Origin of the sequence: Rhizobium sp. BK602 (genome assembly GCF_014195095.1) — a bacterium.
Lineage (GTDB): Bacteria > Pseudomonadota > Alphaproteobacteria > Rhizobiales > Rhizobiaceae > Rhizobium.
This window is the reverse complement of sequence record NZ_JACIBC010000007.1, coordinates 173,015-230,685: the sequence shown is the minus strand read 5'-3', so window position 1 is coordinate 230,685 and position 57,671 is coordinate 173,015. Positions and strand designations below refer to the sequence as shown.

49 protein-coding genes (1 of these 49 cut by a window edge) are annotated in these 57,671 nt (G+C 62.2%); 15 read left to right on the top strand and 34 right to left on the bottom strand.

Annotated elements, in window-relative coordinates; genetic code table 11:
* Positions 1 to 140 precede the first annotated feature (140 nt).
* The 4 genes from FHX11_RS22840 to FHX11_RS22825 form a co-directional block, all read right to left on the bottom strand.
* Entirely contained in the window at positions 141 to 713 is a 573-nt protein-coding gene (locus tag FHX11_RS22840) for a CarD family transcriptional regulator (RefSeq protein WP_184361254.1), read from the bottom strand.
* Between the two features lie 400 nt (positions 714 to 1,113).
* Positions 1,114 to 1,452, bottom strand: a complete 339-nt coding sequence (gene fdxA / locus FHX11_RS22835; RefSeq protein WP_184361251.1) for a ferredoxin FdxA — start codon at positions 1,450 to 1,452, stop codon at positions 1,114 to 1,116.
* A 210-nt stretch (positions 1,453 to 1,662) separates the two neighbouring features.
* Complete coding sequence (locus FHX11_RS22830) at positions 1,663 to 2,067, bottom strand: RNA-binding S4 domain-containing protein (protein ID WP_184361248.1); 405 nt, start codon at positions 2,065 to 2,067, stop codon at positions 1,663 to 1,665.
* Positions 2,068 to 2,070: 3 nt separating this feature from the next.
* Complete coding sequence (locus tag FHX11_RS22825; protein WP_184361245.1) at positions 2,071 to 5,226, bottom strand: helicase-related protein; 3,156 nt, start codon at positions 5,224 to 5,226, stop codon at positions 2,071 to 2,073.
* 1,291 nt (positions 5,227 to 6,517) lie between these two features.
* Here FHX11_RS22825 and FHX11_RS22820 point away from each other — a divergent pair.
* From FHX11_RS22820 to FHX11_RS22810, 3 genes are all read left to right on the top strand, one after another.
* On the top strand, positions 6,518 to 6,673 hold the full coding sequence (locus FHX11_RS22820; RefSeq protein ID WP_184361243.1) for a DUF3309 family protein: 156 nt from the start codon (positions 6,518 to 6,520) through the stop codon (positions 6,671 to 6,673).
* Positions 6,674 to 6,720: 47 nt separating this feature from the next.
* The gene (locus tag FHX11_RS22815) at positions 6,721 to 6,975 is read left to right on the top strand and encodes a YMGG-like glycine zipper-containing protein (protein WP_184361240.1); all 255 of its coding nucleotides are present in this window, start codon (positions 6,721 to 6,723) and stop codon (positions 6,973 to 6,975) included.
* A gap of 266 nt (positions 6,976 to 7,241) precedes the next feature.
* Positions 7,242 to 7,415: a hypothetical protein gene (locus FHX11_RS22810; RefSeq protein WP_184361237.1), complete on the top strand. Its 174-nt coding sequence runs from the start codon at positions 7,242 to 7,244 to the stop codon at positions 7,413 to 7,415.
* 45 nt (positions 7,416 to 7,460) lie between these two features.
* Here the strand turns inward: FHX11_RS22810 and FHX11_RS22805 are convergent, their stop codons facing one another.
* Both FHX11_RS22805 and FHX11_RS22800 read right to left on the bottom strand, forming a co-directional pair.
* A complete protein-coding gene (locus FHX11_RS22805) occupies positions 7,461 to 8,186 on the bottom strand; it encodes a beta-ketoacyl-ACP reductase (protein ID WP_184361234.1) in 726 nt (241 codons plus the stop codon).
* A gap of 124 nt (positions 8,187 to 8,310) precedes the next feature.
* Positions 8,311 to 9,492, bottom strand: coding sequence for an acetyl-CoA C-acetyltransferase (locus FHX11_RS22800; RefSeq protein ID WP_184361231.1), 1,182 nt, complete (start codon positions 9,490 to 9,492; stop codon positions 8,311 to 8,313).
* A 241-nt stretch (positions 9,493 to 9,733) separates the two neighbouring features.
* On the opposite strand from FHX11_RS22800, the gene phaR reads away from it, so the two are divergent.
* Complete coding sequence (phaR, locus tag FHX11_RS22795) at positions 9,734 to 10,306, top strand: polyhydroxyalkanoate synthesis repressor PhaR (protein WP_184361228.1); 573 nt, start codon at positions 9,734 to 9,736, stop codon at positions 10,304 to 10,306.
* Between the two features lie 234 nt (positions 10,307 to 10,540).
* Here the strand turns inward: phaR and rpmF are convergent, their stop codons facing one another.
* The 3 genes from rpmF to mtgA form a co-directional block, all read right to left on the bottom strand.
* Positions 10,541 to 10,726, bottom strand: coding sequence for a 50S ribosomal protein L32 (gene rpmF / locus FHX11_RS22790; protein WP_006724402.1), 186 nt, complete (start codon positions 10,724 to 10,726; stop codon positions 10,541 to 10,543).
* 179 nt (positions 10,727 to 10,905) lie between these two features.
* Positions 10,906 to 11,553 (bottom strand): glutathione S-transferase family protein, encoded by a 648-nt coding sequence (locus tag FHX11_RS22785; RefSeq protein WP_184361224.1) that lies wholly within the window; start codon positions 11,551 to 11,553, stop codon positions 10,906 to 10,908.
* Between the two features lie 151 nt (positions 11,554 to 11,704).
* On the bottom strand, positions 11,705 to 12,451 hold the full coding sequence (gene mtgA, locus FHX11_RS22780) for a monofunctional biosynthetic peptidoglycan transglycosylase (RefSeq protein ID WP_184361584.1): 747 nt from the start codon (positions 12,449 to 12,451) through the stop codon (positions 11,705 to 11,707).
* A 181-nt stretch (positions 12,452 to 12,632) separates the two neighbouring features.
* On the opposite strand from mtgA, the gene FHX11_RS22775 reads away from it, so the two are divergent.
* Together FHX11_RS22775 and FHX11_RS22770 are read left to right on the top strand one after the other, a co-directional pair.
* Entirely contained in the window at positions 12,633 to 13,547 is a 915-nt protein-coding gene (locus tag FHX11_RS22775) for a polyprenyl synthetase family protein (RefSeq protein ID WP_184361221.1), read from the top strand.
* A gap of 152 nt (positions 13,548 to 13,699) precedes the next feature.
* Positions 13,700 to 14,341, top strand: coding sequence for a LysE family translocator (locus FHX11_RS22770; protein ID WP_184361217.1), 642 nt, complete (start codon positions 13,700 to 13,702; stop codon positions 14,339 to 14,341).
* Between the two features lie 18 nt (positions 14,342 to 14,359).
* Here the strand turns inward: FHX11_RS22770 and ispG are convergent, their stop codons facing one another.
* Both ispG and FHX11_RS22760 read right to left on the bottom strand, forming a co-directional pair.
* Complete coding sequence (gene ispG / locus FHX11_RS22765; protein ID WP_184361213.1) at positions 14,360 to 15,613, bottom strand: flavodoxin-dependent (E)-4-hydroxy-3-methylbut-2-enyl-diphosphate synthase; 1,254 nt, start codon at positions 15,611 to 15,613, stop codon at positions 14,360 to 14,362.
* Between the two features lie 127 nt (positions 15,614 to 15,740).
* Positions 15,741 to 16,955 carry an MFS transporter gene (locus FHX11_RS22760; RefSeq protein WP_184361210.1) on the bottom strand — a complete coding sequence of 405 codons (1,215 nt, stop codon included), beginning with the start codon at positions 16,953 to 16,955 and terminating at the stop codon, positions 15,741 to 15,743.
* 254 nt (positions 16,956 to 17,209) lie between these two features.
* Here FHX11_RS22760 and FHX11_RS22755 point away from each other — a divergent pair, with 254 nt between their 5' ends.
* On the top strand, positions 17,210 to 18,082 hold the full coding sequence (locus FHX11_RS22755; protein WP_184361207.1) for a DMT family transporter: 873 nt from the start codon (positions 17,210 to 17,212) through the stop codon (positions 18,080 to 18,082).
* A 43-nt stretch (positions 18,083 to 18,125) separates the two neighbouring features.
* Here the strand turns inward: FHX11_RS22755 and arsK are convergent, their stop codons facing one another.
* From arsK to FHX11_RS22735, 4 genes are read right to left on the bottom strand one after another with little or no spacing between them, the layout of a single operon-like run.
* Positions 18,126 to 19,355 (bottom strand): arsenite efflux MFS transporter ArsK, encoded by a 1,230-nt coding sequence (gene arsK, locus FHX11_RS22750; protein WP_184361204.1) that lies wholly within the window; start codon positions 19,353 to 19,355, stop codon positions 18,126 to 18,128.
* Complete coding sequence (gene arsC, locus FHX11_RS22745) at positions 19,330 to 19,758, bottom strand: arsenate reductase (glutaredoxin) (RefSeq protein WP_184361201.1); 429 nt, start codon at positions 19,756 to 19,758, stop codon at positions 19,330 to 19,332. The genes arsK and arsC overlap by 26 nt, the downstream gene beginning before the upstream one ends.
* On the bottom strand, positions 19,755 to 20,465 hold the full coding sequence (locus tag FHX11_RS22740) for an MIP/aquaporin family protein (RefSeq protein WP_184361198.1): 711 nt from the start codon (positions 20,463 to 20,465) through the stop codon (positions 19,755 to 19,757). Before FHX11_RS22740 ends, arsC begins: the two co-directional genes overlap by 4 nt.
* 49 nt (positions 20,466 to 20,514) lie before the next feature.
* Positions 20,515 to 20,868, bottom strand: a complete 354-nt coding sequence (locus FHX11_RS22735; protein ID WP_184361194.1) for a metalloregulator ArsR/SmtB family transcription factor — start codon at positions 20,866 to 20,868, stop codon at positions 20,515 to 20,517.
* 42 nt (positions 20,869 to 20,910) lie between these two features.
* Here FHX11_RS22735 and FHX11_RS22730 point away from each other — a divergent pair, with 42 nt between their 5' ends.
* From FHX11_RS22730 to FHX11_RS22710, 5 genes are all read left to right on the top strand, one after another.
* On the top strand, positions 20,911 to 21,429 hold the full coding sequence (locus FHX11_RS22730; RefSeq protein ID WP_184361191.1) for a DUF6428 family protein: 519 nt from the start codon (positions 20,911 to 20,913) through the stop codon (positions 21,427 to 21,429).
* A 249-nt stretch (positions 21,430 to 21,678) separates the two neighbouring features.
* Entirely contained in the window at positions 21,679 to 22,452 is a 774-nt protein-coding gene (locus tag FHX11_RS22725) for an amino acid ABC transporter substrate-binding protein (RefSeq protein ID WP_184361188.1), read from the top strand.
* A gap of 87 nt (positions 22,453 to 22,539) precedes the next feature.
* Positions 22,540 to 23,223 carry an amino acid ABC transporter permease gene (locus FHX11_RS22720; RefSeq protein ID WP_184361185.1) on the top strand — a complete coding sequence of 228 codons (684 nt, stop codon included), beginning with the start codon at positions 22,540 to 22,542 and terminating at the stop codon, positions 23,221 to 23,223.
* Positions 23,220 to 23,981, top strand: coding sequence for an amino acid ABC transporter ATP-binding protein (locus tag FHX11_RS22715; protein WP_184361182.1), 762 nt, complete (start codon positions 23,220 to 23,222; stop codon positions 23,979 to 23,981). Before FHX11_RS22720 ends, FHX11_RS22715 begins: the two co-directional genes overlap by 4 nt.
* Before the next feature lie 248 nt (positions 23,982 to 24,229).
* Positions 24,230 to 25,489 (top strand): multidrug effflux MFS transporter, encoded by a 1,260-nt coding sequence (locus FHX11_RS22710; protein WP_184361179.1) that lies wholly within the window; start codon positions 24,230 to 24,232, stop codon positions 25,487 to 25,489.
* Between the two features lie 6 nt (positions 25,490 to 25,495).
* On the opposite strand, the gene FHX11_RS22705 is transcribed toward FHX11_RS22710, so the two are convergent.
* The 3 genes from FHX11_RS22705 to FHX11_RS22695 all read right to left on the bottom strand — a co-directional run bounded on the left by FHX11_RS22705 (position 25,496) and on the right by FHX11_RS22695 (position 30,717).
* Positions 25,496 to 26,317 (bottom strand): MBL fold metallo-hydrolase, encoded by an 822-nt coding sequence (locus FHX11_RS22705; protein WP_184361176.1) that lies wholly within the window; start codon positions 26,315 to 26,317, stop codon positions 25,496 to 25,498.
* Between the two features lie 84 nt (positions 26,318 to 26,401).
* Positions 26,402 to 29,863, bottom strand: coding sequence for a pyruvate carboxylase (gene pyc, locus FHX11_RS22700; protein WP_184361173.1), 3,462 nt, complete (start codon positions 29,861 to 29,863; stop codon positions 26,402 to 26,404).
* A 113-nt stretch (positions 29,864 to 29,976) separates the two neighbouring features.
* The gene (locus FHX11_RS22695; protein WP_184361170.1) at positions 29,977 to 30,717 is read right to left on the bottom strand and encodes a LuxR family transcriptional regulator; all 741 of its coding nucleotides are present in this window, start codon (positions 30,715 to 30,717) and stop codon (positions 29,977 to 29,979) included.
* A gap of 363 nt (positions 30,718 to 31,080) precedes the next feature.
* Between FHX11_RS22695 and FHX11_RS22690 the strand changes: the two genes are divergently transcribed.
* The gene (locus FHX11_RS22690) at positions 31,081 to 32,850 is read left to right on the top strand and encodes a glucan ABC transporter ATP-binding protein/ permease (RefSeq protein WP_184361167.1); all 1,770 of its coding nucleotides are present in this window, start codon (positions 31,081 to 31,083) and stop codon (positions 32,848 to 32,850) included.
* A gap of 90 nt (positions 32,851 to 32,940) precedes the next feature.
* Here FHX11_RS22690 and FHX11_RS22685 read toward each other — a convergent pair whose 3' ends face one another.
* From FHX11_RS22685 to FHX11_RS22670, 4 genes are all read right to left on the bottom strand, one after another.
* On the bottom strand, positions 32,941 to 33,471 hold the full coding sequence (locus FHX11_RS22685; RefSeq protein WP_184361164.1) for an AAA family ATPase: 531 nt from the start codon (positions 33,469 to 33,471) through the stop codon (positions 32,941 to 32,943).
* A gap of 230 nt (positions 33,472 to 33,701) precedes the next feature.
* Complete coding sequence (locus tag FHX11_RS22680; RefSeq protein ID WP_184361161.1) at positions 33,702 to 34,793, bottom strand: porin; 1,092 nt, start codon at positions 34,791 to 34,793, stop codon at positions 33,702 to 33,704.
* 345 nt (positions 34,794 to 35,138) lie between these two features.
* Positions 35,139 to 36,353, bottom strand: coding sequence for an OpgC domain-containing protein (opgC, locus tag FHX11_RS22675; protein WP_184361158.1), 1,215 nt, complete (start codon positions 36,351 to 36,353; stop codon positions 35,139 to 35,141).
* A 93-nt stretch (positions 36,354 to 36,446) separates the two neighbouring features.
* Positions 36,447 to 44,960: a glucoamylase family protein gene (locus tag FHX11_RS22670; protein WP_184361155.1), complete on the bottom strand. Its 8,514-nt coding sequence runs from the start codon at positions 44,958 to 44,960 to the stop codon at positions 36,447 to 36,449.
* Between the two features lie 590 nt (positions 44,961 to 45,550).
* Here FHX11_RS22670 and FHX11_RS29865 point away from each other — a divergent pair.
* Positions 45,551 to 45,778 carry a hypothetical protein gene (locus FHX11_RS29865; protein WP_210292555.1) on the top strand — a complete coding sequence of 76 codons (228 nt, stop codon included), beginning with the start codon at positions 45,551 to 45,553 and terminating at the stop codon, positions 45,776 to 45,778.
* Positions 45,779 to 45,877: 99 nt separating this feature from the next.
* Here the strand turns inward: FHX11_RS29865 and FHX11_RS22665 are convergent, their stop codons facing one another.
* From FHX11_RS22665 to FHX11_RS22615, 11 genes are all read right to left on the bottom strand, one after another.
* Positions 45,878 to 46,036 (bottom strand): hypothetical protein, encoded by a 159-nt coding sequence (locus tag FHX11_RS22665; RefSeq protein ID WP_184361153.1) that lies wholly within the window; start codon positions 46,034 to 46,036, stop codon positions 45,878 to 45,880.
* 166 nt (positions 46,037 to 46,202) lie between these two features.
* Positions 46,203 to 46,406 (bottom strand): hypothetical protein, encoded by a 204-nt coding sequence (locus tag FHX11_RS22660; RefSeq protein WP_184361150.1) that lies wholly within the window; start codon positions 46,404 to 46,406, stop codon positions 46,203 to 46,205.
* A 152-nt stretch (positions 46,407 to 46,558) separates the two neighbouring features.
* Positions 46,559 to 47,308, bottom strand: a complete 750-nt coding sequence (locus tag FHX11_RS22655; protein ID WP_184361148.1) for an ABC transporter ATP-binding protein — start codon at positions 47,306 to 47,308, stop codon at positions 46,559 to 46,561.
* On the bottom strand, positions 47,305 to 48,138 hold the full coding sequence (locus FHX11_RS22650) for an ABC transporter ATP-binding protein (RefSeq protein WP_184361145.1): 834 nt from the start codon (positions 48,136 to 48,138) through the stop codon (positions 47,305 to 47,307). Before FHX11_RS22650 ends, FHX11_RS22655 begins: the two co-directional genes overlap by 4 nt.
* The gene (locus tag FHX11_RS22645; protein WP_184361142.1) at positions 48,135 to 49,061 is read right to left on the bottom strand and encodes an ABC transporter permease; all 927 of its coding nucleotides are present in this window, start codon (positions 49,059 to 49,061) and stop codon (positions 48,135 to 48,137) included. Before FHX11_RS22645 ends, FHX11_RS22650 begins: the two co-directional genes overlap by 4 nt.
* Entirely contained in the window at positions 49,058 to 50,125 is a 1,068-nt protein-coding gene (locus FHX11_RS22640; RefSeq protein WP_184361139.1) for an ABC transporter permease, read from the bottom strand. The genes FHX11_RS22645 and FHX11_RS22640 overlap by 4 nt, the downstream gene beginning before the upstream one ends.
* A 21-nt stretch (positions 50,126 to 50,146) precedes the next feature.
* A complete protein-coding gene (locus FHX11_RS22635; protein ID WP_184361136.1) occupies positions 50,147 to 51,787 on the bottom strand; it encodes an ABC transporter substrate-binding protein in 1,641 nt (546 codons plus the stop codon).
* Between the two features lie 38 nt (positions 51,788 to 51,825).
* The gene (locus FHX11_RS22630) at positions 51,826 to 52,893 is read right to left on the bottom strand and encodes a dipeptidase (protein ID WP_184361581.1); all 1,068 of its coding nucleotides are present in this window, start codon (positions 52,891 to 52,893) and stop codon (positions 51,826 to 51,828) included.
* A 170-nt stretch (positions 52,894 to 53,063) separates the two neighbouring features.
* Complete coding sequence (locus tag FHX11_RS22625; protein ID WP_184361133.1) at positions 53,064 to 54,089, bottom strand: ABC transporter permease; 1,026 nt, start codon at positions 54,087 to 54,089, stop codon at positions 53,064 to 53,066.
* A 33-nt stretch (positions 54,090 to 54,122) separates the two neighbouring features.
* A complete protein-coding gene (locus tag FHX11_RS22620; protein ID WP_184361130.1) occupies positions 54,123 to 55,664 on the bottom strand; it encodes a sugar ABC transporter ATP-binding protein in 1,542 nt (513 codons plus the stop codon).
* A 73-nt stretch (positions 55,665 to 55,737) separates the two neighbouring features.
* Positions 55,738 to 56,667, bottom strand: a complete 930-nt coding sequence (locus FHX11_RS22615; RefSeq protein WP_184361127.1) for a sugar ABC transporter substrate-binding protein — start codon at positions 56,665 to 56,667, stop codon at positions 55,738 to 55,740.
* A gap of 383 nt (positions 56,668 to 57,050) precedes the next feature.
* On the opposite strand from FHX11_RS22615, the gene FHX11_RS22610 reads away from it, so the two are divergent.
* Positions 57,051 to 57,557 carry a DUF1993 domain-containing protein gene (locus tag FHX11_RS22610; RefSeq protein WP_184361125.1) on the top strand — a complete coding sequence of 169 codons (507 nt, stop codon included), beginning with the start codon at positions 57,051 to 57,053 and terminating at the stop codon, positions 57,555 to 57,557.
* Positions 57,558 to 57,563: 6 nt separating this feature from the next.
* Here FHX11_RS22610 and FHX11_RS22605 read toward each other — a convergent pair whose 3' ends face one another.
* Positions 57,564 to 57,671 carry the 3' portion of an alkaline phosphatase family protein gene (locus FHX11_RS22605; protein ID WP_184361122.1) on the bottom strand. Its footprint extends 1,449 nt past the window's final position, so 108 of the gene's 1,557 nt are visible here — the last part of the coding sequence; its start codon lies beyond the right edge, outside the window; its stop codon occupies positions 57,564 to 57,566.

Here is a 57,671-nt window from a genome sequence, read left to right as displayed (position 1 = left end):
GATTGAGAAGACTCGCATCACGCGAAAACCCACAATCCGCCGCAAAACTCGAGGCATAAACGCAGCAGGCGGCAAAAGGTTCCAAAGAAAAAACCCGGCACGAGGGCCGGGTTTTTTGGATAGGATATTTTGGCTTCGGCTTATGCGGCTTCGTCCTGGGAATCGTCTTCCTCGACAACCTTGCCACGCTTCGGGCCCTTGTTCAGATTGGCCTCGACGAGACGAACGGCCTCGGTCTCGGACATCTTGTTGACGGCGGCGATCTCGCGCGCCATGCGATCGAGCGCAGCTTCGTAGAGCTGACGTTCGGAATAGGACTGCTCCGGCTGATTTTCGGCGCGATACAGATCGCGAACCACCTCGGCAATGGAGATCAGATCGCCGGAATTGATCTTGGCATCATATTCCTGGGCACGGCGCGACCACATGGTACGCTTCACGCGGGCCTTGCCCTGGACGACCTTCAGAGCACGATCGACGAAATCCGTCTCGGAAAGCTTACGCATGCCAATGCTCATGGCCTTGGCCACGGGCACCTTCAGACGCATCTTGTCTTTTTCGAAGTCGATCACAAAAAGCTCAAGCTTCATGCCTGCGACTTCCTGCTCTTCAATTGCGGTGATCGTACCAACGCCGTGAGCGGGATATACGATCGATTCACCATTCTTGAAGCCATGGCGTGCTGCTGAAGGTTTTTTCTGCTGGGTCGTCATTCTTTTCAAAAACTCCCTGTTACGCACCCGGCAAGGACCGGGGCCGGGTCAGTCAGGCCCGGATGAGACGGAAGCACCGTCGGGTGACTTCATCCTGGTCCAGCCAGACGCATGCAAAAAGAAATCCGTTCATCGCGATCCCAGACCCGACAACTCAAATCGTTGATATGTCAAGGAAACCGCGTACGGATTGGTTATTTGCTTTCGTGATGGTTTGGGGCACGCGAAGTGCCGCAGGTGGATCAGTGTGAGGAAGCTATCACAAAAATCTGAGGAAATCAATAATTTGCTTTACACGCGCCACATTGGCGACGTTGACCGCGCTTGTCGGCCAACGGCAATGATTCGTCTCGATGTCCTACCGACTACACCTTAATCGCCGGTCTGTCACGGCCTTCGATCAGTCGCCGGAGCCGGGATTGGCCGAGAAATACTTCTCGAACTTGCCCTCTTCGCCGTCCATTTCCTTGGCTTCCGGCAAGGCATCGCGCTTCACCGTGATGTTTGGCCAGATCGCCGCATATTCGGCGTTGATCTTCAGCCATTTGTCGAGGCCCGGCTCGGTATCCGGCTTGATCGCCTCGGCGGGACATTCCGGCTCGCAGACGCCACAGTCGATGCACTCGTCCGGATGGATGACCAGGAAATTCTCGCCCTCGTAGAAGCAGTCGACGGGGCAGACTTCCACGCAGTCGGTATATTTGCAGCGAACGCAATTATCGGTCACGACATATGTCATGAAGCACTCCAGGAATGGCTCTAGTTTTCCGTGGGCGCGCAACCTGGAACGTCGCGCCTTTCCCTCGGAAGCCGGAGCGGACAGGCCGATGCGCGGAGCGCAAGCATGCCGCCCGGCTTGTTACCAGCGGGTTGACCGTCAGGTATCGACTTTATCCGCCAATTTCAAGGAGAAACAATCCGGAAAAACCCGGTGGGCGGACAGAGTTTTCTAATCGTCGTCGGATGTCAGCCGATCGATGGCGCGCCGATCGCGTTTGGTCGGCCGGCCGCTGCCCGGCGCACGCAGCGCCTGCTCGAAGGGCGTGAGACGTTTTGTCTCATCCGCCGGCGGCGTCAGATCCTCGTAAAGCAGCTTCGCTTCCTCGAAGGGACCCCGACGCTCGCCTGGCTGACGCACGATCAGGACGATATCGCGCCGCTCCAGCGAAAGCTCGATCCGGTCGCCCACTTTGACGCCATGGCTCGGCTGAACCACCCGCTCGCCGTTCACCCGCACGCTGCCGTTCTGCACATAGACCTGCGCCAGCGAGCGCGATTTTACCATGCGGGCAAAGAACAGCCATTTGTCGATGCGCTGGCGCGAACCGGAAAATGGCTGCCTTGTGTCCGTCATGGCTTATTTCTTCATCTGCTCCTTGAGGGCAGCGAGCTTGGCGAAAGGTGAATCCGGATCGATCGGCTTCTCCTTGCGCGGCGGCTTGGCTTCGAAGCGCAGCGGCTGCGACGAACCGCGATTGTTGCGGTCGTTGCGATCATTGCGCTCCTTCCGCTCGCCGCGATCCTGACGGTCGTTGCGGTCGGAACGATTGCCCTGGTGCTGCGGACGGCCACCATCGCGATTGCCCCGCGGACCCTTGTTGTCGCCGCGGGCTTCGCGCCCTTCGCGATTGTCCCGGCCGTCGCGCTTGCCTTCGCCGCTTGCCTGCGCCTGCTCACCGCCGCGGCGGTTGCCCTGATAGCCGCGTCCCTCGCCCTGGCCCTGCTGGCCGCGACGATCGCCATGGCCACGGCCGCCCTGGCGCTGCTGGTTGTCGCCGCGCCCGCCAAGGCGCCACAACAGAACCGGCTTCGGCTCGACCGGCTCGGCGGCGGCCTCCGCGTCGGCGGCAGCGGCCGCTGTTTCCTCAACAGCCGCAACTGGCTCAACCGGTGCTTCCGCAGCCGGAGCCGCGTCCTGTGCAGCGGCGGTATTTTCCGTAGCCGGCTCATCGCCCGCGCCATCGGCATCGTCATGATCGGCCTTCTCGACCGATGCTTCGGCAGCCTGCGGCGCCGGAGCCGAGGACGCATCCTGCTGCGCGAGGAAGGCTGCCGCCTCCTCCGCCTTCACGGCATCGGCACGATAGCCGAGACCCTTGAGGATCTCTTCCATGTCTTCCAGCGTCGCGCCGAGGATGGAGAGCATCGCCGTCGTCGTGGTGAAGCGGCGGCCGTCATAGGCGCCTTCCGGACGCGAGGCCTGGCCGGGCTTCCACTGCAGCAGCGGACGGATGATGTCCGCCAGACGCTCGAGGATGTCGATGCGCACCGCGCGCTTGCCGAGGAAACGGAAGCCGGCGAGCTTGTAGAAGGTGCGCTCGAAGCTCGGATCGGTGACAACGGAGGTGCGGCCGGCGGCCAGCACCGGAATCAGGTCGCCATAGCCCGGCTTGTCGAGTCCGTCGTTTTTCAATGCCCAGAGCAGGGTGATGAGCTCGGCCGGAGCCGGCTTCAGGAGAGCCGGCACGAAGATATGATAGGCGCCGAAGCGGACGCCGTAGCGGCGCATCGAGGCGCGCGCATCCTGATCCAGCGACTTCACCTCCTCGGTGACGTCGCGGCGGAAGAGGACGCCGAGATTTTCGACGAGCTGGAAGGCCAGCCCCTTGGCGAGACCCTGCAGATCCTCGGCGCGCTGGAGGTCGTCGAGCGGCTTCAGGATGGTGCTGACATGATGATTCACGAAGCGCTCGATGCGTGCGGCGACATGATCGCGCGCATTGCCCGTCAGCTGCTCGTCGGCGAGCAGGATGACGCGCGGCCGCATGATATGATCGCTGCCCGACAGGCGCGCCACGGGATCGCCGAGCCAACGGACGAGGCCATCGGCGCTGATCGCCAGATCGCTGTTGCCGGCCGCATGGATGCGGGCGGCGCGCGCCTCGAACTCCAGCGCCAGCGCCTTCTGCGAGGCGGTCTGGACAGCCTTGGCGTCCGGCCCCTCGGTTCCCGCGATTGGCGTGAACCGGAATCCGGTCAACTGCCCCACATGATGCCCCTCGACGAAGACATCCCCATTCACACTGATTTCAGCTTCCAGCATCGCATTCTCTCTCAGGCGCTTCATGAGCACAGATGTCCTGCGATCAACAAAGCGTTTCGTCAACCTCTCATGTAACGCATCGGACAATCGATCTTCGATTTCCCGCGTCTTTTCTTGCCAGTGTGTCGGATCGGCAAGCCAACCTGGCCGGTTCGACACATAGGTCCAAGTCCTTATCTGCGCGATTCGCGCCGAAAGCGTGTCGATCTCGCCATCCGTGCGATCGGCGCGGTGCACCTGCTCGGCAAGGAAGTCCTCTTTCACCGTGCCATAGCGCACGAGGTCGGAAAAGAGGGTAGCGATAAGATCGGCATGCTGGGCAGGCGTAATGCGCCGATAGTCCGGAAGCGCACAGGCTTCCCATAATTTTTCCACGCGCGCCGGATTGCTGGCGAGATCGGCGATCTCAAGGTCCCGCGACAGATATTCCAGCGCCTGCTGGTCGACCGCCGGCAGCGCCCGCGTCAGCCCCTGAACGCGCGGCGCGCTTTCAAGGCTGGCGCGCAACGCGGCGATCGAGGAGAAATCGAATTCCTTGGTGCGCCATTGCAGCACCTTGACCGTATCGAACTCGTGACCCTCGATCCGCCGCACCAGCTCGTCATCGAAGGGATCGACCTGGCCGGTGACGCCGAAGGTGCCGTCCTTGAGGTGACGACCGGCGCGGCCGGCGATCTGGCCGAGCTCGGCCGGATTGAGATTGCGGAACTGGTAGCCGTCGAACTTGCGGTCCTGGGCAAAAGCGACATGATCGACATCGAGGTTGAGGCCCATGCCGATCGCATCGGTCGCCACCAGATATTCGACGTCGCCGGCCTGATAGAGCGCCACCTGGGCGTTGCGGGTGCGCGGGCTGAGCGCGCCGAGCACGACCGCCGCGCCGCCGCGCTGACGGCGGATGAGTTCGGCGATGGCATAGACCTCGTCAGCCGAGAAGGCGACGATCGCGGTGCGCTGCGGCAGGCGGGTGATCTTCTTTTGCCCGGCATAGAAGAGATGCGACAGGCGCGGCCGCTCGACGACGGTGATCCCCGGCAGCAGCTGCTCGAGGATCGGCCGCATCGTGCCGGCGCCGAGCAGCAGCGTCTCGTCGCGGCCGCGCAGATGCAGGATGCGGTCGGTGAAGATATGGCCGCGCTCCAGATCGCCGGCGAGCTGCACCTCGTCGATGGCGACGAAGGAGGCGCGCGTGTCGCGCGGCATGGCTTCGACGGTACAGACCGAATAGCGCGCATTGGGCGGCGAGATCTTCTCCTCGCCGGTAACCAGCGCGACGTTCTGGGCACCGACCTTCTCGACGACACGACTATAGACCTCACGCGCCAACAGCCGCAGCGGCAGGCCGATCACGCCATTGCCGTGCGCCACCATGCGCTCGATGGCATAATGGGTTTTGCCGGTATTGGTCGGTCCGAGCACCGCGGTCACACCGCGTCCACTCAGGATCATTGGCTGCGAGGTTTGAGTCATAGGTCCATGCATGCGCGAGAAACCACTGTCTTGCGATCAGCAAGCTCCCCAGGGAAGAGAAGAACAGATGACGACCATATGTGACAAAGGCAAGACCTGAATCAAAAAACAACCGCCGCAACATTCGATTTCATAATTGGCGACCTCAACCATAAGCTACATCGCGGCCACAGCCAGAACGAGTCCCGACGAGTCCGGAACAGCTTGAGAACGAATCGGCGACGAATCGCTGACTCCTCATCGTTCTCTTTCCGTTCACCACCATATATGGATATCCACGTATCGATTCCCACCAGATACTGAATCATATCGGGACTCGCGTTTTTCGAAGAAACAGAGTCAAGCAATGATCCGCTCAAAGCTGGAAGGCAAATCGAAGATCATGGTTAACCAATTGTAAAGTCCTATAATTTTCCGAGGAATCCGGCTTAGCATACTGTCTTGTTAAGATTCGGGTCAAAGCCCGAACGAATCGGCGACGAATCGCTGACTGCGATAAATTCCCCGTTTGTTCTCCACAAGATCTAGCGTCTCAGCGATCAAAACACACAGGACTCTGCATGGTAGAGGCGCCGATTCCGACCGAATCGGTGATTGCAATTAACCTTTAAGCGAAATGGAGCAATTCGACTCGAAAATCTATCGTAAAAGTTGAACACATTAACACATCGATCAAAGCCGGAACGAATCGGCGACGAATCGCTGATTCCATCGGGTATCGCATTTGTTCACGGCTAGATGTAGCGTACCGACCGCAAGCCCCCTCCAGATCGAGATCGGGATGCAATGCCGGCTTGGCTGGCGACACGTCCGATCTTAACGCTTTGCCGCGAGGAAGCACTACTTTTCGGCGATCGAGCACGACGCCATGCCCGCGCGGAAGCTCACCCCCTGTTGCCATCGATAGCGCCGCAGCGTTAACCAAAGGCCAAATGCGGAACGAACAGCTGACGAATCACGGACATCGGAATTTTCCCGTTTCGTTCACTACAACATATTGTATTTAAATAGATTTTTAACCATAAGAGTGAGCTGTTCGGACCTGATTCCGGCCACGTCGCGAGCTCGTTCGTTAACGTTTTAGCGACCCGTGCCGACCTGCTTTGCCGGCCTCTGTTATTTCTGAGCCGGAACAATTTCCGCCGGCGCGAGTTTCTGTCTCTAGCGAAAGCCGATACGCCATCCGCTTGGTAGGAGCGAAACGATAGGGCGCATCGGTCGGAGCAGCGTTGCACGGGCGCAATCCCACGCGGGCGCATGCTCCAGACGCTGGACGCGGAGGAAACAAGCCATGCTTGGCACGATATTGCTCGTCATCCTGATTCTGCTGCTGATCGGCGCACTCCCCAGCTGGGGATACAGCCGAGCCTGGGGATATGGTCCATCTGGCGGTCTTGGCCTCGTTCTTGTCATTGTTCTCATTCTACTGCTGATGGGCCGGATCTGATCCGGCTGACAATATTGAAAACCTCGCTACATCAGGGAGCAAATACCATGAAGAAAGTCATCGTCGCGATTGCGCTGGTCGGGGCACTTGCCTCGTGCACCGCAACGGAAAAAGGGACGGCCATCGGCGCGGGAACCGGCGCGCTGATTGGCGGCGTCGCCACCAATAGCTGGGGCGGTGCCGCGGTCGGCGCTGTTGCGGGCGGTGTTGTCGGCAATCTTATCGGCCGCTCTCACGAGCGCCGCGGCTATTGCATCTATCGCGACCGCTACGGCAATCGCTACGAGGCTCGTTGCCGCTAAAACATGTCGCGCAAAAGCGTGCAGCGGTTTTGCGACCACGACATGCGCAACATCAAAGACCTAAAGCGCAAGACGCGAATCTGAAAGATCGCGATGCACTTTGGGACATGACCGGCGGAAGCCGGCTATGCGCGGCCGGTCGTTGATGTATCATTGGCGACCGGTCGATACCGTAGCGGCAGCATATCGAGGAGATGCCGCGACGAGACGTTTACCTCGCGCCAGCGCGGGGAATACGGTCAATGATAGGAGGAGGAAACGGCATCATGGTCTTGATCATCGCAAGCATCGCAGCGCTCGCCCTCGTCGGCACGAGTTTCATCGTGCTCGTTTACGCCTCGCGGGTCCGCGATCGGGAAATGCGCCGCATGGTCTTCAAGCCCGTCGTCCTCGAATTCAAGCCGAGACAGCAGCATTCCACGAATTCTCGCGGACGGTGATCGCCGGGCGCTCCCGGCGATCACCGTCCGCATTGCTTTGCGCAATCAGGCGAAGAACTGTCCGCCATTGGCACTGATCGTCGATCCCGTGATGAAGCCGGCATCGTCGGCGGCAAGGAAGACGACGGCGCGGGCGATCTCTTCCGGCTCGCCCAGGCGTCCGACCGGGATCTGCGGGATGATGCGCTCGTTCAGCACCTTTTCCGGCACTGCAAGCACCATTTCCGTGCCGATATAGCCGGGGCAAATCGCATTGACTGTGATGTTCTTGGCGGCGCCCTCCTGGGCAAGCGCCTTGGTGAAACCGAGATCGCCGGCCTTGGCGGCGGAGTAGTTCGCCTGGCCCATCTGTCCCTTCTGGCCGTTGATCGAGGAAATATTGATGACGCGGCCGAAGCTGCGGTCGCGCATGCCCTGCCAGACGTGATGCGTCATGTTGAACAGGCCGGTGAGGTTGGTGTTGATCACCTCGTTCCATTGCTGCGGCGTCATCTTGTGGAACATGGCGTCGCGGGTGATCCCGGCATTGTTGACGAGAATTTCGACGGGACCGAGTTCAGCCTCGACCTTGGCGATGCCCTTGCCGCAGTCTTCGTAGCTCGTCACATCCCATTTGTAGACGGAAATGCCCGTCACCTCATGGAAGGCGCGGGCCTTCTCCTCGTTGCCGGCATAGGTCGCCGCGACCTTGTAGCCGGCATTGCGCAGCGCCATCGAAATCGCCGCTCCGATGCCGCGCGTTCCACCCGTCACCAACGCCACTCTGCTCATGTGCCCACTCCCCTTGTTGCGGCAGGGACGGGACGACCGATCTTCGGGTCGCCCGCTCCGCCTTTACCGTTTCTTCTGGAAATAATTCGAGACCGTCTTTGAGGCTCCGAGGCGCAAAGGCGTCTCAGAGCGCCTCGAAGCACATGGCAACGCCCATGCCGCCGCCGATGCACAGCGTGGCGAGACCCTTGCGGGCGCCGCGGCGCTTCATCTCGAACAGCAGCGTGTTGAGGATACGGGCGCCGGACGCGCCGATCGGATGGCCGATGGCAATCGCGCCGCCATTGACGTTGACGATCGACGTATCCCAGCCGAGATCCTTGTTCACGGCGCAAGCCTGGGCGGCGAAAGCCTCGTTGGCCTCGACGAGGTCGAGTTCGCCGACCGACCATCCCGCCTTTTCCAGCGCCTTGCGCGAGGCCGGGATCGGGCCGGTACCCATGATCTTGGGATCGACGCCGGCCGTCGCCCAGGACACGATGCGGGCAAGCGGCTGAATGCCGCGGCGCGAGGCCTCGGCCTCGGTCATCAGCACGGCCGCGGCCGCGCCGTCATTGAGACCCGACGCATTGGCGGCCGTCACCGTGCCGTCCTTGTCGAAGGCCGGGCGCAGTTTCGCCATGCTGTCGAGCGTCGCGCCATGGCGGATATATTCGTCGGTATCGACTGTGACGTCGCCCTTGCGGGTCTGGATCGTGAAGGGCACGATCTCGTCCTTGAACCGTCCGGCCTTCTGCGCGGCCTCGGCCTTGTTCTGCGAGGCGACGGCGAACTGGTCCTGATCGTCGCGCGAAAGCTGCCATTGGCGGGCGATGTTCTCCGCCGTGATGCCCATGTGATAGCCGTAGAAGGCGTCCGTCAGGCCGTCCTTGATCATGGTGTCGACCATCTTCATGTCGCCCATCTTGGTGCCGGCGCGAAGATGGGCGGCATGCGGCGCCATCGACATCGACTCCTGGCCACCCGCGACGATGATCTTGGCGTCGCCCGTTGCGATCTGCTGCAATCCGAGCGCCACCGCGCGCAGGCCGGAGCCGCAAAGCTGGTTGACGCTCCAGGCGGTCGCCTCCTGCGGGATGCCGGCCTTCATCGCCGCCTGGCGGGCCGGATTCTGCCCCTCGCCGGCCTGCAGCACCTGGCCAAGAATCACTTCATCGACGTCATTGGCATCGACACCGGCGCGCTCCAATGCTCCCTTGATGGCGGCGGCGCCGAGCTCATGCGCCGGAACGCTCGCGAAGGCGCCGTTGAAGGAGCCGACGGCGGTGCGGGCCGCGCTGGCGACGACGATAGATGAATTGCTCATGGAAGCCTCCTCGGGAAATGAACAAGTATATGAGGCGAAACTGTCAAAGCTTTGCGCCTGAGTCAAATTGCAAGACTTCTGCTCCCGCAGATTTCATGATGCCGTCATGGCCCGCGAAAAATACAACCGTTAGAAAGGGCTTGCCGCATCGCACAAACCGATTGTCACCAAGCTTCTTTTGCGTCTACACTCATAAACGGAGGAATTTTCATGCAATCAGATGGGGGCCAGGAGACTGATAATGGCAAAGACTGACGGCCAGATCGTAATTAAGAAATATGCCAACCGCCGCTTGTACAACACCGGCACCAGCACGTATGTGACGCTGGATGACCTGGCGGAAATGGTGAAAAAGGGCGAGGAATTTACCGTCCAGGATGCGAAAAGCGGCGAGGACATCACGCATTCGGTCCTGACGCAGATCATTTTCGAGCAGGAATCGAAGACCGGAAACACGCTGCTGCCGATTTCCTTCCTGAGGCAGCTCATCGGCTATTACGGCGATCAGATGCAGATGGTCGTGCCGAGCTTCCTCGAACATTCCATGCGTGCCTTCACCGAACAGCAGACGCAGATGCGCGAGCAGATCAACCGCGCCTTCGGCGAAACGCCGCTCGGCAAGAATCTGCAGCTGCCCATGCAGATGGTCGAGGAACAGGTACGGCGCAACACCGAAATGTTCCAGCAGGCCATGCAGATGTTCTCTCCCTTCATGAAGCCGCCGGTGAAGGAAAGCCGCAAGGCGGAGGCGAAGGACATCGACGAGCTGAAGGAACAGCTCCGCGCCATGCAGAGCAAGCTGGACAGTCTGTGAGATCTATCCTTCTCCCCTCGGGGAGAAGGTGCCCAAAGGGCGGATGAGGGGGTGGCGCGGCATATTCCAAGTCAACCTGTTTCGCCAACAAACGTTTCCCGGTAACGCCCCCTCACCCGGCGCTGACGCGCCACCCTCTCCCCGCAGGGGCGAGGGGATAAACATCCCGATCAAAACAGAAAAAGGCCGGCGAAACGCCAGCCTTTCAATCTCAGCCCTTAAGGCAGCGCTAGATTATGCGCTTTCCTTCGGCGTCAGAACCTGACGGCCGCGGTACATGCCGGTCTTCAGGTCGATGTGGTGCGGGCGACGCAGTTCGCCGGAGTTCTTGTCTTCAACGTAGGTCGAAGCCTTCAGCGCATCAGCCGAACGGCGCATACCGCGCTTGGACGGGCTCGTTTTTCTCTTCGGTACAGCCATTTTCGTTACTCCACTTTGCGGACGAAACATATCAGCGGCCAGCCTGGCGGCCGAAACAGACATGCATCAATTTCGGAAATTGGGCCGGCTTATACATGGCTTATGCGGCTTTGACCAGTCCCTCCCCGCATTTTTTGCCGGCACCACCGGATTCCTTCGGATTCGGATCGAATCGGCCCTCAGGCTTCGTCGACCGGCACGACCCATGTCTCCTTCAAGGCCGCCGCTTCCCACGTCTTCCAGGCCGGCAGTGCCTTCATGACGGCCATGTAGTCCCGCGTATCGGCTGAAACGGCGATATCATAGCGCTCGAAACGGCTGACCACCGGCGCGAACATCGCATCGGCCGCAGAAAAGGCGCCGAACAGGAAGGGACCACCGGAACGGGCGCGCGCCTCGCGCCAGATCGCCTCGATGCGCGCCACGTCCTCCATGACGCCTTCCGGCAGATTGAGAGCGCCTACCGGGCGGCGCATGTTCATCGGGCAGGCATTGCGCAGGGCGCCGAAGCCCGACAGCATCTCCATGCTGAAGGAGCGCGCCAGCGCCCGTGCCCGCCTGTCCCTGGGCCAGAGACCGGCATCCGGGAAAAGCTCGGCCACATATTCGATGATGGCAAGCGATTCCCAGACCTTGAAGTCACCATGCACCAGCATCGGCACCCGGCCGGTCGGCGAGACCTCGCGGATACGCGGATTGCCGGCGGCGAAATCGAAAGGAATGAGCACCTCCTCGAAGGCGATGCCGCAGCCTTCCAGCGCAATCCACGGCCGCAACGACCAGGACGAATAATTCTTGTTGCCGATATAGAGCGTGAGCTTGTCCATGGTTCATCCCTCTGGCCTCTCTTTTGAAACGAGGCGTTCCCTGAAAATTGCGTATCTCGATGGGCAAAAGGGCAAACGTAGCGCGCCCGGCATCCTTCGCTGCTGAAGAATGCCGGATGACGGCCGCCTGATCGAGCGACAAGTTCTGATATCAGTTATAAAGGCATTTGATGTATTCGCCGGAATTCGCCGCCCGCCGCTGGATCAGCGAAGCGAGCTGGCGCAGGCCCCGTCCCGGCTTGCTCGCCACCCGGTCGATCGGATTGGGAAGCGAGACGGCGAGCAGCGCGGCCTGACGGGCCGTCAGCTTCGAGGCCGGCACCTTGAAATGGTAGCGCGCGGCCGCCTCGATGCCATAGATGCCCGGCCCCCATTCGGCGATGTTCAGATAGATCTCCATCATCCGCCGCTTCGACCAGACGAAGGAGGAGGTGACGGCAAGCGGCAGCTCCAGCGTCTTGCGCACGAAGGAGCGGCCGTTCCAGAGAAACAGGTTCTTCGCCGTCTGCATCGGAATGGTGCTGCCGCCGCGTGTCGCCTCCCCTTTCAGCGTCTGGCGCACCAGCGCGCGCATCTCGCCCCAGTCGACGCCGCCGTGGAAGCAGAATTGCCCGTCCTCGGACACCATGACCGACTTCACCAGCACCGGGGATATCTGCTCGAGCGGCACCCAGCGCCGGTCATAACCCTGGAAGGTAACGGCCTCGCGCAGCATCAGCGTCGAGATCGGATGGACGAAGGGCAGGAGATAGAAAACGATGAGCAGATAGGGCAGCAGCAGAAAACCGAGGACGGCGAGAGCGACGCGTTGCCACAGCGGACGGGCCATGAACCGCGCGACAAGGGCCGGCCGTCTTGGCATCTCGGCTTCCTCCTCGCTGTCCGTCGATATGTCCAATTGCCCTAGGTCCACCATTGCCCTGTCCCACAGCGCTCATTGCGCATTCGGGGAACGCGCCGGGAATGCTGCATTTGTCATACCGTCTACACAAAGCGATGACCAGAGTGCGACGAGATTCCCCCACCGGCTGTTGACAATTCTCGTTGCCAGCAGCCGGCACTCGTGCCAAACAGCGGCCATGGACAGCACCAATTCCTCCTTCGAACATCGCCTCAGGGACAATGCCGGCAAGGTCGAGACTGTCCTGAGCCGGCTTCTGGCCGACGCCAGCCTGGCGGACGAGATTGCCCGCCCCGCCCGCCTGCTCGAAGCGATGCGCCACGGCGTGCTGAACGGCGGCAAGCGGCTGCGGCCCTTTCTGGTGATGGAAACCGCTGCCCTTCTCGGCGGCGGCGAGGATGCAGCGCTAAGGATCGGCGCCGCCCTCGAATGCGTGCATTGCTATTCGCTGGTGCATGACGACCTGCCGGCCATGGACGACGACGATCTGCGCCGCGGCCAGCCGACCGTGCATATCGCCTTCGATTACGCGACGGCGATCCTCGCCGGCGACAGCCTGCTGACCTACGCCTTCGACATCATCGCCGCGCCGGAAACGGATCTGCCGGCGGAGCGCAAGATGGCGCTCGTGCTGGCGCTGGCGCGCGCCTCCGGCATCGGCGGCATGGCCGGCGGCCAGGCGCTCGACCTCGCCGCAGAGAAAGTGACGCCGGACGAACAGGGCATCACCACGCTGCAGGCCATGAAAACCGGTGCGCTGATCCGCTTTGCCTGCGAGGCGGGCGCGATCGTTGCCGGCGCCTCTACGGAAGACCGAAAGCGGCTGCGAACCTTCGGCGAAAAGATCGGCCTTGCCTTCCAGCTCGCCGACGACCTGCTCGACCTCACCGCCGACGCCGCCACCATGGGCAAGGCGACCGGCAAGGATGCCGCGCGCGGCAAGGGCACGCTGGTGGCCCTGCATGGCCAGGCCTGGGCGGAGGCGACGCTGGCAAGACTGGTGACGGAGGCGGCCGAACTGCTGTCTCCCTATGGCACGAAGGCGGCGATCCTGATCGAGACGGCGCGCTTCGTGGCAAACCGCAAGAGCTAACCGTCTCCGCCTGCAAACCAAGCGAATGTCACAGTGACAAGAATTCTCGCACACACGGATGATTTTTCGCGCGTTTCGTGACAAGTTCCCGCGCCAGAGCGGCCGTTAGGCACGGAATAGCCCGCGCCGGCCGTAGTTTCAGGACTGCCCCCATGCATGAAACGCTCGCCTATCTGCCACAGATCGTGCCGGCCTATATCGCCTATCTCGTCGCCGTCGCCAGCCCCGGTCCGGCCATCATGGCAATCATCGCAACCTCGATGACGCATGGCCGCAAGGCGGGCATGACGTTGTCGCTCGGGATCTTCGGCGGTTCGCTGACCTGGGCGACCGCTGCCGCCGCCGGGCTTGCCACCCTGCTGCAGACCTATGCGATGGCGCTGGAAATCCTGAAGATCTTCGGCGGGCTCTATCTGCTCTATCTCGCCTACAAGGCCTTTCGCGCCGTGCGGGCGAGCGGCGATCTGCCTGTTGCCGCCGAAGGGCCGAAGACGCCCGGCTTCAAATCGCTGATCCTGCGCGGCTACGGCATCCACGTCACCAATCCGAAGGCGATCTTCGCCTGGCTCGCCATCATCGCGCTCGGCATGCCGCAGGGCGCGCCGGCCTCGGTCGCCGTGCTGATTATCGCCGTCTGCGGCACGACCGGCTTCATCGTGTTCATGGGGTATGCGGTGCTGTTTTCGACACCGCATGCGCTGAGGATCTATCGCAATGCGCGCCGCTGGATCGAAGGCGCTATGGCCGGCTTTTATTGCTTCGCCGGCATCAAGCTGCTGACGAGCAATATCTGATCCGGCTCCAGCGGCGGATCACTCCGCCGCGACATCCTTCCGGCCGAAACGCTTCTCGATATAGTCGGTCACCAGCACCTCGAAATCCGAGGCGATATTGGGGCCGCGCAGCGTCATCGCCTTCTGGCCGTCGATGAAGACCGGCGCGGCCGGCGTTTCGCCGGTGCCGGGCAGCGAAATGCCGATATCGGCATGCTTGCTCTCGCCCGGACCGTTGACGATGCAGCCCATGACGGCGACGTTCAGCGCCTCGACGCCCGGATATTTCTCGCGCCAGATCGGCATGTTCTTGCGGATGTCGTTCTGGATGTTCTGCGCCAGTTCCTGGAAGACCGTCGAGGTCGTGCGGCCGCAGCCGGGACAAGCGGCGACGACGGGGATGAACTGGCGGAAGCCCATGACCTGCAGCAGTTCCTGCGCCACCTGCACCTCGCGGGTGCGGTCGCCATTCGGCTCCGGCGTCAGCGAGACACGGATGGTGTCGCCGATGCCGTGCTGCAGCACATAGCCCATGGCGGCGGAGGAAGCGACGATGCCCTTCGAGCCCATGCCGGCCTCGGTGAGGCCGAGATGCAGCGCATGGTTCGAGCGCTCCGACAGCATGGAATAGACGGCGATCAGATCCTGCACCTGGCTGACCTTGGCCGAGAGAATGATGCGGTTGCGCGGCAGGCCGATCTCCTCGGCGAGATCGGCCGAGATCAGCGCCGACTGCACGATCGTCTCGCGCGTCACCTGCCGGGCCGAGAGCGGCGAGCCCTCGGCCGCATTCTTGTCCATCAGCGCGGTCAAGAGGTCCTGGTCGAGCGAACCCCAGTTGACGCCGATGCGCACCGGCTTGTCATAGCGGATCGCCATCTCGATGATCTCGGCGAACTGCTTGTCCTTCTTGTCCTTGAAGCCGACATTGCCGGGATTGATACGGTATTTCGCCAGCGCCTCGGCGCAGGCCGGATGATCGGCGAGCAGCTTGTGGCCGATATAGTGGAAATCGCCGATCAGCGGCACGTCCATGCCGAGCCGCAGCAGCCGCTCGCGGATCTTCGGCACGGCGGCCGCACTTTCGTCGCGGTCGACGGTGATGCGTACCAGCTCCGAGCCGGATTTGTAAAGGGCGGCGACCTGGGCGACGGTCGAGTCGATATCGGCCGTGTCGGTATTGGTCATGGACTGCACAACGACGGGGGCGCCGCCGCCGACAATCACACCGCCGACATCGACGGCAACGGACAAACGGCGCGGCTTCGGATCGAAATCACTGGCGGACGACATGGAAAGCTCTTGTTGGTCTCGGGAAACGGATACTTTTCAGGTGGATCACGAAGGGGCCATTGTCAACCGCTCCGCTGATGAGTTTATTCGGGCGCGGGCACCGCCATAGCAGGCGAAAGCGACCAAATTAATGCGAGCCCTGTCCATGCGGGCCACCGCCGATGCCGTCGGCATAACGCGCCAGCGACGACAGCGCCAGCACCACGAGCAGCAGCGCCGGCAGCGCCATCAGCACCGGCGAGAAGCCGATATGCTCGGCGGCAAAGCCGATGGCCGAGGGAGCCACGAGCATGCCGGAATAACCGAGCGTGGTGACGACGGAGATGCCGATGCCCGGCTGCAGGCCGGGAATGTTGCCGGCGGCCGAAAAGGCGATCGGCACCATGTTGGAAATGCCGATGCCGCAGAGCGCGAAGCCGAGAATGGCGATTTCCGCATTCGGCGCCAGCGCCGCCGTCAGCATGCCGACGATGGCGAAGACCGTGCAGACGCGGAGCGTCCTGACCGCGCCCAGCCAATCACGCACGAAATCGCCGGCAAAACGCATCGTCGCCATGGTGGCCGAGAAGGCGGCAAAGCCGAAGCCCGACAGTGCCACCGAGGCAGCCTTTTCCTGGCTGAGATAGAGCGCGCTCCAGTCGAGCACGGCGCCTTCCGGCACCATGCAGAACAGCGCGATGACGCCGAGCAGCCAGGGCAACGGAACCATGGGTAGCCGCGCCTTCGGCTTCGCCTCGTCCGGATGCGGCTGGTCGCCGAGGATCATCGGCCAGGCGACGATCAGGAAGAGGGCGGCGAGCGCGGTCGAGACCTCGGCATGGCCGAGAATGCCCCAATGCGAGATCAGCAGGCCGCCAAGCGCCGAACCGATGAGGCCGCCGAGGCTCCAGAAGGCATGACAGGAGGACATGATCGCCCGGTGCATGGATTTCTCGACCGAGACGGCATTGGCGTTCATCGCCACGTCCATGGCACCGATGAAGCCACCGAACAGGAAGAGAGCGATGGCGGCGGTCCAGACATTGGGGGCAAGGGTCAGGGCCAGCAGCATCGGCACCAGCAGCACGGCGAAGGCGCGGGCGACAACCCGCGAACCGCGCCCGGCGATCTGCGCGCCGGCCATCGGCATCATCACCAGCGAGCCCACGCCGAAGACCAGGATCATCAGGCCGAGCTCGAACTTGCTCAGTTGCAGCCGCTCGGCGAATTCCGGAATCTTCGGCGCCCAGCAGCCGACCACGAAGCCGTTCATCAGGAACAGCAGCGAAACGGCCGCGCGCGATTTCGTGAAAAATCCGCTCCTGCGAGCCTGAAGGCTCTCGGATTTCGTCATATTGTCCATGAAAACACCCCCAATCGGTGGTGGCAGGATATTTAAATCGATTGAAACCTCAATGACCGAAACAGGGACGAACGGTCACATTTCATCTCCGACTGTTAAAGCGCGGGCGCGAAGAACACAACCGCGCATAAATGTTTCGAGACCGGCATATCCGGCTCCTATGGCCTATTGACGACGAAAAGGTAGGCTCCTATCGCTTGAGCCTTGAAAGAGTCTCCAGCCGGTTCGCATCGGCTCTCCCCTTGGTGCATCCCGTGAAAAACTCCACCAGCTACGGCATCCTGCTTACGGTGTTTGCCTATATGCTGTTCACCGCCCATGATTCGACGGTGAAGCTGCTCGTCGCTTCCATCCCGGTCTGGCAGGTCCTGTTCATCCGCAGCTGCACCATCCTCGCCGGCTGCTTCCTCTTCGAGGGGCCTTCCCTCGTCCAGAAGGTGGCGCGCTCGCCGATCATCAAGCCGATGATCCTGCGCAGCATCCTGATCCTGATCGCCTGGATCTCCTATTATTCGGCCGCCCGCTATCTGCAGCTCGCCGAGGTGACGACGCTCTATTACGCGGCCCCGATCGTCGGCACGATTCTGGCGACCATCGTGCTGCGCGAGAAGGTCACTTTCGCCCGCTGGATGGCGGTCGGCGTCGGCTTCTGCGGCGTGGTGATCGCCTCCAATCCGGTAGGCCTGTCGATCTCCTGGCCGGTTTACCTGGCGCTGCAGGCCGCCGTCCTCTGGGCAAGCGGCATGGTGCTGTTGCGCAAGACCGCGCTGCATGAGAAGAGCCACATCCAGATGGCGGTCTCCAACATCCTCTTCATCCTCCTGACCGCCGCCATGGCGATCGCCCACTGGCAGACGCCGACACCTTTCCAGATCGTCCTGCTGGCGCTCACCGGCCTCATTGCCGGCGCCGGCCAGCTCGCGCTCTTCGAAGGCATGCGCCAGGCACCCGTCTCGGTGCTGGCACCGTTCGAATACACCTCGCTCGTCTGGGCCTTTTTGCTCGGCTACCTGATCTGGGGCGACGTGCCGGGGGCGAATACCTTCATCGGGGCGGTGCTGATCTTGAGCGCGGGGTTGATTATCATCGTCAGCGAACGGATGAAGCGGCGGACGGCGGTGGTTTGAGGTGGGCCGGATGGCGTGATTGCGGAGCCGAAAGCTGGCCCGGTCAGGCAACATCAGGGACAGGCTTCGGCGCCGCCCGAATACGCCAGGCGATGGCCAGGAAACCAACCACCGCGAACCCGCCGAGTCCGGCAACCAGAGCAAGCGACGCAGCAATGCCTATTCGCTCCATCGAGAACGCCAGAAAAAACGGGGCCAGCGCCGAAAGGATCAGCCGGGCCGACATTATCCTGCCCTGTCGCCTGCCATAGCCGTCGCTGCCGAACAGGGAGAGCGGCAGGGTGCCGCTGACGATGCTCAGCAGCCCGTTGCCCATTCCGAAGGTCACCGTGAAGACCATGGCACCGACAATGGACGGGGCGGTAAGCACCAGGATCAGCATGCCGCCCGGAATCAGGATGCCGGCGATCAGCGCGAGATGGAGCGGCGCGACCGCCTTGCCGAAGACCATGTTGATCAGACGACTCATGACTTGAGAGGGGCCGAACAATGCCCCCACCATTGCAGCGGCGGCACCGAGGCCAAGGCCTGAAAGCAGCGGCACCATATGCACCAGCACGGCCGAACTGGCGAGCGACATCAGGGCAAAGCTCATGACCATCAGGACAAAACCCAGCCGACGCAGGTGCGCCGGCAGTAGTCCCTCCACCACGGGCGTCGCGACGGAGCCGGATACGGCATGTCTGGTTGCACCGCGCGACATCCAGACATGGATCGGAAGGCAAACCAGCAGGTTGAGGGCGGCAAAGACCAGATAAACGTCCTGCCAGGAGAGCTTTGCATGCAGCGCCGTGGTGATCGGCCAGAATATCGTCGAGGCAAAGCCGGCGATCAGGGTCAGATAGGTGATGTTGCGCTGGGCACCCTGCGGCCGGATCTGCACGAGGAGCGCAAAAGCCGCGCCATATTGCACGAAATTGGCAGCTACTTCGATGAAGACCAGGGCGCCGACATAGGAAACCCTGCCCGGCGCCACGGCGCACGCAACGAGGGCTCCAGCGGCAATCGCCGAGCCGAAACTCATCACCCTGCCCGCCCCGATCCGATCAAGGAGCAGACCAAGCCATGGCGCGGTGAGCCCGCCCACGAGCAGCGCCCCGGAAAGCGCACCGAAAATCCACTCGTTCGACCGGGCGAAATCTGCCGCCATGTCAGGCGCCAGAATGCTGAAGCTGTAATAAAGGGTGCCATACCCGATGATCTGGGTGACACCCAGTGCCAGAATGATCCCGACAGGCACCTTGTTGTCAGACAAGGCGCTTGCCCTGGGCATCGAGGACCTGCTGGCCGTCTTCCTTTGCAAAGGCGCCCCGATGGGTCTCCGGCAGGATATCCAGAACGACTTCGGAAGGGCGCGCGAGGCGGGTGCCCAGTGGCGTGACAACGAATGGCCGGTTGATCAGGATCGGGTCCTTAAGCATGGCGTCGAGCAGTTGATCATCGGTAAGACTGGGGTTGTCGAGGCCGAGTTCGGCATAGGGCGTACCCTTCTCGCGGATCGCCTGCCGCACCGTCAATCCCGCATCCGCAATCATTGCCACGAGATGATCGCGCAAAGGCGGCGTTTTAAGATACTCGATGATGGTCGGCTCTATCCCGGCATTGCGGATCATGGCCAGCGTGTTGCGGGAAGTGCCGCAGTCGGGATTGTGGTAGATCGTAACATCCATGCTCATGACAGGCTTTCCGTTTCAGTGAGGGTTTCATCGGCGCCGCGGGTCTCCATCAGCAGCCAGCCCGCCACGGCAAAGGCCAGGACCGCTCCCAGCAACTCCGCGAGAATGAAGCCCGGCAGGTCCTGAGGACGAATACCGGCAAAGGTGTCCGTCAGCGAACGGGCGATGGCGACCGCTGGATTGGCAAAGGAAGTCGAGGCGGTGAACCAGTAGGCGGCGGTAATATAAAGGCCGACCAGCCACGGAATTGCATCGGGGCGGAAGCGAAGCCCGGCGAGAATGGTGAACAACAGACCGAAGCTCGCGACCGCCTCGGCCAGCCATTGGCCAGGCCCCGTTCTGACCGTCGCCGAGAGTTGCAGAAGCGGGAGATCGAACATCGCATGGGCCAGGACGGTGCCGGCAACACCGCCAGCCACCTGCGCGGCGACATAGCAAAAGGCCATGGAGGTGGCGATCTCCCGCTTCAGGGCGAAGACGAGCGTCACCACCGGGTTGAAATGCGCGCCGGACACGGGGCCGAGCAGCGAAATCAGGACGATCAGGATCGCCCCCGTGGGGATGGTGTTGCCGAGAAGCGAAATCGCCGTGTCCGCCGACAGCCGATCGGCCATGATGCCGGAGCCGACCACGGTTGCGACCAGCATGGCGGTCCCCAAAAACTCCGCGGCAAGGCGCCTCGACGGCGGAAAAGCATGCGCGCTCATGCTGGAATATCCCCCATCACGGATATGGCGGCAGCCGGATCGATCCTGTTCACTGCATTTTCCCCATTTTCGGCACACAGCAAGCGGCAACTTCGGCAGCCGGCGCGCAAATCTCCGGATGACCGGCACAGCAATCTTCCATCAGAAAGCGGACAAGGCCGCTCAGGGAATCATAGTTGGCGCTGTAGATGATCGAGCGGGATTCCCGCTGCTGGCTGATAAGGCCCGACCGATCCAGTTCCTTCAGATGAAACGAGACATTCGAGGGCGACACCTCCAGTCTTTCCGCGATCGTGCCCGCCGCCATGCCCTCGGGGCCGGCAACGACGAGCATTCGCACGATCTGCAGGCGGGTTTCCTGCGACAATGCGCCAAATGAAACGAGGGCTTGACGTTCATCCATAATTCAATAATCCTTGAAATATTGAAACGATGGATACCGCAAATGAACCAGACAGACAAGCCCCTTCCTCGCGACATCAGCCTCGGCCCGCTGCTCGACACCCTGACGGACGCCTCCAGCCTGCCGCTGGTGTTTCACTATGACGGCCGCCCGGTGAGGGCCGGCTATCACGTCACCGAAGTCAAGGCGGGACAATTTGCAGCACTCGATTGCGGCGCCAACCCCGAAGCCTGGTCGGAAATTTTCATACAGCTCTGGGACATCGAGGAAGATGACCGCACGCATATGCCGGCTGGCAAGTTTGCGGCGATCATCCGCAAGGTTTCCGAACATGTGCGGCTGGACGGTTCCGCCAAACTCACCTTTGAGGTCAGCGACGGCGTGCAGCCGATGCAGCTCTATTGCGCCGCCTTGCCCGTCCAGCGGGCCGGTGCGCTGCATGTGGAACTGGAACCTCGCGCGGCAAGCTGCAAGCCTCGTGACCGTTGGCTTGCCGAGCAGCAGCAGAAGACCTCCGCATGCTGCGCGCCGTCTTCCGCTAACAGCGCCTGTTGCGGATGAGCTGGAAAGGGCGAGATTTTTCTGTCGTCTGCGATGGACAAGCGGAAAAGCCGGCGGCCTGCAAACGCCGAAGAGCGGGCCGGTCGTAACCTCGCACCGCTCCCGGCCCCGAAAGTCATCAACTCCACTGCTTTGAGAAAAATATTCGCAATTGCCCATTCCTTTCGCAGTTTTCTACGCTTCCCCCGTCCATTTTTTCTGCGATCTATGCGACATTGAATGAAACTGCTCCAGAAACGGAAGAAAACGATGAACTGGTTGAAGACTGTCGCCGCTGCCGCCCTCGTGCAGGCCGCTTTCCTTTTGCCCGCCCATGCCGGCGATAACCTGAAGGCGATCCAGTCCGCCGGCGTGTTCAAGGTCGGCACGGAAGGCACCTATGCGCCCTTCACCTATCACGACGAGAGCGGCAAGCTCACCGGCTTCGACGTCGAGATCGCCGAGGCGATTGCTGCCAAGCTCGGCGTCAAGGCCGAGTTCCTGGAAGGCAAGTGGGATGGCCTGATCGCCGGCCTCGACGCCAAGCGCTACGATGCCGTCATCAACGAAGTCGGCGTCACCGAGGCCCGCAAGCAGAAATACGATTTCTCCGAGCCCTACATCGCCTCCAAGGCCGTGCTGATCGTCAAGGAGAGCACCAGCGACATCAAGGATTTCGCCGATCTCAAGGGCAAGAAGGCGGCGCAGTCGCTGACCAGCAATTTCGGCAAGCTCGCTCAAGCCTCCGGCGCCGAGCTCGTCGGCACCGACGGCTTCGACCAGTCGATCCAGCTCGTGCTGACCGGCCGCGCCGACGCGACGATCAACGACAGCCTGTCCTTCCTCGACTTCAAGAAGCACAAGCCCGACGCGCCGGTGAAGATCGTCGCCCAGCAGGCCAATGCCGATTTTTCCGCCGTCATCTTCCGCAAGGGCGAGCCGGAGCTGCAGGCCGCCATCAACAAGGCGCTGGCCGACATCAAGGCCGACGGCACCTATGCCAAGATCTCGCAGAAATACTTCGGACAGGACGTTTCGAAGTAAGGGGAATAGGCAGAAACGCCAAATTGTGAAAAAGATGCGTCCGGGGCCATCCCCGGACGCATTCTGTTATGGAAAGGTCGCTTCTGCGTGGAGCACTGGTTGCAATTGATGGGAGAGTCGCTGGGCACGCTCTTGTGGGCGGGGCTCGTCTTCACCATCCCGCTCACCCTGATCACCTTCGTCCTCGGCCTGCTGCTCGGCTTGCTGACCGCCGTTATCCGGCTGTTCGGGCCGGCGCCGCTCGTCGCCGTCGCGCGCTTCTACGTCTGGGTGATCCGCGGCACGCCGCTTCTGGTGCAGCTCTTTGTCATCTTCTACGGTCTGCCGAGCATGGGCATCCTGCTCGATGCATTTCCGGCCGCCGTCATCGGTTTCACGCTCAGCGTCGGCGCCTATACGTCGGAAATCATCCGCGCCGTCATCTCCTCCGTGCCGAAGGGCCAGTGGGAAGCGGCCTATTCCATCGGCATGAACTGGCGCCAGGCGATGAGCCGCACCATCCTGCCACAGGCCGCCCGCGTCGCCGTGCCACCGCTGTCGAACACCTTCATCTCGCTGGTCAAGGACACCTCGCTCGCCGCCGCCATCACCGTGCCGGAAATGTTCCAGGCCGCCCAGCGCATCGTGGCGACCACCTACGAGCCGCTGATCCTCTATGTCGAAGCCGCGCTGATCTATCTCGTCATGAGCTCGTTCCTGTCCGCGCTGCAAGGCCGGCTCGAGCGCCGCTTCGCCCGCTATGGCGGCACGCTGGAGGAGGCACGCGCATGATCGAGCTGTCGCATATCGAAAAGCGCTTCGGCAACAATGTCATCCTGAAGGATATCGGCCTGCTCATCCCCGAAGGCACGGTGACGGCGCTGGTGGGACCCTCCGGCGGCGGCAAGAGCACGCTGCTGCGCTGCATCAACCTGCTGGAAATCCCGACATCAGGCACCATCCGCATCGGCGAGGAGAGCGCGACCTTCCAGCCGGGCAGGAAGGTCGGCTGGCAGGAAATCCAGAAGATTCGCCGCCAGACCGGCATGGTCTTCCAGAATTTCCAGCTCTTTCCGCACAGAACCGCCATCGAGAATGTCATGGAGGGCCTGACGACCGTGTTGCGCTGGCCGCAAGACAAGGCCCGCGCCCGCGCCGTCGAGCTGCTGACCAAGGTCGGCATGGCCCACAAGATGGACGCCTGGCCCGCGACGCTGTCGGGCGGGCAGCAGCAGCGCGTGGCGATCGCCCGCGCGCTTGCGCCCTCGCCCCGCGTGCTTCTCTGCGACGAGCCGACCTCGGCGCTCGATCCGGAACTCGCCGCCGAAGTCGTCGACGTCCTCGGCAAGCTCGCCAATGAGGGCACGACCATGGTGATGGCGACGCACGATCTTCGCCTTGCCTCGAAGATCGCCAACAATGTCGTCTTCCTCGAAGCCGGCAGCATCGTCGAGACCGGCTCCTCGCGCACCATCTTCGGCTCGCCGCAGCAAGAGCGGACGAAGCAGTTTATCTCGACGCTGAATGCCGGGCACAGCTACGACATATGAGAACGAAGCCTCGGCTGCGCCGAAAGGGTGACGCATTGACGGGATGTGGCTTTCCGTTTAGCTCTAAGCGCATGAACACGGCATTGGTCCTCGTAGTGGTAGGAAGGCGCATGGGCAGGATGGTGTAACCATCCGGCGAAAGCACCCATGCGCGGCAAACAGGCTCCTGACGGGGCCTTTTTTATTGCCCGGATTTGGGCGGCCCCCGTCAGATCTTCCCGATTTCCCACTTACGAGACGGACAGGCCATGACGCGCACCGACAGCCGCATCGAAATTTCAGACGCCCAGACGACAGAGAACCCGGACAGCACGAGGACGGTCGCGCCGCCCCGGCTGGCGACGCTCATCCTGCTTTCGGCGCTCGCCGTGCTGCCAATCAACATGATCCTGCCGTCGCTGCCGAGGATCGCCGCGGCCTTCCATGCGGATGTCGCGCTGGTCAACCTTTCGGTCGCCGGCTATTCGCTCGTCACCGCCTTTCTGGAAATCATCGGCGGAGCGATATCGGACCGGTTCGGCCGCAGGCCGGTCGTCCTGATTTCGCTCTCCATCTTCATCCTCGCCTCCATCGGCTGCGTCCTCGCTCCCGATATCGGCACCTTCCTCCTGTTCCGGGCGCTGCAGGCCTGCATCGGCCCCTGCTACTCGGTCGCGCTGGTCGTCATCAAGGAGAGCTCCGACGACCGGCAAGCCGCCAGCAAGTTCGGCTATCTCGCCATGGGATGGGCGCTCGCGCCGATGGTCGGGCCGCTGCTGGGCGGCTCGCTGGACGAGCTGTTCGGCTGGCAGGCAAGCTTCGTCACGCTGGCGATCCTCGGGATTGGCGCCTTCGTCCTGTCGATGCGCCAACTGAAAGGGTCAGCCCCACCCGCACCGCGACCGGGCAGGCACTATCTCGCTTGCTATGCGCTGCTCCTGGGCTCTGCCCGCTTCTGGGCCCACACCCTATGCATGGCCTGCTCGATGGGGGTGCTCTATGCCTTCCTTGGCGGCGCGCCGCTTGCCATCGGCAATTCGCTCGGCGGTTCGAGCGCGATGCTCGGCTTCTATATGGGGCTGGTTCCCGCCGGCTTCATTTTCGGCAGCTTTCTTGCCGGCCGCTACGCCGCAAAAATCTCGCTCGGCGCCATCCTCATCGTCGCGCGGCTCCTGACCTGCATCGGTCTGTCGGCCGGCCTCGTCCTGTCGCTGTCGGGCATCACCCACAGCCTCGCCTTCTTCGGCCCCTGCATCTTCATCGGCATCGGCAATGGCCTGACCATGCCGGCCGCCAATAGCGGCGCCTTGTCGGTCCGGCCCGATCTCGTCGGAACCGCAGCGGGGCTCGCCGCGGCCATGCGGATTGCCGGCGGCGCGCTTCTGGGCTCGGCCGCCGGCCTGGCGCTCGCGCGATCGGCGACGATCCATACCCTGTTCGCCGTGATGCTGGCATTGGCATTTCTGGCGCTGCTGGTGGCATTCTGGGCCGCGCTCATCGAGCGGCGCGCGGCCGATCCAGCCTCCTGACGCGCCTTATGCCGGCACGATCCGGTAGGCCTCGGAGACCCGTTCGACGCGGCCGAAGCCGGTAATATGGCCGCCGGCGACGGTCCAGCCTTCGCTGGCGGCTTCCTCCAAGATGGCCCGGCGGGTCCGCGCTGCCATTTCGGCATCGAGATCGAAGACCAGACCGATCTTCGGATCGCCGGGCTGAAGGTCGCCGAGATGCAGGGCATCGCCCCAGATGAGGAGGCTCTCTTTCTCGCCGCGCACCAGATAGCCGGAATGACCGGGCGTATGCCCCGGCAATGAACGCGCCTCGATGCCGGCGAATACGGGGCCTTCGCCGATCCGCCGGATGCGCGACCCATAGATGCGCTGGAGCTGCTCGGCGATGGCAAAACCGCTGCGCCGTGCTTCCGGTATCGTCTGCCGGGCGGCGGGGTCGGTGAAAAAGGCGAAATCACGCTCCGGCACGAAGACCTCGGCATTGGGGAAATAGGGGGCGTCTCCATCGAACAGGCCGAGGGCATGATCGCCATGGATATGGGTGAGCAATATGCGCCGGATCTGGTTCGGGGTCATACCGGCCTCCAGCAGAGCCGATCGCGCATGGCCATATTTCGGCCCCCATGACGTCCCGGTACCGGCATCCACCAGGGTAATGCCGTCGCCGTCGCGCAGCGCGAAACAGTTGACATCCACCTGCAGCGTCGGCCTGCCCCAGGTCTCGATCGCGCGCTGCCGGGCGGCGTCACCATCCGCATGGACCAGCACCTCGGCCGGCGCCTCGAAGAGGCCGTCGCGCAGGAGGATAACGTCATATTGCCCGAAGCGGCGGAAACTGCCGGTCATGGATGCACCCTCATCTCTGCTTCCAAAATCGAGAAAGGGGCAGGCTCCGCGAGCCCGCCCCTCCTCTTGTAGCGTTCGGGACGATCAGGCCCCGTAGACGACCAGCAGGTCCTTGGCGTCGATCTGGTCGCCGGCGCGGACGAGGACTTCGGCGACCGTGCCGTCCTTTTCCGCGTGCAGCGCCGTTTCCATCTTCATGGCTTCGATGGAAACCAGCACGTCGCCGGCCTTGATCGCCTGGCCGGGCGTAACGAAGACGCTGGAGATGACGCCCGGCATCGGCGCGCCGACATGGGCGGCATTGCCGGTCTCGACCTTGCGGCGCACCGCGCTGCCGGAAGCGCCATGGGCGCGATCCGGCACCTTGATGCGGCGCGGCTGGCCGTTGAGCTCGAAGAATACCGTCACCATGCCCTTGTCGTCGGTCGCCGTCATCGCCTGGTTGACCACGACCAGCGTCTTGCCGCGCTCGATCTCGGCAAACAGCTCATCACCTTCCTTGAGACCGTAGAAGTAGGAGGGTGTCGGCAGCACCGAGACCGGGCCATAGGTATCGGCGGCCAGCGCATAGTCGGTGAAGACCTTAGGATACATCAGATAGGAGGCGAATTCGAAATCGTCGACCTTGCGCTCCAGCTTGGTCTCGATGACCTTGCGCTCCGCATCGAGATCGGCCTCCGCCAGCAGCGAGCCGGGACGTACGGTGTAGGGCTTGTCGCCCTTCAGCGCCTTCTTCTGCAGGGCTTCCGGCCATCCGGACGGCGGCTGGCCGAGATCGCCCTTCAGCATGGAAACCACCGATTCCGGGAAGGAGACTTCGCGGTCCGGGCTGACGACGTCGGAGACGGTCAGGTCCTGCGAAACCATCATCAGCGCCATGTCGCCCACCACCTTGGAGGACGGCGTCACCTTGACGATGTCGCCGAACATCTGGTTGGCATCGGCATAGGCCTGGGCCACCTCATGCCAGCGGGTCTCGAGGCCGAGCGAACGCGCCTGTTCCTTGAGGTTGGTGAACTGGCCGCCCGGCATCTCGTGCAGGTAGACTTCCGAGGCCGGACCCTTGAGGTCGCTTTCGAAGGCGGCATACTGATGGCGCACGGCCTCCCAGTAGAAGGAGATGCGGCGGATCCATTCGGGATCGAGGCCCGGATCGCGCTCCGTGCCCTTCAAGGCTTCGACGATCGAGCCGAGGCAGGGCTGCGACGTATTGCCGGAGAGCGCATCCATGGCCGCATCGACCGCGTCGACGCCGGCATCGACGGCCGCCAGCACCGTGGCGGCGGCAATGCCCGAGGTGTCATGCGTGTGGAAATGGATCGGCAGGCCGGTCGCCTCGCGCAGCGCCTTGAACAGCACCTTGGCGGCGGCGGGCTTCAACAGGCCGGCCATGTCCTTCAGCGCGATGATATGGGCGCCGGCCTTTTCCAGCTCGACGGCGAGGTCGGTATAATATTTCAGATCGTATTTCGGACGGGCGGAATTGAGGATATCGCCCGTGTAGCAGATCGCCGCCTCGCAGAGCTTGTTCTCCTCGGCAATGGCATCCATCGACACGCGCATGTTCTCGACCCAGTTCAGGCAGTCGAAGACGCGGAAGAGGTCGATGCCGCCCTTGGCCGCCTGGCGGACGAAATACTTGACGACATTGTCGGGGTAGTTGGTGTAGCCGACGCCGTTGGCGCCGCGCAGCAGCATCTGCAGCAAAAGGTTTGGCGCGCCCTCGCGGATCAGTGACAGGCGCTCCCACGGATCTTCGGTCAGGAAGCGCATGGAGACGTCGAAGGTGGCGCCGCCCCAGCATTCCAGTGACAGGAGCTGCGGCAGGGCGCGCGCATAGGTGCCGGCGACGCGGGCAATGTCGAAAGTGCGCATGCGGGTGGCGAGCAGTGACTGATGGCCGTCGCGCATCGTCGTGTCGGTCACAAGCACGCGCTTCTCATTGCGCATCCACTCGGCGAATTTCTGCGGGCCGAGCTTGTCCAGGCGCTGCTTGCTGCCGTCCGGTATCTTGCCGTCGATATAGGGCAATACCGGTTCGGCCGCCTTCGGCGACGGCGCCGGCCGGCCGCGAGCCTCCGGATGGCCGTTGACGGTGACGTCGGCGAGATAGGTGAGCAGCTTGGTGGCGCGGTCCTGGCGCTTGACCTGCTGGAACAGCTCCGGCGTCGTGTCGATGAAGCGCGTCGTATAGCTGTTGTCGCGGAATTTCGGATGGGTGATGATCGCTTCGAGGAAGGTCAGATTCGTCGCCACGCCGCGGATGCGGAATTCGCGCAGCGCGCGGTCCATGCGGCTGATGGCTTCGGCCGGTGTCGAGGCCCATGCCGTCACCTTGACCAGCAGCGGATCGTAGAAGCGGGTGATGATGGCGCCGGAATAGGCGGTGCCGCCATCGAGACGGATGCCGAAGCCGGCGGCCGAGCGATAGGCGGTGATGCGGCCATAGTCCGGAATGAAATTATGCTCGGGGTCCTCGGTGGTCACGCGGCATTGCAGGGCATGGCCGTTGAGGCGGATATCCTGCTGCTTCGGCACGCCCGATTCCGGCGTGCCGATGGCAAAGCCGTCGAGGATATGGATCTGCGCCTTGACGATATCGATGCCGGTAACGACTTCGGTCACCGTATGCTCGACCTGGATGCGCGGATTGACCTCGATGAAGTAGAATTTGCCGGTATCGGCATCCATCAGATATTCGACCGTGCCGGCGCCGATGTAATTGGTCGCCTTGGCGATCTTCAACGAATAGGCGGCCAGTTCCTGGCGCTGCGCATCGGAAAGATAGGGCGCCGGCGCGCGCTCGACGACCTTCTGGTTGCGGCGCTGGACCGAACAGTCGCGCTCGAACAGATGCACGACATTGCCATGCGTGTCACCGAGGATCTGGCTTTCGACGTGGCGGGCGCGCTCGACGAGCTTTTCGAGATAGACCTCGTCCTTGCCGAAGGCGGCCTTCGCCTCGCGCTTGGCTTCCGTCACTTCCTTGGCGAGATCGGCCTCGGAGCGGATGACGCGCATGCCGCGGCCGCCGCCGCCCCAGGAGGCCTTGAGCATGACCGGATAGCCGATCTCGGCCGCCATCTTAGCGACCTCGGTCATATCCTCCGGCAGCGGCTCGGTGGCCGGCACGACGGGCACGCCGACCGAAATCGCCAGATTGCGGGCCGCGACCTTGTTGCCGAGCTGGCGCATCGTATCGGCCTTCGGACCGATGAAGATGATGCCGGCAGCATCGCAGGCATCGACGAATTCCGGGCTCTCCGACAGGAGGCCGTAGCCGGGATGGATGGCATCGGCGCCCGACAGCTTGGCGACGCGGATGATCTCGTCGATCGACAGATAGCTTTCGATCGGACCGAGGTCGCGGGCAAGATGCGGACCGCGGCCGACCTGATAGCTCTCGTCCGCCTTGAAGCGGTGCAATGCCAGCTTGTCTTCCTCAGCCCAGATGGCGACTGTTTTTATCCCGAGCTCATTGGCGGCGCGAAACACGCGGATGGCAATTTCGGAACGGTTGGCAACCAGGATCTTGGAAATGGGCAATGCAGTCTCCTCACGGCATCGAAACGGGCAATGCTGCACCCGCGAAGAAAATCCTTAACTTCTTGTCACGAGAAGTTCAATTTCCCCCGGCGTCGGAAACCAAAATAGTTGCGTCATGGAACAAGCCCGTTTCTGAAAGCAATCGCGACGATATGCTGGCGATTGCGGGCATTCAGCTTGTCCTGGATACTGTTCATATACCAATCGACGGTGTGGTTTGAAATCTTCAGCCTACGGCTGATATCCATCGAGGTCATGCCCTCCGACAGATGATTGAGCACCTCTATCTCGCGCCGGGTCAGCTTGGCCTGGACCGCCGGGGCGTCTTCCAGCGGCTGGGCCTCGTCCCGCAATTCCAGAAGCTTCCAGAAGGTCTTTTTGGCCACGGCATCGAAAAGGGAGAGCTCGACCGGCGACAGATCGATCGCGTTGCCGCCGATCGTCATCGTGCCCAGCAGGCCGTTGCGCCCATGGATCGGGAAGATGTAGCCATCGACGAGCCCATTGGCGCGGGCATCGTCCATCATCTGCTCCATGCGCCGCCGCATCGGATCATTCTTCAACGCCGACATGGCATCGCTCCAGCGGAAAGGCCGCTGCGCCTGTCCCAGATAGCGAACGGTCGGATCGGACAGCACATATTTCTTCGAGACATAGGTCAGCGGCCATTTGTCCGGCCAGTGCCCGGCAAGCATGAGACTGAGCAGATCGCCCGCCGGCCGTGGATGCTTCAGCACCCCATAGAAATCGAACTTGTAGGAACGCAGCACCACTTCCAGTTCGGTTACGACATTGTCGGCGTGCTTGCATTCCTCGATGATCACAAGCAATTGTATTAACGAGTGAATATTCACATATACCCCCCGGCCCGAAGGCCTGGTTGTTCGTCAGGATACGGTCATGGACGTCACCCTGCCTCCGCGGCGGCGGGTGGCAGGCAAACTCCGGCCAATCGAAAATTGAACGTCAGCGGCGAAAAATTCGAATGGCAACCGTGAATAGCAACCACTTTGCACCCCGGCAATGCTGTTGGAAAATAAGTATTCTAAATTTATCACATTTCACAAGCACCGGCCGAATCCGGTTTGCGGCGGTGCGGAAATGCCACGAAAATCCCTGGAAAAGGCCGCGCCGGATTCCGTTAATCGCCGGTTCAGGTAGCAATCTGTAGCATCCGGGTCATTCCGAAATCTGCTGATGCACAGAGGGTGCCAGACGTGTCGCTGTTCAAAGTCTATGCAAGAGCCCTGAAGTATCTTGGCGCGTATCGCTATCGCGTTTGGATGGTTGTCATCGCAAACGTCGCACTGGCGATGGCCACCATTTACGAGCCGGTTCTGTTCGGCCGCATCTTCGACGCCATTGCCAAGAAAGAGGCCGTGACGCCGACCATGATGCTGTGGGCCGGCTTTGCCGTCTTCAGCGCGGTCGCGTTCATCGTCGTCTCCCGCGAGGCCGACCGCCTCGCGCATGGCCGCCGCGCATCGCTGCTGACGGAAGCCTTCGGCCGCATCATTTCCATGCCCCTGTCCTGGCATAGCCAGCGCGGCACCGCCAGCGCGCTGAACACGCTGCTGCGCGCCTGCGAAGCCCTGTTCGGCCTGTGGCTGGAATTCATGCGCAACCATCTGGCGACGGCCGTGGCCCTCGTCGTGATGATCCCGACCGCCATGTCGATGGACCTGCGCCTGTCGGCCGTTCTCATCCTGCTCGGCGTCTTCTACTGGATCATCGGCCAGCTGGTCATGAGCCGCACCAAGGATGGCCAGACCTCGGTCGAAAGCCACTACAACACCGTCTTCTCGCATGTCAGCGACTCGATCAGCAACGTCTCGGTGCTGCATAGCTACAACCGCATCGAAGCCGAGACCAAGGCGCTCAAGTCCTTCACGGAACGCCTGCTGGCCGCGCAGTATCCAGTGCTCGACTGGTGGGCCTTTGCCGGCGCGCTGAACCGTACGGCCTCGACCGTCGCGATGATGGCGATCCTGATGATCGGCACCGTGCTCGTCCAGGCCGGCAGCCTGAGCCTCGGCGCGCTCATCACCTTCATCGCCTTCGCCAACGTGCTGATCGGCCGCCTGGAGCAGCTGCGCAACTTCGCCAACCAGATCTTCGAGGCCCGCGCCAAGCTGGAAGACTTCTACACGCTGGAAGATTCCGTCCGCGACCGCGAAGAGCCGGCCGGTCTTGCCGAGATCAAGGACGTCAAGGGTGAAGTCGAGTTCCGCAACGTCTCCTTCGGCTTCGCCAACAGCGCCCAGGGCCTGCACGACATCTCCTTCAAGGTGAAGGCCGGCCAGACCGTCGCCATCGTCGGCCCGACCGGCGCCGGCAAGACGACGCTCGTCAACCTGCTGCAGCGCGTGTTCGATCCGCAGCAGGGCCAGATCCTCGTCGACGGCAACGACATCACCAAGGTGACGCGCAAGTCGCTGCGCCGCTACATCGCCACCGTCTTCCAGGATGCCGGCCTGCTGAATCGCTCGATCAGCGACAACATCCGTCTCGGCCGCGAGGGTGCGACCGAAGAGGAAATGGTGCGTGCCGCACAGGCCGCCGCCGCCAACGACTTCATCGAGAATCGTGAAAGCGGCTACGAGACCCGTGTCGGCGAACGCGGCAACAAGCTCTCCGGTGGCGAGCGCCAGCGTATCGCGATTGCCCGCGCCATCCTCAAGGACGCACCGATCCTGGTGCTCGACGAGGCCACGAGCGCGCTCGACGTGGAGACCGAAAACCGCGTCAAGGCGGCGATCGACAATCTCCGGCAGAATCGCACGACCTTCATCATCGCGCACCGCCTGTCGACGGTACGCGAGGCCGATATCGTCCTCTTCCTCGATAACGGCCGCATCATCGAGAACGGCAGCTTCAACGAGCTCAGCCAGAGCAACGGCCGTTTCGCCGCCCTGCTGCGCGCCAGCGGTATCCTGACGGACGAGGAAGTCCGCAAGGCCCATACCACGGAACACGAAGCCGCCTGATCTTTCGAACGGGGCCCAAAAATCGAAACCGGGGGAGCATTGCTCCTCCGGTTTTTTGTGGCCGTCCGGTCTAAAACATCGCGATGCGCTTTAGGCAACCGCTCCGCATTTCGATAGAATAGCGTCGACAACGCGGGCGAGCGGCGCGGTGGCGTCGATGGTCGTCGCGTTGCTGGGAATGTCCTCTTTCGTTGCGTGCGATCGCAAAACCACGTCTCGTTCGGCCGGTTTCCCGCCGAACTCGTCGTCGGCTCTGCCGGCGAGCCGCCTTTTCAAGGTATCCAGGTCGACATCGAGAACGAAGACGCCATCGAACAGATCGATAAACTGATGGAAATTCCTTGAGCCACCGCAGAAGAAGGAGATCGGGTGACCTCGATCGGCGACCAGGGCTTTGACTTTGTCGACATTCCACACATAGTGCCTGTGCCGGAACACCACATCCGGAATGTTCTGCTGACGCGCTGAGCCATCCAGAGGTTCTCCCGTCCGAGGGTCTCCTTGATAAGCCAGCTCACGGTCGCCGTGGATGACGTGATAACCGCGCCGCTGCAGTTCCGTGGCAACCGAGGTCTTGCCAGTCCCCGAAACGCCTTCGATCAAATAATTCCTGACGCCCATTCCGCTCTCTCGATGAACCGCATGCTTTTGGCCCGTAAAACCTGCGGGCAGAATACACGCCCTGAACCAAAAACAAGAAAGACCCGGCAGGGAAAACCGGGCCTTTCTCCATCTCTGATCGGAGGTCAAGTCGGTATAGCGCCCGCGGAGTCATGACGGGCGCCAAACCGGCGTCAACGGGTTATGACTGACGTCAAACCCGTTATGACTGACGTCAAACGGGGATCAGATCAGAACTTGCGTTCGAAGCGCAGCACACCGGCCCACTGGTCGGTGTTTGCCGCATCCCAATTGGTGTAGGACACTTCCGGCTCGACCAGCAGATCCTTGACCGGGCGCCAGGCGACGTTGGCGGTGGCGGCGAAGATCTTCGTATCGGTGTAGGCGACCTGGGCATTGGCCTGCAGCTTCGGCGTCAGCTGGTAGCTGGCGCCTGTCCAGAAGGCCCAGTCGCCCCAGCCGCAATCAGCGCCATCGGTCGGGCATGCCGCGCGATTGCCATTCAGGTAGGAGCCGGCATACTTGTTGAGCTTGTCGCCATCCGTATTCCAGCCGCCCATCAGGAAGGCCTTGAAGTCGCCGAAATCGGCGTCGATGCGCGCCTTGATCGCGCCTTCCTCGACAATGCTGTCATAGCCGCCGATGACGCGAAGGGTCCATGCACCCGTCTTGTAGCCGGCGCCGAGAACGACGTCCGGAGCGTAGTGGTTGCCCTTGCCGGTCTGCCATGCGCCGCCATAGGACGAGGTGTCGCTCGAGGAGTTGGAATCTTCCAGCGAGATCACCGCCGTGAAGCCGTTGCCGGCATCGTACTTGTAGGTGAGCTGGTTGAGTTCCTTCGGGCCGTCATAGATGACGTCATCGTTGATGACGTTGCCGGCATAGCCCATGTAGGAATTATACTGCGAATCCGCCTTGCCGACCAGGAAGCCGCCGAGGCTGATATTGGCCCAGAGCAGCTTGGTGCTGGTCGTGTTGCCGTCGTTCCAGTCCCAGCGAACGACCGTGTTGGTCTTCAGCGGGCCGTATTCGGTATCCGTCGCGGTATCGACGCTCAGTTCCGCGCGGGTGTGCCAGAGCGTGCCGTTCTTGCTGTTGGCGTTGTAGGCATCATACCATTCGCCTTCGGTGCGAACGCGGCCGCCGACCTTCAGGCAGGTCTCCGTGCCGGGAATGAAGAAGTAACCGGCGCCGTAGGCGTCGCAGATGCGCACATATTCAAGCGGTTCCGGCTCGGCGGCCACGATGGCGTCAGCCGCCTGCGCTCCCGAGACGGCGGCGAGCGCTGCGGCCGAACCGAGAAGAAGACTTCTGATATTCATAGATCACTCCAATCCAGTATCGATTGGGCATGAGTTATCGCGCCGAGAAATCGACGTTCCCTACCCCATTCCCGTTTTGACAATCCCCACGATTGCGTCATGCACCCGTTCGGGCGCGTATGGCGCCGGGGTGGCGACACTCCCCGAGCGCCGTCACGGGCAGGATGTAAGGATTTACATTTTGCACAACAAGATTTTGGGCAATGAAATATCGAGCGCGGCACATCGAAACGATGCCGCGTTGCAAAAACATCACGTCACACGTCCTTCACGAAAATATCGTGAAGGAATTAGCCATCTGAATCAAAGGATTATGAATTTCGACCTCGCATGACCGGCCGGCGATCACGGGTGCCGCTGCACCCGCACCGGCGAAGCGAGCCGCCTCACTGGCGTGGCCATGGGACGATTGCCGGCCGAATCCAGCCGCCGGTGCTCGAGATAATAGGCATAGGCGAATTGCGCGACGATGCCGACAAGCACATAGGCACCGCCAACGGCTGGGTCCTTTTCCGTGACGTAGAGGATGACCTGGCCGGCCATGGCGAGGATCGTACCGGCCACGAAGATGCTCAGGGAATGGCGCCCGAAGATGGCGAGCGGATGGTTCTCCGGCCGACGCAACAGGCGCGAAACGGAGGGCATGCAGAGGATGAGATAGGCCAGCGCCAGCACATGCAGCAGCCGCGGCAGCGACAGAAAGGTCTTGTCGAAGCCGGTGATAACCGTGGGCAGGCCGAGCGCGGCAAGCTGATCGCCGAGCACCCAGAGCTTGTCGGTGACCCAGATGAAGGACAGCAGCACATAGGCAAGCGACAGCGTAAACAGGATCGGATTGTAGCCGATCCGGCCGCCGCGCTTCACATGCATGACACAGACGAAGCCGATGACGAACAGGAACTGCCAGGATAGCGGGTTCAGGAACCAGAAGCCTTCGAGCAGCGTCGTGTGCGGCGCGATCTGGTAGATGCCCGCCAGCAGCCAGACGCCGCAAGAGAGCGCCAGCAGCAGCAATGGGCTTTTCGCCTCCAGCACCAGCATCAGCGGCAGCATCAGGAACAGCGCGCCATACATCGGCAGGATATTGTTGTAGCCGATCTGATGGCCGAGCATCAGCAGGGCGGGAACGCCCTTGGCCGGGTCCATCAGCACCGCAAGAATATTCACCTCGCACAGCAGGCCGACCTGACGGAAGATCCAGGCGCCGGAGATGAACAGCACCAGCGTGATGAAGGTGGTGATCATGTGCGCGGTATAGAGTGTGAAGGCGCGCTTGACCGCCTTCCAGGCGATGGAGAGCCGGTTGCCGGGCTTGAACCGCGTGCCATAGGCAAGGCCGACGGAAATGCCGGAAATCAGGACGAAGGCTTCGGCCGCGTCGGAAAAGCCGAAATTCTTCGTCGTCAGATGTTCGAAGAATTGGCCGGGAACATGATTGATGAAGATGGTGATCAAGGCCAGGGCTCTCAGAACGTCCAGCCTGGTGTCCCGTCCCGTCGCCGCCTTCGGCACATCGATGCGGCTGGCCGAAACGGTGCCGACATTTGCCCTGGGGTTCATGAGCCCTCTCCTGTTCCGACAATCAAATGCGATCGGGGCCAAAGAGTTCCCTCTTTGGCCCCGATCGTCGATTCAAAACAGTGCACGAAAACGTTACTGTTCGATCGGATAGCCCTCTTCGGGATTAGCAAGCGCCCTATCATTCACGGAAACTGAGTATCCGCTCGCATCGGGCGCTTTTGAGACCGAAATGCGGTATTTTCCGCTCGGCAGGTCGAGGTCCGCCGCAAAGCCGTCCCAGGCCGACGGCAGTGCCGGCTTGACGTAAAGGCGGCCATTCTTGACGCGGATGCCGAGAATGCCCTCGATCGCGACGCGATAGAACCAGCCGGCCGAGCCGGTATACCAGGTCCAGCCGCCGCGGCCGGTCAGTTGCCCCTCGCCATAGACGTCGGCGGCAATGACATAGGGCTCGACGCGGTAGGTATCGGCCTGATCACGATCGCGGGCGTGATTGACAGGGTTCAGCAACTCGAAGCAATGCCAGGCATCGTCGCCGCGGTTCATCTGCGCCAGCGCCATGACGACCCAGGTAGCGGCATGCGTATATTGCCCGCCATTTTCGCGCACACCCGGCGGATAGGACTTGATATAGCCCGGATCGCGCGCCGACTTGGCAAAGGGCGGCGTAAACAGCCGGATGATCCGGTTGTCGTCGTCGACCAGCTTTTCAAGAACGGCGTTCATCGCCTTCTCGCCGCGCTCGCGGTCGCCTTCGCCGGAGAGAATGTTCCACGACTGCGCGATCGAATCGATCTGGCATTCGAAATTCTCGTTCGAGCCGAGCGGGCTGCCATCGTCGAAATAGCCGCGGCGATAATGACCGCCATCCCAGCCCGCCGTTTCCAGCGCCTTGCGCAGTTCCGGCAGATGCTTGGTCCAGCGCTCGACGCGCTCCTTGTCCCCACGCGCTTGCGCATAGGGCAGGAAGGCGGTGAGCGTGCCGGCCAGGAACCAGCCGAGCCAAACGCTTTCGCCACGACCCTGGATGCCGACGCGGTTCATGCCGTCGTTCCAGTCGCCGCCGAGGATCAGCGGCAGGCCGTTGCCGCCCTTGCGCTTGATCGCAAGATCGAGCGCGATCGCCGCATGCTCGTAGACGCTGACCTTATCCTTGGAGACGGTCGGCTGATAGAAGGCATCATGCGTGCCAGGCATCAGCGCGGCGCCCTCGACGAAGGCCAGTTCCTCGTCGAGAAGCGACTTGTCGCCCGTTACCGTGCAATATTGATCGATGGCATAGGCAAGCCAGACGACATCATCAGAGATATGCGTGCGCACGCCGGCGCCGCTGCCCGGCAGCCACCAATGCTGCACGTCGCCCTCGCGGAACTGGCGCTGTGCCGCATTCAGGATCTGCTTGCGGGCCAGGTCAGGCGCATGCATCAGGAAGGCCAGCGTATCCTGGAGCTGGTCGCGGAAGCCGAAGGCACCCGATGCCTGGTAGAAGGCGGTACGCGCCATGATGCGGCAGCCGAGGCTCTGATAGGGGAGCCAGGCATTGATCATGTTGTTCATCGCCTTGTCCGGCGTCGAGATCTGCAGGCGGCCGGTGAAGCCGTCCCAGAAGCCGCGGCTGGCGGCAAGCACGGCCTCGAAATCGGCCTTGCGGATATCGGCGACCAAGGCGCGCGCTTCTTCGATCGAGGCGGTATCGCCCATGTAGAAGCAGATTTCCTTCTCTTCGCCCGCGCCGACGGTGAGATCGAAGGCGAGCGCCGCACAGGGATCGCCATCGAGATCGGTGGAATTGGAGAGGACGGCGCCGGAAACGACGGCTTCCGGCATCTGCACCGTGCCGTGCCGGCCGATGAACTCGCGGCGGCTGGCCGAGAAGCTCGAATGCGCCTCGCTCGCCGCCATGAAGGCGATGCGCTGGGAATAATCGATGCTGTAACGGTTATTGGCAAACAGCGCGCCCGTCTCCTCGTCCAGCGACGACAGAATGAAAGGCTTGGTCTTGTACGGATTGGTGCCGAGCACCCATTCCGCATAATTGTAGAGGCGCAGACGCCGGCTACCCTTGCCCTTGTTGCTGACACGCAGGCGGAAGAGCTTCACCGGACGCTCGCGGTCGATCGTCTGCGTCAGCTCCAGCGCGATATCGTTCTCTTCGCTCGAGAAGACCGAGTAGCCGAGGCCGTGGCGGGCTTCATAGCGCACCTTCGGATTGCGCGACAGGCCGGCATAGGGCGTCATCACCGTGTTGCTGTCGAGGTCGGTCACGTAAAGCGCCTCGCCCGGACGGTTGATGACCATGTCGTTGGTCCACGGCGTCAGCTGGTAGTCGCGCGAATTGTGGCTCCAGGTGAAGCCGCCACCTTCGGCGGGCACATGGAAGCCGAAACGCTCGTTGGAGATGACGTTGATCCACGGATGCGGCGTCGACTGGCCACCGGGCAGGCGGACGACATATTCGCGGCCATCCTTGGCGAAGCCGCCATAGCCGTTCCAGAAATCGAGATCGTCCTGCGCCTCGAGAGGCGCGGCCGCAAAGACCGATTCCTGCAGCGCGGCCGGCACGATGAGACGGTTGACCGGCGCCGGCGCATCGGCGGATTGCGCGGAGGCAAACAGCGTCGCCGCGCGGGCGATCTGGTCGACGAGCTTGCCGTTGCGGGCATGGAAGATCACCCGCGATGCGGCCAGGATCTCCTGGTAGGTCTCGTTTTCGATCAAATCCTTGCGGACCGAGAAGATGTTCTGCCTGAGACCGTCGCCCTGGTTGTGACGCACATGCTCCACGAGCTTGTCCAGCTCGCGCTGCATGTCCTGAGCCTGGTCGACGGCGCGTTCGTTGACGATCACCAGATCGGCATTGATGCCGCGCGAACGCAGGTATTCCGCTGCCATCAGCGCTTCCCTGGCGATTTCGAGGTCGATATCGTCATTGATGCGCAGGGTAAAGATCGGGAAATCGCCCGAGATCGTCACCGGCCAGAGCGCCGATTGCGAATGCAGGCCGGCCTGAACGGTGGCGCTGTCGGCGCGCAGATGCATATCGGGATAGACGAGATAGCGGGCAAGCTTCTGGAAGGCCGCCGCCTGCTGCGAGGTGACGCCGACATGGCGCATCTGCATCTGCGTGCGCGTCCAGGCCTGCGTCAGCTCGACGCCGAAGGCATCCGGATTGCGGTAGCGCTCCACGGCCTTGTCGACCTCTTCGCGGTTCGGCGCGGCAATCGTCCAGAAGATGACGCTGACCTTCTTGCCGGCCGGCACGCGCACCACGCGGCGCAGCGACAGGCAGGCATCCATGGTGAAGCCGTCCGTGCCGGACAGCGTCGCGCCCGGATCGAAAGCGGCTGCTTCGGCCAGCGTGCGGCCGCGGCCGAGGAACTTGCGGCGATCGGTTTCGAATTCGGTCGGACGCTCCGACCCGGCATTGTCGACGACCAGATGGGCGACCGACATATCCGGCTCGTTAAAGTCGCGCTTGTTGCGCTCGGCGCGGATCACGTCGCCGCTGTTGCCGATCTCCGTGCGCACGAACATGCGCGTGAAGACCGGGTGGCCGGAATCGACGTCGTCGCTCGCAAGCGCCGGCTCGAGATAGGAGGTCACTTCGATGAAGCGATCCTCGGCACCCATGTTGAGCAGCGTCACGCGACGGCCTTCGGCATCGTGCTCGGTTGCGACGATGCATTCGACATCGCTGGTGAGATCGCCGACCGTCTTGCTATATTCCGCCTTTTCGTCGCTGAAGGCGACCTTGGCCTTCTCGCCTTCTATGCTGCGCGGCTCCGCGGTCGCCGACCACCACTGGCCGGAGGCGGTGTCGCGCAGGAAGATGAAGGTGCCCCAGCGGTCTTCCGTCGGGTCGGCGCGCCAGCGCGAGACCGTCAGGCCGTTCCAGCGCGAATAGCCGGCGCCGGTCGCCGTCAGCATGACCGAATAATGGCCGTTGGAGAGGAAGGCGAGCTCGCGATCCTGCGTCGCCGGATCGGTGATCTTGCGGATCTCCGGACGCAGCATGTCTTCCTGGATATTGGCCGGCTGGTCGCTCTCGTGCTTGGCGGCCATGACCGGAATATCGCGCGGCGCCTTTTCCTGCAGCAGCAGTTCGGCCGCTTCGATCACCGGATCGGCATGGAAGAGCTCGCGCAGGCGGCCGTTGAAGGCGACGTTGGCGATCGCGGCGATCGACATGCCGTGATGGTGGGCATAGTAGTTGTAGACCACCGCGCACTTCTTGCCTTCCGGAACGCGGGTCGGCGTGAAGTCGACCGCGTCATGGAAGCCGTAGATGCCGAGTGCGCCAACCTTGCGCAACTTCTGCAGGTTTTCCAGCGCCGCGGCCGGACGATACTGGCTGGCCAGGATCGAGGCATAGGGCGCGATGACGGCGTTCTGGCCGAGACCACGCTTGAGGCCGAGGGAGGGCACGCCGAAATTGGTGTACTGGTAGTGCATGTAGTGGTCGCGGGCGTTGAAGGCCGCTTCCGAAATGCCCCAGGGAATATCGGAACCAAGACGCTTGGCGTAGTTCATCTGCTCCTGCACGACCAGATTGTTCGTCTGGTTGAGGATACCGCCCTGGCGCTCCTGCATGACGAGCGGCGGCATCAGATATTCGAACATCGAACCCGACCAGGAGACCAGCGCCCCGCGCGAGCCGACGGGCACGACCTGACGGCCGAGGCGATACCAGTGCTCGGTCGGCAGATCGCCCTTGGCGATGGCGAACAGGCTGGTCAGGCGGGCTTCGGAAGCCAAGAGGTCGTAGCAGGCGGCATCGAGCTCGTTGGTTTCCACGCGGAAGCCGATCGATAGCAGGCGCCGTTCCGGACGATAGAGGAAGCCGAACTCCATCCCGAAGGCGATCTTGCGCATGCGGTCACGCAGCTTGGCGAGCCTCTGGCGCAGCGCGTCGACATTGGCGAGATCAAAGACGCTGTCGGCAATGTGGCCTTCGCAGACCTTCACCAGCGATTGCGACCAGGTCAGCACCTCGCCGCTCTGCGGCGACTTGACCTCATGGTCGAGATTGGCGGCGAGCTTCTGGATATCATGCGCCAGGACCGAGAGATTGATGATGCGGATCGAGGCGAATTCATGCTCGCGCTTGACCGCGGCGAGCGCATTCTGGAAGCCGACGATGCGCTCTTCCAGGCGATGGCGCAGCGGACGCACCGTCTTGCGGTCGTCGGGGAGCTCGGCCAGTATTTCGGCGAGAATCCCGGCAACGTCGCCGATACCGTCGAGATTGCCCTGCATATGCGCGGAAGGCGCTTCCGCCCAGATGCGGCAGGCCGAGGAGACGGCAATCAGGTGACCGGCGAAATTGCCGCTGTCAACCGCCGAAACATAGCGCGCGCCCATCGGCTTCAGCGTGTCGGTATGATACCAGTTGCACAGATGGCCGCGGAACTTCTCAAGCTTTTCGACCGTCGCCATGGTCTTTTCCATGCGGTCGATGGTCTCCTCGAAGGAAATCCAGCCGAAGTGGCGGGCGGAAATGACCGACAGCAGGTAGACGCCGATATTGGTCGGCGAGGTGCGCGACGCCACCACCGCATTCGGGGTCTGCTGCACGTTGTCCGGCGGCAGGTGGTTCTGCTGCTCGACCACGAAGGTATCGAAATAGCGCCAGGTGCGCCGCGCGATCTTGCGCAGTTCGGCCGAGACGCTTTCCGGCACTTCGAGCTTGTCCTCGGTTTCCGCCGTCTGGCTGACATACCAGGCGATCGCCGGCGACAGAACCCAGAGCAGCGCGAAGGGAATGCCGACGAGGAAGGCATTGTCGCCCGACAGCGATGCGAAGGCGAGCGCCAGCAGCGCCAGAACCGGCGCATGCCACATGACGCGGTAATGGCCGAGGATGGTGGTCTGGGCAGCCGCCTGGGCGCTGGCGGCCGTGCGCCATTGCAGCATCAGCTTGCGGCTGACGAAGGCGCGATAAAGCGAGCGGGCGATGGCGTCGGCCATGATGCAGGCGCCGTCGGCGATGAAGACGATGCGCAGCGCGACCTGCGCATTGGCGGCACGGATATCCGTCCAGACCGTATAGAGATGGGCGCGGGCGACGATATCGCTGGTGCGCGGGATGATGCCGTTGATCAGCGACAGGGTCGGCGCCACGAACAGGCAGAAGATCAGCAGGATCTGCCAGATGAGGGCGGCGAGCGGCCCCATGAAATACCAGCCGAGGACGGAGGCGAAGAACCAGGCGATCGGCGTCAGCGAACGACGCAGATTGTCCATCATCTTCCAGCGGCCGAGGCCGGTGACGCCGCGCTTCGGATTGAAGATATAGGGCAGGAGCTGCCAGTCGCCACGGGCCCAGCGATGCTGGCGCGACACTTCCACCTCGTAGCGGATCGGGAAATCTTCCACGAGCTCGCAATCGGTCACCAGCGCGCAACGCGCCATCGAGCCTTCGAGCAGGTCGTGGCTGAGAACCGCATTCTCGTCGATCTTACCCTTCAGCGACGCCTCGAAGGCGTCGACGTGATAGAGGCCCTTGCCGGTGAAGGTGCCTTCTTCCACCAGGTCCTGATAGACGTCGGAGACGGCGAAGACATAAGGGTCGAGACCACGATTGACCGAGAAGACACGCTGGAACACCGAGGCGTCCTTGCCGGTCGTCAGCGACGGGGTGACGCGCGGCTGCAGAACGCCGTAACCGCGCACGACGCGCTTGGCTTCGGCATCGAAGACCGGGCGGTTGATCGGGTGATGCAGCTTGCCGACAAGCTTCGTCACCGTGTCGCGCACGAGACGCGTATCGGAATCGAGCGTCATGACATACTGCACGTCCTTCGGCACGGTATTGGCACCGGGCAGGAAAGTCGTGTCGCGGTCGCCGCGCAGCAGCAGGTTCAGCTCATGCAGCTTGCCGCGCTTGCGCTCCCAGCCCATCCAGGCGCCTTCGGCCGGATTGTAGAGGCGGCGACGGTGCAGCAGATAGAAGCGCTGGACGCCATCCTCGTCATAGCGGGCCGCCAGATTGGCGACTTCGCGGCGGGCATAATCGAGGATCTCCAGATCGCGCTCGTTCTCTTCCTCCTGGCTGTCCGGCCAGTCGCTAAGCAGCGCGTAGTAGATTTCGCCGCCCGGATTGGCGAGGTAATGGACCTCAAGATTGCGCACGAGTTCGTCGACGCTGTCGCGATTGCCGATCAGGGTCGGCACGACGACCAGCGTGCGCGCTTCCTCGGGAATGCCTTCCTTGAACTCGTAGCCGACCAGACGCGCCGGCGTCAGGTACATGGTGACGAAGAAGTTGAAGAGACCCGTGGCGCCCTCCGACGCCGGCAGCGAGAACATCAGCAGCAGGATCAGGGTTTCGGCCCAGCCCATGCCGGCCTGGATCATGAAATAGCCGACCACGGCGAGCGCCAGCACGGTCAGCAACAGCACCGGGGCTGCAATCGACAGCCAGTTGAGCTTGCGCCACTGGCGCACGAAGCTGACCGACAGCGGCGCGCGGTAACCGATCGCCTTTTCCAGCTTCTCGGTCTGCTGGCCCATGATGAAATCGCCGATATTGGGCTCGCGCGCTTGCGCCTCGCCCGAAGCCTTGGCGGCCTCAGTCATCGCCATGGCGACCTGGGCGATCTCCATTTCGGTCTTTTCGGAACGGCGGGCGAGCTTTTCGATGCGGCGGCGATAGCTGTTGCGCGAGCCGGGATCGAGCTTGGCATAGTCGGTCTCGTCCCAGAGCAGCTTGTCGACGGCGCTGACCTCCTCGACCCAGACCGACCAGTCGGTGTCGTCGATGAGGCGCAGGCTCTTGATAATGTTGCCCATCGTCACATTGCCGGACGACAAGCGGTTATGCTCGGCCATCATGACGCTTTCGGCGTCGGTGCCGGCCTCGGCCAGGCGCTTTTCCATCCAGGTGATGGCAAGACCCGACGTATGCGAGCCGTCGCGCAGGCGATAGAGGAACTGCGTCGCGAAGGTATTGTCCGAGGTATAGGGCTCGAGCGTCTTCAGGAATTCGGCGACCTTGGCGTCGTCATTGAGACGGATCAGCTCGTCGACGGCCTCGTTGGCCTTCTTGCGCGTGATGCGGCTTTGCTCGACCCGGCTGGAGATGCGGCGCAGATTGTCGACCAGGATATAGCGCACCAGCGAGGGAACGGCCCAGAGCTCGCCGATCTTCAGCATGTCCTGCGACTGGAAGCCCTCCACCAGCGCCAGCAGGCCCTGGTTCGACACGGTGCTGTGCGTATGGGCGACATAGAGCCAGGCAAGCGCCATGGTGCGCGGCATCACCATGCCGTCGATGGTGATCTTCTGCAGCTGGTCGTAGAACTTCTTCGGGAAGTCGCGGCGAACCTCCTGGATGGCTTCTTCGATGATATAGTGATTGTCGAGCAGCCATTCCGCGGCCGGCGTGATCGATTCGCCCGCATCGACATCGGCATTGGCCGAACGATAGACCCGCAGGATCTCCTTCTCGTTCTCCTTGTGGCGCGCGAAGAAGTCGAAGGGCTGGAAGCCCGGCAGCTTGGTCTTGGCGCCGTTGCGGGCGAAATTCGCGCCGCATTCCCGGATTTGCTCGCTGGAGAAATAGGTCGCCCGGATCGAATCATTATGATCGATCTGCTTGGCTTCAGATTCGCGCTGCGCAACGGTGGAGAGATTTTGAGACGTCATGGATTCGGGTTCTGGGTCCAAACAGAGTGACAGGCATTGTCGCCTTTATCGTTTTTGCCCTGCCCGACACAACCATTCACACATGTGGACCCTTTTGCTTCGCTTCCCGGCGCGCGAAGGGGGTGAACTCGAAGTGGCGGCTTAGAACAAAGGCATTCAGGCGAAGATTTTCACGGGTTCCTTCTCGGGATCATGGCGATCGGGCCATCATTCGAGACAGGCTTCCCATGAAACTTGAGACGCGGCCGGCTGGTGCCGACAGCGGTCCCGATGTGTCAAAAACAATCGATCAGGGTCATGAGGCATTCTCCTTGGCTGACTTCCACATCAGGAATCAGGGTATTACAGACTGAGCCCTGCATATCCCGAAGAAGATGAACTTAAACTGAACTCCCTCAAAAGATTCGCAAATTCGTCTCAAGCGCGATTTTTCTCAGGACGGGAAATGGCCGGCAGGGCGCGGACCGGCGGGAAATGCCGGCAGCCGAAACGGGAACGACGCCGGCGGCACGCTTCCAGCGCTCGCGCCGACCTCGTGGCCAACCGCCATGTCGATAGTGGTGTTCATGCACCGGAACCGCCCTCGCGCCATGAGCACGATTCCACCCGCTGTCGTGCGCGGCCTCCGCTTTTGCCATGCCTCCGCCCCACGTCTTTATTTTATATTTTGGCGAAGCTTACTGTTTTCCCGCCGCGCATTCTATCGGCAACGGGAAATTTTCTTTGCCTGGCAAAGTTCCGGCGATGAGGGAAAAGAAGAAGCGCCGGAGAAAAGCGGCGCGATTCAAGGATATCACAGACCGATCTCCGGCCCGTGAGATACAATATCCGGAATTGAGAAGAAGTTCGGCGCGCAAAACAGCAGCGCACGCCTTGATCGTCACCGGTCCACCGCCTGTGTCGTTGCGGTGAAACGCTCAGACGACGATGCCGCACACGATGGCGACGACGAACAGGAAAGCAGCGGAAAACAGCGCAACGTGGATCGCAGTCTGGATCTTATGCCGCGTCGTGGCGACGCGCTTCGAACCATCGAACTGATTCACATGCGTATTCGACATACCCAAATTCGCCATGTGTTGCCTCCGTTGGTCTTTTTTCGATGTCTTGCGGGATAAACCCGCGCCTCACATTCATATATTCTCTATCAATTAGGTAGAGATGTTTTTGCGTCCAGAGGCTCGCTGGCGAAAAAATAAACCTCTGGAAAGAGTTGGACCCGAAAAACCGGCCGTCCCGAATTCAGCGAAGCCGAAGCTCGGCGGAGATGCGGCGAACCCAGGTCAGGGTGCGCTCCATGGCGCCTGCCTCATGAGCCGATGTTTCCGTCACAGCGATGTGACGACGGCTCTTTTCTTCCGGCAGAGTGACGGTCGTCACATCCTCTTCCTTCGCCGGTACCGGCGGATGAAGATAGCCCATGGTCATGCCACCCATGAAAAACATGTCTGCCTCCATTCGCGTCGACCCGGAAACCGGGATCACGAAAGTTAACCGTCATTAACGAGATCATGACAGAAATGCGGCAGGAGTCAATAGTCTATACGATTGGTCGTCTTTCGGCACCGGATTCGTTAACACGGGCCGGCGCCATCGGCTCAATCGCGGACGAACCCCTTGCTGGCGATCATCAGGTTGCGGGTATAGTCCTCCTGGACATTGCCGGCCGCAAGATCGCGGGCAGCCAGCCGCTCGACCACGGCGCCGTTCTGCATCACCACCAGGCGCTCGCACATATGGGTGACGACGCCGAGATCGTGGCTGACCATCACGAACGTCAAGTGGCGATCCCTACGGACCTGCTCCAGGAGATTGAGCACTTCCGCCTGCACGGAGGCATCCAGCGCCGAGGTCGGCTCGTCGAGCAACAGCACGGACGGCTCGACGATCAGGGCGCGGGCGATCGCCACGCGCTGGCGCTGGCCGCCGGAGAGCTGGTGCGGATAGCGGAAGCGGAAGCCGGAGCCAAGACCCACCTCGTCGAGCGCCCGGGCGATGCGCGTCTCGCTGTCGCCGATGCCATGGATCGCCAGGGGCTCCAGCAGCAGCCGATCGATGGTCTGGCGCGGATGCAGCGAGCCATAGGGGTCCTGAAACACCATCTGCACCTGGCGATAGAACGTCTTGTCGCGTTTCGAGCCTTTAAGCGCCTGCCCGTCGACGCGGATCGTACCGGCATTGACCGGCGCCAGACCGGCGACAGCGCGCAGCAGCGTCGATTTGCCCGAGCCGGATTCGCCGACCAGACCGAAGGATTCGCCCCTATTCACATCGATGCTGACCGCATCGAGGGCATAATAACCGTCATAGACGACGCTGAGGCCGTCGACCGCAAGCGCCGCCGTCATGCCGCCCACTCCGGCTTGCGGTCGAGGACCGGCAGCGGATGACGATCCTCGCCGATCACAGGCATGCAGTTCAACAGACCGCGCGTATAGGGATGCTGGGCATTGTTGAGCTCGGAGGCCTTGAGTTCCTCGACGATCTTGCCGGCATACATAACAATCACCCGGTCGCAGAAGGAGGAGACAAGCCTGAGATCGTGCGACACGAAAATCAGCCCCATGCCTCGCTCCGACACCAGCCTGTCCATGATCCTGAGCACATCGAGCTGCACGGTCACGTCAAGCGCCGAGGTCGGCTCATCGGCGATCAGCAGCTCCGGCCCGGCGATCAGCATCATCGCGATCATCACGCGCTGGCCCATGCCGCCGGAGACTTCATGCGGATGCAGGTCGTAGACGCGCTTGGGATCGCGGATCTGCACGGCCTCCAGCATGGCAAGCGCCCGTTCGCGCGCTTCCGCCCTGCTCACCTTCTCATGCGTGCGCAGCGTCTCGGTGATCTGCCGGCCGATGGACATGACCGGATCGAGTGAATATTTCGGGTCCTGCAGCACCATGGCGATGCGCTTGCCGCGTAAGGAGCGACGCTCCTTGGCCGGTATCGACAAGAGGTCGATGCCGCTGAAGTTCAGCCGGTCGGCGGTGACGATGCCATGCGAGGACGTCAGGCCCATGATGGCGCGGCCGGTCTGCGATTTGCCGGAACCGCTTTCGCCGACGATGCCGAGCCGCTCGCGGCCGAGCGTGAAGGAGACGCCGCGCACCGCCTCGATGACGCCGGTGCGGGTGGGATAGCGAACCTTGAGGTTCTCGACCGTCAACATCGCCGTCATTGGCCGCTCTCCTTCGGATCGAGCGCATCGCGCAGGCCGTCGCCGAGCAGGTTGAAGCCGAGGCTGACGACCAGGATGGCGATGCCGGGCATGGCGGCCACCCACCATTGGTCGAGATAATATTTGAAGCCGGAGGCGATCATCACGCCCCATTCCGGCAGCGGCGGCTGCGCGCCGAGGCCGAGGAAGCCGAGACCCGCCGCCGTCAGGATGACGCCGGCCATGTCGAGCGTGACGCGGACGATCACCGAGGAAACGCAGAGCGGCATGACATGCCGGAAGATGATGCGCAGCGGCGAGGCGCCCATCAGCTGCACGGCGGCGATATAGTCCGAACGCCGCACCGTCATCGTCTCGGCCCGCGCCAGGCGCGCATAGGGCGGCCAGGAGGTGATGGCGATGGCAATGATCGCGTTTTCGATGCCCGCCCCGAGCGCGCCGGCGAAGGCGAGCGCCAGCACCAGCTTCGGGAAGGCAAGGAAGATATCGGTGATCCGCATCAGCACGGTATCGACCCAGCCGCCGAGATAGCCGGAGACCATACCGATGATCAGCCCGATCGGCGCCGAAATAATCGCGACCAGGATGACGATGTAGAGCGTCCATCGCGACCCATAGATCAGGCGCGAGAGGATATCGCGGCCGAGATCGTCGGTGCCGAGAAGATAGCCCGCCGTGCCCGGCGGTTTCAGATAGGCATTGGTGAGGTCACCGATGACGGGCGAATGCGGCGCGATGACATCGGCAAGCGCGGCGATCAGCACCAGCGCAAGGATGATCAGCAATCCGACAACAGCCAGACGATTGGCGGAGAATTGCCGCCAGGTGACATAGGCACGCCCAAGTCTTGCCTGCCGACGCGACTGCGGCCGGTCCGACAGCAGCCAGTCACGCCAGCTAATTTGCGTGGTTCCAGCCGTCATCTACGTCGCGTCCTTGGATCGAGGGTCCGATAAAGCAGATCGGAAAGCAGGTTGATGCCGATGAAGACCGTGCCGATGACGATGGTGCCGCCGAGCACGGCGTTCATGTCGGCATTGCGCAGCGAGCTGGTGATATAGAAGCCGATGCCCGGCCAGGAGAAGACGATCTCCGTCAGCACCGACCCTTCGAGCAGCGATGCATAGGACAGCGCGATCACCGTGATCAGCGGTACCATGGCGCTGCGCAGAGCATGCCCCCAGATCACCCGCGTTTCCGACAGCCCCTTGGCGCGGGCAGCGACGATATATTCCTGGCTGAGTTCGTTCAGCATGAAGCTGCGCGTCATGCGGCTGATATAGGCAAGGGAGAAATAGCCGAGCAGCGAAGCCGGCAGGATGATATGGCGGAACACGTCCCAGAAGACGTCCCACTGCCCCTGCAGGGCGCTGTCGAGGAGGAAGAAGCCGGTGACCGGCGTAAAACTATATTCGTAGGCGATGTCGATGCGGCCGGGATAGGCCACCCAGCGCAATTGCGCATAAAAGATCACGAGCGCTACCATCGCCAACCAGAAGACCGGCAGCGAATAGCCGACAAGGCCGATGACGCGAACGATCTGGTCGATCAGGCTGTTGCGGCGCACGGCGGCGAGCACGCCGAAGGGAACGCCGATGACCGCGCCGATGATCGTCCCGACGGTGGCAAGCTCCATGGTGGCCGGAAAGACGCGCCGGATATCGTCCATCACCGGATTGGTCGTCAGCACCGAGGTGCCGAAATCGCCGGTGAGCGCGCTGACCAGATAATAGTAGAATTGCCGATAGAGCGGCTCATCCAGATGCATTTCGCGGCGCAGCCGCTCCAGCACCTGCGCGGGCGCATGGTCACCGGCGATCGCCAATGCCGGATCGATCGGAATGACGCGTCCGATGAAGAAGGTCACGGCCAGCAGGCCAAGATAGGTCGTGACGGCCACGACGAGGAAGCGCAGCACGCCCATCAGAATGGGCGCGGCACGGCCCTTTTTGGGCCGCACCTCCATTTTGCGTTCGACTGTGCTCAAAGGACTAATCCTGCCGGATTATCACTTCGAGACCGGCCAAACGAAGTTGGTGTCGAAGCTCGGGCCGAGCTTGAAGTCCTTCACATCCTTGCGATAGCCGGCCACTTCCGTCTGCTGGAACAGGAAGACGAAGGGGCTGGCATCCAGGTACTTCTTCTGGATATCCTGATACATGGCGCCGCGCTTGGCGGCATCGATCTCGAACAGGGCAGCCTTGGTTTCCTTGTCCAGTTCAGGCGTCGTCCAGGTATTGCGCCAGGCAAGGGTCTTGTTGGTGCTGGTGTCGGCGTTGTCGGGATTGTTCGTGAAGGTATCGGCGTTGGAATGGGGGTCCCAATAGTCGTTGCCCCAGTTGCCGAAATAGATATCGTGGTTACGAGCACGATACTTGGTGAGCTTTTGCTTGCCGTCGCCGGGAATGATCTCAACCTTGATTCCGGCCTGGCCGAGCGTCTGCTGGATCGAGGTGGCCACACCGGTATCCGGCTCGATGCTGCGCACGTCCATCGTCACGGAGAAGCCGTTCGGCAAGCCCGCCTTGGCCAGCAGCTCCTTTGCCTTGGCGACATCGAGCTTGAACGGATTTTCATCCAAGGAGCCAAGCATGCCCTTCGGCTCGAAGGTCTGGTGGACTTCGCCAATGCCCTTGATCAGCGTCTTGCCGATGGCGTCATAGTCGACCAGGTACTTGAACGCCTGCTGCACCTCAGGTTTGGCGAGATTGGCATTCTTCTGGTTGAGGCTGATGTAGTAGATCGTGCCCTTCGGCGCGTTGGTGGAGGCAAGCTGCGCGTTCTTCTCGATGGCGGCAAGATCGGTCGGCGACAGGTTGCGGGCGACGTCGATATCGCCGTTCTCCAGCGCCAGGCGCTGTGCCGAGCTTTCCTTCATGAAGCGATAGATGACGCGGGCGAGCTTCGGCTTTTCGCCGTAATAATTGTCGTTGCGCTCGAGCACGACGGCTTCGTTGGCGCGCCATTCGCGCAGCTTGAACGGGCCGGAACCGGCAAAGCCGGTCTTTAGCCAGCTATTGCCGAAGTCGTTGTCATACTTGAAGTCGGCCGTCGGCGTCGCCGGCTTGACGTGCTGCAGAACCAGCTTCTTGTCGACCACTTCCGCCACCGTCGCCGTCAGGCAGTTCAGCACGAAGCTCGGTGCATAAGGCTTGTCGACGGTGAAGGTGAAGGTGTTCGGGTCGGTAGCCTTGGCCTTTTCCGTCACGTTGTCGCCGTTGAGGCCGAACTGGGTGAGAATGAAGGCCGGGCTCTTGTCGAGCTTGACGACGCGCTCGAAGGACCAGGCGACATCCTCGGCGGTGATCGGATTGCCGGAGGCGAATTTCAGGCCGGGCTTCAGCTTGAACGTATAGGTCAGGTGATCGTCGGAGACCGACCAGCTCTCGGCAAGATCGCCCTGGATCTTGGACGTGTCGTTGATATCCAGGCGAACGAGCAGGCTATAGCTATTGCCGGTGATCTCGGCGGCGGAAAGCTCGTAGGCCTCGGCCGGGTCCATGCTGAGAATATCGTCGAAGGCGAAGCCTTCGACCAGCGTGTCCTTCGGCGTTTCGGCGAACGCGCTGGGCGCCGCCATGGTCAGCAGCGCCAGAGCCGCACCGGCCGAAAGGACGCGGAAGCGGCGGTTCATCCTGGTCATCATCATGTTTTTATTCCCCTGATTTGAACGCTTATCGATACTGTTCATGCACGCGGCGCGCGGCTTTCTCCCCAGGCGGACGCCAGAATGCGAAGCCAGTTCTCCCGGCACAACTTCGCAAGATCGGCCTCACCATAGCCAACGTTCCGAAGGGCAGCAATCAGCTTTTGATTGCCCGCGGCATCGCCGATATCGGCCGGAATCGTCGCTCCGTCGAAGTCCGATCCGAGGCCGACGCAGTCGATGCCGACGCGCTCCACCATATGATCGACATGGCGCACCATCGCATCGATCGGCGTATTGGCGTCCGAACGGCCATCCGCGCGCAGCATGGCGGTGGCATAGTTGAGCCCGACGATACCGCGGCTTTCCTTGATGGCGTCGAGCTGCTTGTCGGTGAGGTTGCGGGCCACCGGCGTCAAGGCATGGGCATTGGAGTGGCTGGCGACCAGCGGCTGGTCCGAGGTTTTCGCCACGTCCCAGAAGCCCTTTTCGGTGATATGGGCGAGATCGATGACGATGCCGAGCCGGTTGCATTCGCGCACCAAAGCAAAACCGGCCTCCGTCAGCCCAGGCCCGGTATCCGGCGAACTCGGAAAGGCGAAGGGCACGCCATGGGCAAAGACATTGTTGCGGCTCCAGACCGGACCGAGCGAGCGCAGGCCCGCCGCATAGAAGGTTTCCAGCGCCGCAAGATCGGCGTCGATCGCCTCGCAGCCTTCCATGTGCAGGACGGCGGCGAAGATGCCCTTGTCCATGCAGTCGCGGATTTCGGCTGTGGAACGGCAAAGCTTCCAGGCGCCGGCGCGATCGAGCCTGAGCGCGATCGCCGCCATTTCCAGCGCGATGTCGAGCGACGGCGGCCGTTCCAGCGGCTCGGCCAGCGGCGTGGCATAATGGCCGTTGCGGTCGGGCTCGGCGAAGACGAGATGGCCCGACGGAATATAGATGGCGCAGAGGCCGCCGGCCAAACCGCCCGCCCTGGCGCGCGGCGCATCGATGTGACCGGTCGATATCCCATCCCTGAATTCGGCGACCGGATCGGTGCCTTCATGCGAATGGTGCCAGAGTCTCAGCAGAACGTCGTTGTGGCCATCGAATACGGATTGCATCATCTATCCTGGAATGAAGCGCTCGAGTGCGCGGAGGGAAAGCGGCAAGAATAGAAAAGATGGCGGGATTCGCCATACCCCCGTGAAAAAAATCTGCACCGGAACGCGACAAGGAAAAAGGCGGGAGCAAGAGCTCCCGCCTCCAAATGGCTGACGATGTCTCGGCTGCGTCAGCGCTTGGCGCGCTTCTTTTGCCGGTAGACGTCGACGGCGACGGCGGCGACGATGATCAGGCCCTTGGCGATTTCCTGGTAGTAGGCATCGACGTTGAGGAAGGTGAAGCCCGAGATCATCACGCCGAGGATCACCGTACCGATGATCGTACCGGTGATGCGGCCGACACCGCCGGTGAGCGAGGTGCCGCCGATGACGGCCGCCGCGATCGCATCCAGTTCGTAGTTCACGCCCATGCCGGCCTGCGCCGTCTGGACACGCGCCGCCGTGATGATGCCGGCAAGGCCCGCCAGCAGGCCGGCGATGGCATAGACCTTGATCAGATGCGCCTCGACATTGATGCCCGAGACGCGCGCCGCCTGCAGGTTGGCGCCGATCGCGTAGGTGAACTTGCCGTAGCGCGTGTAGCGCAGCACGATATGGAAGATCAGCGCGACGAGCAGAAAGACGATAACGGGCCAGATGCCGGAACCGATGAAGTTGAACTGATCGGTAAGACCCGAGATCGGCTGGCCCTTGGTATAGAGCTTCGACAGGCCGCGCGCCGAGACCATCATGCCGAGCGTGGCGATGAAGGGCGGAATCTTCGTCTTCGTGATGAGCTGGCCGTTGATGAAACCGGCCAGCAGGCCGATCAGCAGGCCGATGCCGATCGGAACGAAGAACGGCAAGTCCGTCAGCGACGGATAGAGCGCCCGCGCCCAGGTGGAGGACTGCGCAAAACTCGCCGCCACCATGGCCGTGAGGCCGACCACGGAGCCGGACGACAGATCGATGCCGCCGGTGATGATGACCTGCGTCACACCGACGGAGATGATGCCGATGACCGAGACCTGCAGGATCATGATCTTCAGGCGCTGCAGGTTGAGCAGGAAGCTCTGGCCGACAAAAATCCAACCGAGGATCTCGCAGACGAGCGCGATGCCGATCAGCACCAGAAAGATACCGAGTTCCGGCGGCACGCGACGGCGCCTCGGACGCGTCACCGCCGGCGCGGTCGCCTCTGCAACTTTGCTAACCATGGTTCAATCCTCCTTTGCGATGGCCGGTGCGTGTCATTGCGCCGCCAGTTCCATCACCTTGACTTGGGTTGCTTCCGCGCGATCGAGGAAACCGGTCACCCGCCCCTCATGCATCACCATGATGCGGTCGCTCATGCCGAGCACCTCGGGCATCTCCGAAGAGATCATGATGACAGCGACACCGGTGCGCGCCATTTCCGTGACCAGACGATGAATTTCCGCCTTGGCGCCGACGTCGATGCCGCGGGTCGGCTCGTCCAGGATCAGGATGCGCGGATTGGTGAGCATCCAGCGGCCGATCAGCGCCTTCTGCTGGTTGCCGCCGGACAGGTTCTCGATACGCTCGTCGAGGTTCGGCGTCTTGACGCGCAGCTTACGCGCCATCTCCTCGCAGGCCTGCTCTATCGAGCCCTCCTGCACGAAGCCGCCGCGCACGAACTTGTCGTGCAGCACGGCGATCTGCATGTTTTCGAGCACGCTGAGGATCAGAAGACAGCCCGTATCCTTGCGGTCCTCCGTCAGGAACGCCATGCCGTGGCGGATCGCCACCGCCGGCGTCGTCACCTCGACCTTCTTGCCGAAAAGCTCGATCGTGCCGGACGAGGCCGGCGTCACCCCGAACAGGGCTTCGGCGACATTCGAGCGGCCGGAACCGACCAGCCCGGCGACGCCGAGGATCTCGCCGGCCCTCACATCGAAGGAGACATTGGAAAACACGCCGTTCAGGCTCAGATCTTTGACGGACAGAACCGTCTCGCCGATCGGCACCTCCTCCTTCGGGAACATCTGGGTGATCTCGCGGCCAACCATCATGCGGATGATGTCGTCGCGCGTCACGTCGGTGGAAGCATGCGTGCCGATATATTTGCCGTCGCGGAACACCGAGAATTCGTCGGCGATCTCGAACAGCTCGTTCATCTTGTGGGTGATGTAGACGATGCCGATGCCCTGTTCGCGCAGGCCGCGGATGATGTCGAAGAGGTGGGTCACCTCGCGCTCCGTCAGCGCCGAGGTCGGCTCGTCCATGATGAGCACGTCGGAATCATAGGAGACCGCCTTGGCGATCTCGACCATCTGACGGCTGGCGACGGAAAGCTCGCGCACCTGGATTTCGGGATCGATGGTGATGTTCAGGCGGCGGAAGAGCTCTTCCGTCTTCCTGTTCATTTCAGCGTGATCGACGAAGCCCAGGCGGTTTTTCGGCTCGCGGCGAATCCAGATATTCTCCGCAACCGTCATGAACGGCATCAGGTTGAGCTCCTGATGGATCATGGCAATGCCGTTTTCCAGCGCGTCGAGCGGCGATTTCAGGCGGATTTCAACGCCCTTCAGCAGCACTTCGCCCTGATCCGGCACATAAATGCCGGCGAGAATCTTCATCAGCGTCGACTTGCCGGCGCCGTTTTCGCCCATCAGCGCATGCACGGTGCCGCGCTTCAGGCGGAAGGAAACGTCATCGAGGGCGACGACACCCGGAAATTCCTTGCGGATGCCTTCGGCACTCAGCAGATAGGCGGCATTGGGGACCGCGCCGCTGGCGCGCACCGCCGCCATGGTGGACGGGCTCACAACCATCTTTTTCCTCCCGGGGCCTGTCGGAATTGCAGGGATGCGGGCGCTGTGCCCGCATCCGTCGATAGCGGCGGCGTCAGTTCTTCTTGACGAAGTCCTTGACGTTGGCCGGCGTCACGAGCTGGAAGGGAATGTAGACCTTCTTCTCGACCTTCTCACCCTTGGCGAGTTTCAGCGCGGCATCCACCGCGCCCTTGCCCTGGCCGGCCGCGTCCTGGAACACGGTGACCTTGAGATCGCCGGCCTGCATCGCGGCCAGAGCGTCCTGCGTGGCGTCCACGCCGGCGACGACGATCTTGTCGAGCGACTTGCCGGAAGCCTTCAGCGCCTGGATGGCGCCGATCGCCATTTCGTCGTTGTTGGAGATGACGGCGTCGAATTCGATACCGCTGGACAGCCAGTTGGTCATCAGGTCGGCGCCCTGGGTGCGCTGCCAGTTGGCAGTCTGCTCCTGGACGATGCTGATGCCCTTGCATTCGTCGGTGGCGAGAACGTCATGAACGTCCTTGGTGCGCATGCGGGCGGCCTGGTTGGACAGTTCGCCCATCATGACGACGGCCTTGCCCTTGCCGCCGAGAAGCCGGCAGACTTCCTTGGTTTCCAGCGTGCCGGACTCGACCTCGTTCGAGGCCACGAAGGCCTGGCCTTCCGGCAGGCTGTCGACGTTCGCCGGCTCGCGGTTGACGTAGATGAGCGGGATCTTCGCCTCGGCCGCCAGCTTCGAGATGGCGGCGGTTGCGTCGGTATCGACCGGGTTGACGATGATGGCGTCGACCTTACTGGCGATGAAGTTCTGGATCTGGCTCTGCTGCTTGGCGATGTCGTTCTGCGCGTCTTCGACCTGCAGCGTCACGCCCTTCTGGGTCTTGGCGTAATCCTGCATGCCGTTGCGCAGAACGGTCAGGAAGTTGTCGTCGAACAGCGCCATCGATACGCCGATGGTTTCCGCATGCGCCGCGGTCGACAGCATAAGCGCCATTGCAGAGCCAAGAATGAGTTTTCTCATGATTTTCCTCCCGATTATGGTGCCCGGCCGCACCCCTCCTTGATGCCGGAACCCTCGGTCTCGACCGCAGGGCCAACAATCCTGGCAATCGTCACTCCCATAACGATGCCGACAAAACGGAACAAACAAACCGTAAAATTCTCTATGCGGAATATTTATTCCATTTCTTGATGGAGACGTCAACCCTATTTTCTGGGCACATCCAAGGAAGCGGAAAACAATGGGCCGCGAACAAACTTTCAACGCGAAAAAGACTGTAAAATGCGATGTCAGAACCCACATCTGGGTCGTCAGATACGATGGAACGGACATTCCATCGGCATCGGCACAGCATGGAATTCGATCGCCCCCAGGCCGAAACCGGCCGATCATGGAGAACCAGCATGCCCTCGATGTACCGTTTTTCAGTCCCCATCTTCCAGCGCGGCCTTGCGGTCCTTGCGACCTATCTCGACAAGATCGAGGCGCATGCGGCGGAAAAGAGCATCGATGCGAACGAGCTCGTCGGCGCCCGCCTCATCGACGACATGCTGCCGCTCTCCGGCCAGTTTCAGCGCGCCACCGACAGCGCCAAGCTTGCGATCGCCCGGCTGGCCGGCATCGACGCGCCGCGTTTCGAAGACAATGAGACGACCGTCGCCGAGTTGCGCGAGCGGCTGAAAAAGACCGAAGCCTTCCTGGCGACGATCACGCCGGAGACGATGGAAGGCAGCGAGAACCACGACGTGACGATCGCGCCCGGCGGCAACAAGATCACCTTCCGCGGCGAGGATTATCTCGCAAACTTCGCTTTGCCGAACTTCTTCTTCCACGTCACCACGGCGCACGACATCCTGCGCAGCCGCGGCCTGCCGGTCGGCAAGATGACCTATCTCGGCGCCTTTGCCTGATCCACTTCAGGGCCGGCGCGTGACCGGCCCTTTTTCCGTGAGCTCGGTATAGGCGAGCGTCTGGTCGAGATGCCGGGCCCGCAGCGACAGCAGCTTTTCTGCATAGGCGAGGCG

Coding starts and splice junctions, on each gene's coding strand:
- FHX11_RS22840 (WP_184361254.1), bottom strand. CDS start 713: ATGACGACCCAGCAGAAAAAACCTTCAGCAGCACGCCATGGCTTCAAG.
- fdxA (WP_184361251.1), bottom strand. CDS start 1,452: ATGACATATGTCGTGACCGATAATTGCGTTCGCTGCAAATATACCGAC.
- FHX11_RS22830 (WP_184361248.1), bottom strand. CDS start 2,067: ATGACGGACACAAGGCAGCCATTTTCCGGTTCGCGCCAGCGCATCGAC.
- FHX11_RS22825 (WP_184361245.1), bottom strand. CDS start 5,226: ATGACTCAAACCTCGCAGCCAATGATCCTGAGTGGACGCGGTGTGACC.
- FHX11_RS22820 (WP_184361243.1), top strand. CDS start 6,518: ATGCTTGGCACGATATTGCTCGTCATCCTGATTCTGCTGCTGATCGGC.
- FHX11_RS22815 (WP_184361240.1), top strand. CDS start 6,721: ATGAAGAAAGTCATCGTCGCGATTGCGCTGGTCGGGGCACTTGCCTCG.
- FHX11_RS22810 (WP_184361237.1), top strand. CDS start 7,242: ATGGTCTTGATCATCGCAAGCATCGCAGCGCTCGCCCTCGTCGGCACG.
- FHX11_RS22805 (WP_184361234.1), bottom strand. CDS start 8,186: ATGAGCAGAGTGGCGTTGGTGACGGGTGGAACGCGCGGCATCGGAGCG.
- FHX11_RS22800 (WP_184361231.1), bottom strand. CDS start 9,492: ATGAGCAATTCATCTATCGTCGTCGCCAGCGCGGCCCGCACCGCCGTC.
- phaR (WP_184361228.1), top strand. CDS start 9,734: ATGGCAAAGACTGACGGCCAGATCGTAATTAAGAAATATGCCAACCGC.
- rpmF (WP_006724402.1), bottom strand. CDS start 10,726: ATGGCTGTACCGAAGAGAAAAACGAGCCCGTCCAAGCGCGGTATGCGC.
- FHX11_RS22785 (WP_184361224.1), bottom strand. CDS start 11,553: ATGGACAAGCTCACGCTCTATATCGGCAACAAGAATTATTCGTCCTGG.
- FHX11_RS22775 (WP_184361221.1), top strand. CDS start 12,633: ATGGACAGCACCAATTCCTCCTTCGAACATCGCCTCAGGGACAATGCC.
- FHX11_RS22770 (WP_184361217.1), top strand. CDS start 13,700: ATGCATGAAACGCTCGCCTATCTGCCACAGATCGTGCCGGCCTATATC.
- ispG (WP_184361213.1), bottom strand. CDS start 15,613: ATGTCGTCCGCCAGTGATTTCGATCCGAAGCCGCGCCGTTTGTCCGTT.
- FHX11_RS22760 (WP_184361210.1), bottom strand. CDS start 16,955: ATGGACAATATGACGAAATCCGAGAGCCTTCAGGCTCGCAGGAGCGGA.
- arsK (WP_184361204.1), bottom strand. CDS start 19,355: ATGCCCAGGGCAAGCGCCTTGTCTGACAACAAGGTGCCTGTCGGGATC.
- arsC (WP_184361201.1), bottom strand. CDS start 19,758: ATGAGCATGGATGTTACGATCTACCACAATCCCGACTGCGGCACTTCC.
- FHX11_RS22740 (WP_184361198.1), bottom strand. CDS start 20,465: ATGAGCGCGCATGCTTTTCCGCCGTCGAGGCGCCTTGCCGCGGAGTTT.
- FHX11_RS22735 (WP_184361194.1), bottom strand. CDS start 20,868: ATGGATGAACGTCAAGCCCTCGTTTCATTTGGCGCATTGTCGCAGGAA.
- FHX11_RS22730 (WP_184361191.1), top strand. CDS start 20,911: ATGAACCAGACAGACAAGCCCCTTCCTCGCGACATCAGCCTCGGCCCG.
- FHX11_RS22725 (WP_184361188.1), top strand. CDS start 21,679: ATGAACTGGTTGAAGACTGTCGCCGCTGCCGCCCTCGTGCAGGCCGCT.
- FHX11_RS22715 (WP_184361182.1), top strand. CDS start 23,220: ATGATCGAGCTGTCGCATATCGAAAAGCGCTTCGGCAACAATGTCATC.
- FHX11_RS22710 (WP_184361179.1), top strand. CDS start 24,230: ATGACGCGCACCGACAGCCGCATCGAAATTTCAGACGCCCAGACGACA.
- FHX11_RS22705 (WP_184361176.1), bottom strand. CDS start 26,317: ATGACCGGCAGTTTCCGCCGCTTCGGGCAATATGACGTTATCCTCCTG.
- FHX11_RS22685 (WP_184361164.1), bottom strand. CDS start 33,471: ATGGGCGTCAGGAATTATTTGATCGAAGGCGTTTCGGGGACTGGCAAG.
- FHX11_RS22680 (WP_184361161.1), bottom strand. CDS start 34,793: ATGAATATCAGAAGTCTTCTTCTCGGTTCGGCCGCAGCGCTCGCCGCC.
- opgC (WP_184361158.1), bottom strand. CDS start 36,353: ATGAACCCCAGGGCAAATGTCGGCACCGTTTCGGCCAGCCGCATCGAT.
- FHX11_RS22670 (WP_184361155.1), bottom strand. CDS start 44,960: ATGACGTCTCAAAATCTCTCCACCGTTGCGCAGCGCGAATCTGAAGCC.
- FHX11_RS29865 (WP_210292555.1), top strand. CDS start 45,551: ATGAGCACGATTCCACCCGCTGTCGTGCGCGGCCTCCGCTTTTGCCAT.
- FHX11_RS22665 (WP_184361153.1), bottom strand. CDS start 46,036: ATGGCGAATTTGGGTATGTCGAATACGCATGTGAATCAGTTCGATGGT.
- FHX11_RS22660 (WP_184361150.1), bottom strand. CDS start 46,406: ATGTTTTTCATGGGTGGCATGACCATGGGCTATCTTCATCCGCCGGTA.
- FHX11_RS22655 (WP_184361148.1), bottom strand. CDS start 47,308: ATGACGGCGGCGCTTGCGGTCGACGGCCTCAGCGTCGTCTATGACGGT.
- FHX11_RS22650 (WP_184361145.1), bottom strand. CDS start 48,138: ATGACGGCGATGTTGACGGTCGAGAACCTCAAGGTTCGCTATCCCACC.
- FHX11_RS22645 (WP_184361142.1), bottom strand. CDS start 49,061: ATGACGGCTGGAACCACGCAAATTAGCTGGCGTGACTGGCTGCTGTCG.
- FHX11_RS22635 (WP_184361136.1), bottom strand. CDS start 51,787: ATGATGATGACCAGGATGAACCGCCGCTTCCGCGTCCTTTCGGCCGGT.
- FHX11_RS22630 (WP_184361581.1), bottom strand. CDS start 52,893: ATGCAATCCGTATTCGATGGCCACAACGACGTTCTGCTGAGACTCTGG.
- FHX11_RS22625 (WP_184361133.1), bottom strand. CDS start 54,089: ATGGTTAGCAAAGTTGCAGAGGCGACCGCGCCGGCGGTGACGCGTCCG.
- FHX11_RS22620 (WP_184361130.1), bottom strand. CDS start 55,664: ATGGTTGTGAGCCCGTCCACCATGGCGGCGGTGCGCGCCAGCGGCGCG.
- FHX11_RS22615 (WP_184361127.1), bottom strand. CDS start 56,667: ATGAGAAAACTCATTCTTGGCTCTGCAATGGCGCTTATGCTGTCGACC.
- FHX11_RS22610 (WP_184361125.1), top strand. CDS start 57,051: ATGCCCTCGATGTACCGTTTTTCAGTCCCCATCTTCCAGCGCGGCCTT.